This window comes from Kitasatospora sp. NPDC059146 (assembly GCF_042786665.1).
Classification (GTDB): domain Bacteria; phylum Actinomycetota; class Actinomycetes; order Streptomycetales; family Streptomycetaceae; genus Kitasatospora.
The window spans coordinates 16747-57398 of sequence record NZ_JBHZCY010000053.1 but is presented as its reverse complement, the minus strand read 5'-3'; the positions used below and the strand labels follow the sequence as shown (position 1 = coordinate 57398).

At 74.4% G+C, this 40652-nt stretch carries 33 protein-coding genes (1 of these 33 running past the window's edge); 22 read left to right on the top strand and 11 right to left on the bottom strand.

Annotated elements, in window-relative coordinates; translation table 11 throughout:
- The first annotated feature begins 553 nt into the window (after positions 1 to 553).
- From ACFXPX_RS22780 to ACFXPX_RS22745, 8 genes are all read left to right on the top strand, one after another.
- The gene (locus tag ACFXPX_RS22780) at positions 554 to 1744 is read left to right on the top strand and encodes an ROK family transcriptional regulator (protein ID WP_375888260.1); all 1191 of its coding nucleotides are present in this window, start codon (positions 554 to 556) and stop codon (positions 1742 to 1744) included.
- A 134-nt stretch (positions 1745 to 1878) separates the two neighbouring features.
- Positions 1879 to 3234 (top strand): ABC transporter substrate-binding protein, encoded by a 1356-nt coding sequence (locus tag ACFXPX_RS22775; protein ID WP_380642960.1) that lies wholly within the window; start codon positions 1879 to 1881, stop codon positions 3232 to 3234.
- 24 nt (positions 3235 to 3258) lie between these two features.
- Entirely contained in the window at positions 3259 to 4257 is a 999-nt protein-coding gene (locus ACFXPX_RS22770; RefSeq protein ID WP_375888255.1) for a carbohydrate ABC transporter permease, read from the top strand.
- Positions 4258 to 4277: 20 nt separating this feature from the next.
- Complete coding sequence (locus tag ACFXPX_RS22765) at positions 4278 to 5180, top strand: carbohydrate ABC transporter permease (protein ID WP_375888253.1); 903 nt, start codon at positions 4278 to 4280, stop codon at positions 5178 to 5180.
- Positions 5180 to 6469 (top strand): 6-phospho-beta-glucosidase, encoded by a 1290-nt coding sequence (locus ACFXPX_RS22760; protein ID WP_375888251.1) that lies wholly within the window; start codon positions 5180 to 5182, stop codon positions 6467 to 6469. Before ACFXPX_RS22765 ends, ACFXPX_RS22760 begins: the two co-directional genes overlap by 1 nt.
- Positions 6470 to 6552: 83 nt before the next feature.
- Positions 6553 to 7572, top strand: a complete 1020-nt coding sequence (locus ACFXPX_RS22755) for an N-acetylglucosamine kinase (protein WP_380523231.1) — start codon at positions 6553 to 6555, stop codon at positions 7570 to 7572.
- Positions 7573 to 7740: 168 nt separating this feature from the next.
- A complete protein-coding gene (locus ACFXPX_RS22750; RefSeq protein WP_380642958.1) occupies positions 7741 to 8430 on the top strand; it encodes a hypothetical protein in 690 nt (229 codons plus the stop codon).
- Positions 8431 to 8793: 363 nt separating this feature from the next.
- Positions 8794 to 9903, top strand: a complete 1110-nt coding sequence (locus ACFXPX_RS22745; protein ID WP_380523234.1) for a hypothetical protein — start codon at positions 8794 to 8796, stop codon at positions 9901 to 9903.
- A gap of 258 nt (positions 9904 to 10161) precedes the next feature.
- Here ACFXPX_RS22745 and ACFXPX_RS22740 read toward each other — a convergent pair whose 3' ends face one another.
- Complete coding sequence (locus tag ACFXPX_RS22740; RefSeq protein WP_380407619.1) at positions 10162 to 10818, bottom strand: response regulator; 657 nt, start codon at positions 10816 to 10818, stop codon at positions 10162 to 10164.
- On the bottom strand, positions 10815 to 12026 hold the full coding sequence (locus ACFXPX_RS22735) for a sensor histidine kinase (protein ID WP_380523235.1): 1212 nt from the start codon (positions 12024 to 12026) through the stop codon (positions 10815 to 10817). The genes ACFXPX_RS22740 and ACFXPX_RS22735 overlap by 4 nt, the downstream gene beginning before the upstream one ends.
- Before the next feature lie 134 nt (positions 12027 to 12160).
- Here ACFXPX_RS22735 and ACFXPX_RS22730 point away from each other — a divergent pair, with 134 nt between their 5' ends.
- Both ACFXPX_RS22730 and ACFXPX_RS22725 read left to right on the top strand, forming a co-directional pair.
- Positions 12161 to 13072 carry an ABC transporter ATP-binding protein gene (locus ACFXPX_RS22730; protein WP_380523236.1) on the top strand — a complete coding sequence of 304 codons (912 nt, stop codon included), beginning with the start codon at positions 12161 to 12163 and terminating at the stop codon, positions 13070 to 13072.
- Entirely contained in the window at positions 13069 to 13929 is an 861-nt protein-coding gene (locus tag ACFXPX_RS22725; protein WP_380642956.1) for an ABC transporter permease subunit, read from the top strand. The genes ACFXPX_RS22730 and ACFXPX_RS22725 overlap by 4 nt, the downstream gene beginning before the upstream one ends.
- Positions 13930 to 13966: 37 nt before the next feature.
- On the opposite strand, the gene ACFXPX_RS22720 is transcribed toward ACFXPX_RS22725, so the two are convergent.
- Complete coding sequence (locus tag ACFXPX_RS22720; RefSeq protein WP_380523238.1) at positions 13967 to 14740, bottom strand: tyrosine-protein phosphatase; 774 nt, start codon at positions 14738 to 14740, stop codon at positions 13967 to 13969.
- A 169-nt stretch (positions 14741 to 14909) separates the two neighbouring features.
- Here ACFXPX_RS22720 and ACFXPX_RS22715 point away from each other — a divergent pair, with 169 nt between their 5' ends.
- The 7 genes from ACFXPX_RS22715 (at position 14910) to ACFXPX_RS22685 (ending at position 28262) form a co-directional block, all read left to right on the top strand.
- Positions 14910 to 15734: a GntR family transcriptional regulator gene (locus ACFXPX_RS22715; protein WP_380523239.1), complete on the top strand. Its 825-nt coding sequence runs from the start codon at positions 14910 to 14912 to the stop codon at positions 15732 to 15734.
- A 79-nt stretch (positions 15735 to 15813) separates the two neighbouring features.
- The gene (locus ACFXPX_RS22710) at positions 15814 to 16929 is read left to right on the top strand and encodes a PucR family transcriptional regulator (protein ID WP_380523240.1); all 1116 of its coding nucleotides are present in this window, start codon (positions 15814 to 15816) and stop codon (positions 16927 to 16929) included.
- Positions 16930 to 17156: 227 nt separating this feature from the next.
- The gene (locus ACFXPX_RS22705) at positions 17157 to 17939 is read left to right on the top strand and encodes a hypothetical protein (protein WP_380642954.1); all 783 of its coding nucleotides are present in this window, start codon (positions 17157 to 17159) and stop codon (positions 17937 to 17939) included.
- Positions 17940 to 18003: 64 nt separating this feature from the next.
- Positions 18004 to 20025 carry a flotillin family protein gene (locus tag ACFXPX_RS22700; protein WP_375888221.1) on the top strand — a complete coding sequence of 674 codons (2022 nt, stop codon included), beginning with the start codon at positions 18004 to 18006 and terminating at the stop codon, positions 20023 to 20025.
- A 47-nt stretch (positions 20026 to 20072) separates the two neighbouring features.
- Positions 20073 to 24833, top strand: a complete 4761-nt coding sequence (locus ACFXPX_RS22695) for a DNA repair ATPase (protein ID WP_380642952.1) — start codon at positions 20073 to 20075, stop codon at positions 24831 to 24833.
- A 70-nt stretch (positions 24834 to 24903) separates the two neighbouring features.
- Positions 24904 to 25704 carry an ABC transporter ATP-binding protein gene (locus ACFXPX_RS22690; protein ID WP_380590432.1) on the top strand — a complete coding sequence of 267 codons (801 nt, stop codon included), beginning with the start codon at positions 24904 to 24906 and terminating at the stop codon, positions 25702 to 25704.
- Complete coding sequence (locus tag ACFXPX_RS22685) at positions 25698 to 28262, top strand: ABC transporter permease (RefSeq protein ID WP_380642950.1); 2565 nt, start codon at positions 25698 to 25700, stop codon at positions 28260 to 28262. Before ACFXPX_RS22690 ends, ACFXPX_RS22685 begins: the two co-directional genes overlap by 7 nt.
- A 166-nt stretch (positions 28263 to 28428) precedes the next feature.
- On the opposite strand, the gene ACFXPX_RS22680 is transcribed toward ACFXPX_RS22685, so the two are convergent.
- On the bottom strand, positions 28429 to 29040 hold the full coding sequence (locus tag ACFXPX_RS22680; protein WP_375888211.1) for a TetR/AcrR family transcriptional regulator C-terminal ligand-binding domain-containing protein: 612 nt from the start codon (positions 29038 to 29040) through the stop codon (positions 28429 to 28431).
- 146 nt (positions 29041 to 29186) lie between these two features.
- Here ACFXPX_RS22680 and ACFXPX_RS22675 point away from each other — a divergent pair, with 146 nt between their 5' ends.
- From ACFXPX_RS22675 to ACFXPX_RS22665, 3 genes are all read left to right on the top strand, one after another.
- Positions 29187 to 30239: an alpha/beta fold hydrolase gene (locus tag ACFXPX_RS22675; protein WP_380590426.1), complete on the top strand. Its 1053-nt coding sequence runs from the start codon at positions 29187 to 29189 to the stop codon at positions 30237 to 30239.
- A 94-nt stretch (positions 30240 to 30333) separates the two neighbouring features.
- On the top strand, positions 30334 to 31200 hold the full coding sequence (locus ACFXPX_RS22670) for a methyltransferase domain-containing protein (protein WP_380523247.1): 867 nt from the start codon (positions 30334 to 30336) through the stop codon (positions 31198 to 31200).
- A gap of 5 nt (positions 31201 to 31205) precedes the next feature.
- Positions 31206 to 32282, top strand: a complete 1077-nt coding sequence (locus ACFXPX_RS22665) for an aromatic ring-hydroxylating dioxygenase subunit alpha (RefSeq protein WP_380642948.1) — start codon at positions 31206 to 31208, stop codon at positions 32280 to 32282.
- Between the two features lie 8 nt (positions 32283 to 32290).
- Here ACFXPX_RS22665 and ACFXPX_RS22660 read toward each other — a convergent pair whose 3' ends face one another.
- From ACFXPX_RS22660 to ACFXPX_RS22640, 5 genes are all read right to left on the bottom strand, one after another.
- Positions 32291 to 33973, bottom strand: coding sequence for a 4Fe-4S binding protein (locus tag ACFXPX_RS22660; protein WP_380642946.1), 1683 nt, complete (start codon positions 33971 to 33973; stop codon positions 32291 to 32293).
- 35 nt (positions 33974 to 34008) lie between these two features.
- Positions 34009 to 34950, bottom strand: a complete 942-nt coding sequence (locus ACFXPX_RS22655) for a diiron oxygenase (protein WP_380642944.1) — start codon at positions 34948 to 34950, stop codon at positions 34009 to 34011.
- Between the two features lie 306 nt (positions 34951 to 35256).
- Entirely contained in the window at positions 35257 to 36279 is a 1023-nt protein-coding gene (locus ACFXPX_RS22650) for an RNA ligase family protein (RefSeq protein ID WP_380590417.1), read from the bottom strand.
- 104 nt (positions 36280 to 36383) lie between these two features.
- Entirely contained in the window at positions 36384 to 36965 is a 582-nt protein-coding gene (locus tag ACFXPX_RS22645; RefSeq protein WP_380590414.1) for a TetR/AcrR family transcriptional regulator, read from the bottom strand.
- A 156-nt stretch (positions 36966 to 37121) separates the two neighbouring features.
- Entirely contained in the window at positions 37122 to 37895 is a 774-nt protein-coding gene (locus tag ACFXPX_RS22640; RefSeq protein WP_380523251.1) for a flavodoxin family protein, read from the bottom strand.
- Positions 37896 to 38039: 144 nt separating this feature from the next.
- Here ACFXPX_RS22640 and ACFXPX_RS22635 point away from each other — a divergent pair, with 144 nt between their 5' ends.
- On the top strand, positions 38040 to 38945 hold the full coding sequence (locus tag ACFXPX_RS22635) for a LysR family transcriptional regulator (RefSeq protein ID WP_380642942.1): 906 nt from the start codon (positions 38040 to 38042) through the stop codon (positions 38943 to 38945).
- An 88-nt stretch (positions 38946 to 39033) separates the two neighbouring features.
- The gene (locus ACFXPX_RS22630; protein WP_380407577.1) at positions 39034 to 39246 is read left to right on the top strand and encodes a cold-shock protein; all 213 of its coding nucleotides are present in this window, start codon (positions 39034 to 39036) and stop codon (positions 39244 to 39246) included.
- A 68-nt stretch (positions 39247 to 39314) separates the two neighbouring features.
- Here the strand turns inward: ACFXPX_RS22630 and ACFXPX_RS22625 are convergent, their stop codons facing one another.
- Complete coding sequence (locus ACFXPX_RS22625; protein ID WP_380642940.1) at positions 39315 to 40445, bottom strand: substrate-binding domain-containing protein; 1131 nt, start codon at positions 40443 to 40445, stop codon at positions 39315 to 39317.
- Positions 40446 to 40635: 190 nt separating this feature from the next.
- On the bottom strand, positions 40636 to 40652 hold the 3' portion of the coding sequence (locus ACFXPX_RS22620) for a serine/threonine-protein kinase (protein WP_380642938.1). It continues 1024 nt past the right edge of the window; the window shows 17 of its 1041 coding nt (coding positions 1025–1041); its start codon lies beyond the right edge, outside the window; it ends in the stop codon at positions 40636 to 40638.

Genomic DNA, 40652 nt, shown 5'->3' with positions numbered 1-40652 from the left:
TTTGCTGCCCGCCTCAGCACTCGTGCGAGGCGGGCAGCAAAAAAATAGAACCTTCCTCTATATGGCCCCGATGCCCCCTTGGCTCGCCAAGGGGGCATCGTTGTCGACCAGTACTTCCACTGCACGCCTCTCCCTGGAGGAGGCCTGAGCCCTTCCAGTCCTTATTTCCCTCTCGATTTCCCAAGACCCCCTTCTGCTGATATCGGGTTTTTCTTGCGGTGCCCCTCGGCCTGCCGAGGGGCACCGCAAGCAATTCAAGGAAGCCCTCAACGATCCAGCGAGAGCCCGAAAGGCGACCTCCCCCATTTCACTTCGTTTCCATTGGTGTCGTCTCTCGGTGCGCCGAGGGGCCACACCGCAATCCCCTCTTCTTCAGGAGTCCCGCCCCCGCCGGGGTGGGGGTGGGGCCCGCCGTGGGTCCGGTAACGCTTCGGCATCCGAGGGTGTGGGGGGCATTGACACTGTGCTGACGGGGATCGTACGGTCCTGTTCCGAGCGACTGGAAAGTTTCCTAACAGTTCACGCAGGGGCGGCGGAAGGGGAGGATCCCGGCATGACCAAGAGCACCGCCAAGGCTCCACTCGCCGGTACGCCGAGCCTGTTGCGCGCCATCAACGACCGGGCCGCGCTGGAACTGCTGCTGGAGAACGGGCCGTTGTCCCGGACGCAGATCGGCGCGTTGACCGGGTTGTCGAAGCCGACGGCCTCGCAGTTGCTGTCCCGGCTGGAGGCGGCCGGGCTGGTGCTGCCGGTCGGGACGACGGAGGGTGGGCCGGGGCCCAACGCGCAGCTGTACCAGGTGAATCCGGCGGCCGGGTACGTGGCCGGGCTGGACGTCACCAACAGCGGGATCCGGGTCGCCGTCGCCGACATCACCGGCAACACGCTGACCGAGCACACCGTGTCGACCAAGGGCGTCCCGGCCGCCGGGACCGTGCCGCGGGTGGCCGCGGCCGTCGCCGAGGCGGTGCGCGCCGCCGGGGTGCCCGCGGGGGGTCTGCGGACGGTCGCGATCGGGCTCGGCGGTGCGCCGGACCCGGTCACCGGGAAGCTGCGCTACGCCTCGCACCTGCCCGGTTGGCACTCGCCGCGGCTGGTGGAGGAGCTGACCGGGGCGATCGGCGCGCCGGTGTCGATCGAGAACGACGTGAACCTGGCCGCGGTCGCCGAGCAGGTCTCCGGTGCGGCGGCCGGCTTCGAGGACTTCGTGCTGCTCTGGGCCGAGTCGGGGGTCGGCGCCGCGGTCGTGATCGCCGGGCGGCTGCACCGCGGCTTCACCGGCGGCGCCGGGGAGGTCGGCTACATGCCGGTGCCCGGCTCGCCGGTCGAGTGGGACGCCCGCCGCCGCAAGTTCGGCGGCTTCCAGGACCAGGTCGGGGCGGTCGCCGTCCGGACCCTGGCCCGCGAGCACGGGCTCGGCGCGCCCACCGCCGAGGAGTCGGTCGCCAAGGCCCTGGAGACCCCGGGTGCCGGCGACGCGTTCCTCACCGAACTGGCCGGGCGGCTCGCCGTCGGGCTGTCCGTGATCGTCGCCGTGGTCGACCCCCAGCTGGTGGTCCTCTCCGGCGCGGTGCCGAACGCGGGCGGCGAACGCCTGCGCGCGCTCGTCGAGGACGAACTGGCCCGGGTCTGCCACGCCCGGCCGGAGATCCGCAGCAGTGCCCTGTCCGGTTCGCCCGTCCTGCTCGGCGCCCTGCAACGGGCCCTCACGGACGCCCGTGAGGCGGTCTTCTCCACCCACTAGCGCTCCCCGCTCCCCCGCTCCCCCCGCTTCCCTGCTCCCGCTCCCCAAGACGCCCTGCACCCACCTCTCCCCCAACCCCTACGCGGGCCCCGAGGCAATGACGCCTGTCCGCGCACCCCCAGGAGGACCTCGAAGTGCACGCCACCCCCTCCCGCAGAGGCCGCCGCACCGTCGCCGCCGTCGCCGGCAGCGCCGTCCTGGCCCTGCTCGCCTCCGCCTGCACCGGTTCCAGCGAGTCCGGCGGCAACGACGACTCCGCCAGCGGCAAGGACGTCACCATCACCTTCTGGCACGGCTGGAGCCAGGACAACGAGGTGAAGGCGATCAACGACACCATCGCCGCCTTCGAGAAGGCCCACCCCAACATCCACGTCAAGCCGGTCGGCAACGTCGCGGACGACAAGGTCAACCAGGCCCTGCGGGCCGGCGGGGACGACGCGCCGGACGTGGTGTCCTCCTTCACCACCAACAACGTCGGCATGTTCTGCTCGACGAAGGCGTTCGTCGACCTCAAGCCCCAGCTGCAGAAGAGCGGCATCGACGCGGCCAAGACCTTCCCGGCCGCGATGCTCAACTACACCCAGTTCCAGGGCAACCAGTGCTCACTGCCGCTGCTCGGCGACGCGTACGGCCTGTACTACAACAAGAAGGCCTTCGCCGCGGCCGGCATCTCCGCGCCGCCGAAGACCTTCAGCGAGTTCGCCGCGGACGCCAAGGCGCTGACGCTCGCCGACGGCGACTCGTACAAGCAGCTCGGCTTCATGCCGCTGTACCACGGCTACGAGTCCACCACCGAGCACTTCCTCGGCCAGTACGGCGCCACCTACTTCGGCGCCGACGGCAAGTCGAACCTGGCCACCGACCCCAAGGTCGCCGCGATGCTCGACTGGCAGAAGGGCATGGTCGACCAGCTCGGCGGCTACGCCAAGCTGGAGAAGTACCGCGCCACCTTCGGCGAGGAGTTCAGCGCCAAGAACCCCTTCCACACCGGTCAGGTCGCGATGGCCATCGACGGTGAGTGGCGGACCGCCTCGCTCGCCGAGAACAAGCCCGACTTCGACTGGGCCACCGCGCCGTTCCCGGTGCCGGACGACCAGGCCGACACCTACGGCCGCGGCTACCAGACCGGCACCATCGTCGGCATCGCCAGCACCAGCAAGAAGCAGACCGCGGCCTGGGAGTTCGTGAAGTTCCTGACCACCGACACGGACGCCGTGGTCAACTTCGCCAACGCCATCCACAACGTGCCGAGCACCTTCGACGCGCTGAGCTCGCCGAAGCTGGTCAGCGACCCGAACTTCAAGACCTTCCTGGACGTCGCCAAGAACCCGAACTCGGGCACCACCCCGGCCAGCGTCAACGGCGGCGCCTACATCGTCTCGCTGCAGAACCTCGGCTACGACTACGAGTCCGGCAAGCAGACCGATCTCAAGGCGGGCCTCGCCGCCACGGCCAAGCAGGTCGACACCGACATCGCCCAGGCGAAGTAGCGGGAACGGTCCACGGAGCACCCCATGTCAATCGCGTTCGGCACCCGCAAGGGCGCCGCGACCACCGACCCGGCGACGCCCTCCACGCAGCAGCTGCTGCGCCGGAAGCGCCGCCGGGAGGCGGCCCGCACCCTCGCCTTCCTCTCCCCCTGGCTGATCGGGTTCAGCGTCTTCTTCGTCTACCCGCTGGTCTCCACCGCCTACTTCTCCTTCACCCGGTACAACGGCATCGGCGCCGCGACCTTCAACGGCCTCAAGAACTGGGACTACGTGCTCAACCAGCTGCCGACCTTCTGGCAGGGCCTGCGCAACACCCTGTGGCTGGTGCTGATCATGGTGTCGCTGCGGGTCGCCTTCGGGCTCGGCATCGGGATGCTGATCACCAAGGTCAAGACCGGCGCGGGCTTCTTCCGCACCGTCTTCTACCTGCCGTACCTGGCCCCGCCGGTGGCCGCCACCGTCGCCTTCGCCTTCCTGCTCAACCCGGGCACCGGCCCGCTGAACCACCTGCTGGGCGAGCTCGGCCTGCCGCAGCCCGGCTGGTTCGCCGACCCGGACTGGTCCAAGCCCGCGCTCACCCTGCTCGCCATGTGGGGCATCGGCGACCTGATGGTCATCTTCATGGCCTCGCTGCTGGACGTCCCCAAGGAGCAGTACGAGGCGGCCGAACTGGACGGCGCCGGCCCGTTCCAGCGGTTCCGGTACGTCACGCTGCCGAACATCTCGCCGATCATCATGTTCGCGGTGGTCACCGGGGTCATCCAGACCATGCAGTACTACACCCAGGCGATCGTCGCCGGGAAGGTCGCCAGCGGCATCGCGGGCAACTCCGGCCAGCAGTTCGAACCCGGCTACCCCCAGGGCTCCACCTGGACCCTGCCCCAGATGGTCTACAACCTCGGCTTCCAGCGCTTCAACTACGGTGCGGCCTGCGCCGTCGCGATGGTGCTGTTCGTCATCTCGATGGCCGTCACCTCGATCCTGCTCCGCCGCAAGTCCGGCTTCATGGCGAGCGACGACTAGCGGACAGTGAGGACCCGACCATGACTCTCAGCTCCACGCTCCCGAAGCCCCCCGCGGGCGCCTCCCGCACCGGCACCGCGGCCGCCCGCGCCGCCCGGCGCCGCGCGCTGCTCAACTGGGTGGCGGTGCACTCGCTGGCGATCGCCGCCGCGCTGTTCTTCCTGCTGCCCTTCGTCTTCGTCTTCCTCACCTCGGTGATGAACGACCAGCAGGCGCTCACCACCGATTACTGGCCCACCTCCTGGAACTGGGGCAACTACGGCCAGGTCTGGCACACCCCCGGCTTCCTCACCTGGTGGCGCAACACCCTGGTGTACGCCTGCGCCGGCACCCTGCTGACCGTCGTCTCCAGCCTGCCGGTCGCCTACGCGCTCGCCAAGTTCCGCTTCCGCGGCCGCAACCTGGCCCTGATGGCCGTCATCGCGATGATGATGCTGCCGCCGCAGGTCACCGTCATCCCGATGTTCCTGTTCTGGACCAAGCAGCTGGGCCTCGGCGGCTCGCTCTGGCCGCTGATCATCCCGATGGCCTTCGGCGACGCCTTCTCGATCTTCCTGCTGCGCCAGTTCCTGCTGACCATCCCCAAGGAGTACCTGGAGGCCGCCCGGATCGACGGCTGCGGCGACCTGCGCACCCTGCTGCGGGTCGTGCTGCCGATGGCCAAGCCGGCCATCGCCGCCGTCGCCCTGTTCCAGTTCTTCTACTGCTGGAACGACTACTTCGGCCCGCAGATCTACGCCAGCAACAACCAGCAGGCCTGGACGCTCAGTTACGGCCTGGAGTCGTTCAAGGCCGCCCACCACACCAACTGGAACCTCACCATGGCCGCCACCCTGCTGGTGATGGCACCGGTGATCGTCCTCTTCTTCTTCGCACAGAAGGCCTTCATCGAAGGCGTGACACTGACAGGGGTCAAGGGCTGATGTCCGCACTCAAGTTGGCCATCGTCGGCGGCGGTTCGACGTACACCCCGGAGCTGATCGACGGCTTCGCCCGGCTGCGCGACACCCTGCCGGTCGGCGAACTGGTCCTGATCGACCCGGCCGCCGAACGGCTGGAGCTGATCGGCGGACTGGCCCGGCGGATCTTCGCCAAGCAGGGCCACTCCGCCACCGTCACCGTCACCACCGACCTGGCGGCGGGTGTCGCCGACGCCGACGCCGTCCTGCTCCAGCTGCGGGTCGGCGGCCAGGCCGCGCGCGACCAGGACGAGACCTGGCCGCTGGAGTGCGGCTGCGTCGGCCAGGAGACCACCGGCGCGGGCGGGCTCGCCAAGGCGCTGCGCACCGTGCCGGTCGTCCTGGACATCGCCGAGCAGGTCCGCCGCACCAACCCGGACGCCTGGATCGTCGACTTCACCAACCCGGTCGGCATCGTCACCCGGGCCCTGCAGAGCGCCGGGCACAAGGCCGTCGGGCTGTGCAACGTCGCCATCGGCTTCCAGCGCAAGTTCGCCGGGCACCTGGGGGTGGACCCGGAGCTGGTCCGGCTGGACCACGTCGGGCTCAACCACCTCACCTGGGAGCGCGGGGTCACCCTGCTGGACGGCCCGGGGGCCGCCGGCGGCCGCGAGGTGCTGCCGGAACTGCTGCGGGACTTCGGCAAGGAGATCGCCGAGGACCTCCACCTGCCGCAGGCCTTCGTGCAGCGGCTCGGCGTGGTGCCCTCCTACTACCTGCGCTACTTCTACCAGCACGACGCGGTGGTCGAGGAGCTCAGGGTGCAGGGCTCGCGGGCCGCCCAGGTCGCCGAGATCGAACGGCAGTTGCTGGAGCTGTACGCCGACCCGGCCCTCGACACCAAGCCGGAACTGCTCGGCAAGCGCGGCGGGGCCTTCTACTCGGAGGCCGCCGTCCAGCTGATCGCCGCCCTGCTCGGCACCGGCGGCGGGACCTCCGTCCAGGTCGTCAACACCCGCAACGACGGGGTGCTGCCGTTCCTGCCGGACGACGCCGTCATCGAGGTGCCCGCCGAGGTGGACGCCCGCGGCGTGCGGCCGCTGCCGCAACGGCCGGTCGAGCCGCTGTTCGCCGGCCTGGTCGCCGCCGTCACCTCGTACGAGCACCTCGCGCTCGACGCCGCCCTGCGCGGCGGCCGCGACCGGGTCTTCGACGCCCTGCTCGCGCACCCGCTGGTCGGCCAGATCGAACTCGCCGACCGGCTCACGGACCGGCTGCTCGCCCACAACCGCGAGCACCTCTCCTGGGCCTGAGAGCCCTCACCGGGCCCCCCGCGTGGGGGCCCGGTCCCCGGCCGGAGCTCGCGGCCGGGCCACGTACGAGCCGCGGGGACCTGATGACCCACCAGCCCGAACCACTCCTGCCCGGCGTCCTCGCCATCGACGCGGGCAACTCCAAGACCGACGTCGCCCTGATCGGCGCCGACGGCACCGTCCGCGGGACCGCCCGCGGCGGCGGCTTCGCCCCGCAGAAGATCGGCGGCGCGGCGGCCGTCGCGGGCCTCGCCCCGCTGGTCGAGGAGGCCGCCGCGGCGGCCGGATTCCCGTCCTTCCGCGGCGTGCTGACCAGCCACGTCAGCGCCTGCCTGGCCAACGCCGACCTCCCGGTGGAGGAGGAGGCGCTGCGCGCAGCCCTGGAATCGCACCCGTGGGGGCTCAGCAACACCGTCGTCAACGACACCTTCGGCCTGCTGCGGGCCGGCACCGACGGCCCGCGCGGGGTCGCGGTGGTCTGCGGCGCCGGGATCAACTGCGTCGGGCTGCTGCCGGACGGGCGCACCGCCCGCTTCCCGGCCCTCGGCGAGCTCACCGGCGACTGGGGCGGCGGCGGCGGACTGGCCGCCAGCAGCATGTGGCACGCCGTCCGCGCGGAGGACGGGCGCGGCGGGCCCACCGGGCTCGCCGCGGCCATCGCCGAGCACTTCGGCCTGTCCAGCGCCGGGGCCGTCGCCGAGGCCGTCCACCTCGGGCACCTGCCGGCCAGCCGGCTGCACGAGATCGTCCGGGTGCTGTTCGCGGTCGCGAACGCCGGGGACGCCGTCGCCCGGGAGCTGATCGACCGGCAGGCCGACGAGATCGTCCGGCTGGCCGTGGTCGCCCTCGGCCGGCTGGACCTGCTGGACTCCGCCACCCCGGTGGTGCTCGGCGGCGGGGTGCTCGCCTCCCGGCAGCCGCTGCTGCTCGACAACCTGAGGGAGCGGCTGGCCCGGGCCGCGCCGCTGGCCGAGCCGCGGGTGGTCGTCGCGCCGCCGGTGCTGGGCGCCGCGCTGCTCGGGCTGGACCACCTGGGCGTGGACGCGGCCGCGCAGGCGCGGGTGCGCGGGGCGTACGAGGCGCAGCCGGCGGTCACGGTCTGACACCTGGCGCCTGGCGCCTCGCCCCTGGCGTCCGACACCTGGCGCCTGCCCCCTGAACCTCCCGCCCCCACCGGACCCGCACGTCCGGCGGGGGCGGGAACCGTACGGTGCGCGCCGCTCGTGGTACCCGGGTACCGACCACCGCCGCCGCCCGGGGAGACTTGTGTCATGGCCGTGCCCCGTACCCTCCTCGCCGCCGCCGCCCTGACCGGACTCACCCTGGCCGGACTCACCGGCTGCACCCCCGCGGACTCCCGCCCGACGGTGACCGCCGCCTCCTCGGCCGAGGCCCTCGCCGACGAGGGCCTGGACGACCCGCTGCTGGACGGCGACGACGACTTCGCCGACGAGGAGGCCTACACCGCCACCGGCACCGCCGCGGGCACCGTCGCCGCCGCACCCGGCGCACCCGTCGACCCCGCCCCGGAGTGCACCGCGCCCGCCCTGCGGCCCGGCCACCAGGTGCTGGTCGTGGTCGCCGCCGACCCGGCCGAACTCACCGCCCAGCCCGCCCGGTTCGCCTGCACCCCGCCCCGCTACGAGGCCACCGGCTCGCCCGTCCACTACGGCTTCGCGGCGGCCGGCGTCACCGCCACCCTGATCGACCGCCCGCGCGGGGAGAGCGCGCGGCCCGTCCACCTGGACGAACTGGTCACCCACCTCAACGACTGCCTGGCCGAACGCGACCCGGCCGATCCGTACGGCTGCCACGGCAACGCCTACGACGTCGTGCTGGACTCGCACGGGCGGATCATGCGCATCACGGAGGTCCGGGGCACGGAGCTCCAGAGCGCGGACGTCCAGGGCACCGACGTCCAGGGCACGGAAGACCCGGAGGTCGAGGGCGCGCAGCGCTGAGCCGGACGGCGGGCCGGGCCGGGGCGGGCCGCCATACGGTGTAGAAGGCCCCTTCAACTGTTGAGGCATGTCTTCGTCAAGCGCGTCAACCACCTGTCAACTGCGGGTTTTTGACGTTCAATACCTCGTCCGGGGCCGCTCTTGGGGCTGGTCTTACTCCCGGCGTCGTTGACCCGGTTTCCGCGGCGGTGCTTTGCTTCCCGCCGTCGGCAGTGAACCGGTCCCCCATCCCCGTTCCACCGAACGTCCCTGACGGGCGGTCGGTGGACACCGGCCTGCCGTCGTCGCTCCTCCCCCTTTGTCCCCCACGGTGTCGCCGCGCCCCCACCGGCGTGCGGTCGGCATGAGAGAGGAACCCTCACGATGGGCATCTCCCCCACTTCCCGCCGGGCACGGGTCCGGGCCCTGACCGGGCTCAGCGCGCTGGCGCTGGCCGCCACCGGCTTCGCCGCCGCGCCGGCCGCCCAGGCCGACCAGCCGGGCAGCGAGTTCGCCGGGCAGTCCCACCCGTACCGGCACGGCACCGTCCCGACCAAGGAGGCCGCCGAGCACGCCAACGCCGCCTCCGCGGCCGCGAGCCGCACCACCAACCTCAAGTACGGCGGCGGGGTCGACGGCATCGGCGTCACCACCGGCGCCCCGAAGGTGTACGTGGTCTTCTGGGGCTCCCAGTGGGGCACCGCGGGCACCGACGCCAACGGCTACACCACCCTGTCCGGCGACCCGTCCGGCGAGGCCGTCCGGGCGCAGCAGCTGTACAAGGGCCTCGGCACCAACAGCGAGACCTGGTCCGGCGTCATGACCCAGTACTGCGAGGGCGTCGCCAAGGGCGCCACCACCTGCGGCTCCACCGCCGCGCACGTCGGCTACCCGACCGGCGGCGCGCTGGCCGGGGTCTGGGTGGACAACTCGGCCACCGCCCCGGGCCAGGCCACCGGCAACCAGATCGCCAACGAGGCCATCAAGGCCGCCGGGCACTTCGGCAACACCACCGCGGCCGCCAACCGCAACGTGCAGTACGTGGTGCTCTCGCCGACCGGCACCCACCCGGACGGGTTCAACACCTCGACCGGCAACTTCTGCGCCTGGCACGACTGGAACGGCGACACCACGCTGACCGGCGGCGCGGCCACCTCCCCCTACGGCGACGTGGCGTTCAGCAACGACCCGTACGTGACCGACATGGGCACCTCCTGCGGCCAGAACTACGTCAACAGCGGCAGTGCGGGCCTGCTGGACGGCGTGACCATGGTGTTCGGCCACGAGTACGCGGAGACGGTCACCGACCAGAACCCGGCCGGCGGCTGGACCGACTCCTCCGGCTCGGAGAACGCCGACAAGTGCGCCTGGAAGGGCGTCGGCGGCACCGGCGGCTCGCAGAACGTGGCCTTCGCGACCGGCTCGTTCGCGATGCAGGGGACCTGGTCGAACGCGGTCAGCGGGTGCCAGATCTCGCACGCGATCGTCCACTGAGCGGTCGGGCACTGAGCGGTCGGGCACTGAGCGGTCGGGCACTGAGCGGTCGGGGACCGACCGACGTCGCCTGAACACCTCCGAACGCCGTCCCCCGAGCAGCGTGGGGCAGCTCGGGAGCTGACGGGACCGACGGATCGGACGGGCCGGAGGGGTCTTGTGCCCTGACGATCCGGTACGGGGGAAGCGCCGGGGCGGGCTGTGCGGGCCCGCCCCGGCGCTTCGCGCTGTCCGGGGCCGGCCACCGGGGCGGCACCGTCACGAGGGCGCGACGAGCCCGAACTCGTAGGCGTGGATGACCAGGTGGACCCGGTCCCGGGCGCCCAGCTTGGTGAACAGCCGGGCGACGTGCGCCTTGGCGGTGGCCACGCTGATGGTGAGTTCCTCGGCGATCTCCGTGTTGGACAGGCCGCGGCCGACCAGGGTGAGCACCTCGCGTTCGCGCCCGGTGATGCCCTCGGCGGACGTCCGCGGCCGGGCGGCCGTGTCCGGGCGGGCGGCGAACTCGCCGATCAGCCGGCGGGTGATGCCCGGCGCGAGCAGGGCGTCCCCGGCGGCGACCACCCGGACGCCGTCCAGGATGGTCTCCAGGGCGAGGTCCTTGACCAGGAAGCCGCTCGCCCCGGCGCGCAGCGCGCCGTACACGTAGTCGTCGTCGTCGAAGGTGGTCAGGACCAGCACGTGGGTGGGCAGGTCCGGGTCGGCGAGGATCCGGCGGGTGGCCTCGATGCCGTCCATGCCGGGCATCCGGATGTCCATCACGGCGACGTCCGGGCGCAGTCGGGCGACCACGTCGACGGCCTCGGCGCCGTTGCCGGCCTCGCCGACCACCTCCAGGTCGGGGGCGTCGGCGATGAGCACGCGCAGGCCGGTGCGGATCAGCGGCTGGTCGTCGACCAGGACGACGCGGATCACGGTCCCACCTCCAGGGGGGTCGGTTCGGGGCTCCCGGCGGGCACGGCCGGGAGCGGCAGCAGGGCGGCCACCCGGAAGCCGCCGCCGGGGCGCGGGCCGGCGCTGAACTCGCCGTCCAGCAGGGCGACCCGCTCGCGCATCCCGGCCAGGCCGTAGCCGGTGCCGGGGGTGGCCGTGGGCGTGCCGGCGCCGAGGTCGACGACGGTGACGGCGAGGTGCTCGGGCGCGTACGCGACGGTGACGTGGCAGTCCCGGGTGCCGGAGTGCTTGACCACGTTGGTGACCGCCTCCTGGACGATCCGGTAGGCGGCGAGGTCCACCTCGGGCGGCAGCGCCCGGGCCTCGCCGCTGCGGCTGAGCGCGACCCGCACCCCGGCGCCGGCCGCCTTCTCCCGCATCCGCTCCAACTCGTCCAGCCCGGGCGCCACTTCGAGCGGTGCGGACTCGCCCTCGCCCTGCCGCAGCGCGCCGAGCATCCGGCGCAGCCCGGCCAGGGTCTCCCGGCTGGTGGCCTCGATGGCGTTCAGCGCGTTGCGGGTCTCGGCGGGCTGGGTGTCCATGACCCGGCTGCCCATGCCCGCCTGGATCGCGATGATGCCGATGTTGTGGGCCACCATGTCGTGCAACTCGCGGGCGATCCGCAGCCGTTCGGCGGTGACGGCCTGCTCGGCGGCGCGGCCGCGCAGCGCCTCGGTGTGGGCGCGGCCCTGGCGGACGGTGTTGCCGATCAGCCAGGCGATCAGGACGGTCGCGGCGATGCCCAGGTAGGCGTACGGGTTCACCGGGTAGCCGTTGACGGCGCCCCAGGCGAACAGCGTGGCGAGCACGGTCAGCGGCATCGCCACCGCGATCGTCGAGAGCAGGCGGGAGCGGGTGACCACGCAGTAGCCGACCACCGCCTCGGCGATCAGGAACTGCACCGGCGCGGTCGCCGTGACCGTCCACATCCCGAGCGAGAAGACGCCACCCGCCAGCGCGACCGCGACCGCCGCCAGCGGCAGCCGCACCAGCAGGAAGGCGACCAGCGTGGTGACCACGGCGGTGACCACCAGGGCCATGTCCTCGGTGTTGCCGTCGTAATTGAACAGGTGGCTCAACTCGTTGTCCCGGGTGAAGAACCGGAACACCACGATGGACGTCCAGAACGCCGCCACCCACACGCCCGCGGGCAGGCGCCTGAGCAGCGGCGGGCGGGGTTCGGTGATCATGACGCGATGGTAGCGGCGGGCCGTCGGACGGCGCATCGGCCCGCGGGCGTAATCCCCGGGGCGGGGGCCGCCGCTCCCGGTTGTGGCCCGCCGCCCGATGCCCGATCACGCCCCCGACCGGCAGCGTTGTCCCCGTGATCGAGATCGAGCGACTGACCAAGCGGTACGGCGCCACCACGGCCGTCGACCAGTTGACCTTCACCGTCCGGCCGGGCACCGTCACCGGCTTCCTGGGGCCCAACGGCGCGGGCAAGTCCACCACCCTGCGCATGGTCCTGGGCCTCAACACCCCCACCGCGGGCGCCGTCACCGTCGACGGGGTGCCGTTCGCCGGCCGCCCGCGCGGCCTGCGGCACGTCGGCGCCCTGCTGGACGCCGGGGACGTGCACGGCGGCCGCAGCGCCCGGGCCCACCTGTCCGCACTGGCCCGCAGCAACCGGATCCCGCTCGGCCGGGTGGCCGAGGTGCTCGCCGAGGTCGGCCTCGGCAAGGCCGCGGACCGGCGGATCGGCGGCTACTCGCTGGGGATGAAGCAGCGCCTGGGCATCGCCGGGGCCCTGCTCGGCGACCCGCCCGTACTGCTCTTCGACGAGCCGCTGAACGGCCTCGACCCCGAGGGCGTGCTCTGGGTGCGCGGCCTGTTCCGCCGCCTCGCGGACGAGGGCCGCACCGTCTTCGTCTCCAGCCACATGATGGCCGAGATGGAGCACACCGCCGACCGGCTGGTGGTGATCGGCCGCGGCCGGCTGATCGCCGACGAGAGCCTGGGCGAGTTCTCGGCCCGGTACGCGGAGTCGAGCGTGGCCGTCCGGGCACCGGAACTCGCCCAACTGGTGCCCGTGTTGCGCACCGAGGGGGCCGAAGTCGGCCTGTCGGAGCCGCAGTTCGGTGTCGTCACCGGGATGGCCGCGGCCCGGATCGGTGAACTCGCGCTGCGCCACGGCGTGGTGCTGCACGAGCTGGCGACCCGGACGTCGTCCCTGGAGTCGGCGTTCATGTCCCTGACCGCCGACAGCGTCGAGTACCTGGCAGGAGAGAGCCGATGAGCACCACGACCCTGATCCGCACCGAGAGCGCCCGCTCGACGGAACCCGCGCCCCGGTTCACCGACCTGCTCGCCGCCGAGTGGATCAAACTGCGCTCGCTGCGGTCGACGTACTGGGTGCTGGCGCTGGCCTCGCTGGTCGCGATCGGGATCAACCTGAACGCCGTCCACTCCGACCTGACGTACATCGACCACCCGCCGCGGCCGATGCCCGGCTTCCCGCCGTACCGGTACGACGCGCTTCACCACAGCCTCAGCAGCACCGCCTGCTACCTGATGGCGATCGCGGCCGGCAGCCTCGGCGCGATCACCGTGTTCGGCGAGTACACCACCGGCATGATCCGCACCACCTTCGCGGCCGTGCCCGACCGGCGCGGGGTGATCGCCGCCAAGGTGCTGCTGGTCGGCGGGATCACCGCGCTGGCCGGGGCGGTGGTGTCCACGGTGTCCTTCTTCGGCGGCAACGCGATGCTGGCCTCCCGGCACGTCGGGCTCTCCATCACCGAAGGGGTCAGCCTCCAGGCCGTCCTCGCCTACGCGTTGATCGTGCCGGTCTGCGCGCTGATCGGGATGGCCCTGGGCGCCGTGCTGCGGCACGCCACCGCCTCGATCGTCTCCCTGGTGCTGCTGTTCTTCATCCTGCCGCTGATGTTCGGCGGGGACCGCTACCGCTGGCTGCACGAGATCGGCGCCCACCTGCCGATGGACACCGTCAACCTGCTCACCTACAACCCCGACTCCTCGACCACGATCAGCAAGTGGGCGCCGAGCGTGCTGGACTCCTGGATCACCATGGGGGCGTGGGCGGTCGTCTCGGTGGCGGTGACGGTGGTCGTGGTGCGGCGCCGGGACGTCTGACGCCCCCTCCGGTGGCCCCGGCCCCGGCCCTGGCCCGTCAGACTGCGGGGGCTGCGGGCACCGCCGCCTTGCTGCGGAAGGCCGCGAGGGTGGCGGCCGGGACGCCGCAGGCGGGGAGGAAGGCCTCGGCGCCGCCGTGACGGGTGCGGACGTGGCCGAGGAAGACCGACATCGCCTCGGCCGGGGCCTGGAGCAGCGGGGCGGGGATGGTGAGGGTGCGGCCCTCGGAGTCGGTGACGCGGGTGGCGGTGCCCCGGTCGTTGAGGGCGGTGCGGTGGCGCTCGGCGAGGTTGGCGAAGATCTGCGGGAGGGCCTCGGCGGTGCGGGCGTAATCCTCGACGATCCGGTCGGCGGGGACGCCGAGGAGGTCGAGCAGCAGGGCGGTGAGCAGGCCGGTGCGGTCCTTGCCGGCGGCGCAGTGCAGCAGGACGGCGCCGGGGCGGGTGGTGGCCTCGACGGCGGCGGCGACGGCCTCGGGGGCGGATTCGGCGAGCAGCAGGTAGAACTCGCCGAGGTCGGCGGCGGTGGTCATGGTCGCCATGTGGGCGGTGAGGGCGTCGGTGGCCGGGTTCACCGGGGCGGCGACCACGGCTATCCCGGCGGCCTCGGCGGCGGCCCAGTCGTCGGGCCGGGTCTCGCGGGGGTCGCGCAGGTCGACGACGGTGCGGATGTCGCAGGCGCGCAGCTGGGCGACGACGGCCTCGTCGGCGGCCGGGAAGGGCTGGGCGGAGCGGTACAGCACGCCGGGGCGGATCAGCAGGCCCTCCGGGTCGCTGAGGACGGCGGAGTCGCGGAAGTTGACCAGGGACATGCGAGGGCCTTTCGGTGAAGCCGCACACGGGAGGGCTGAACGTCCAGTAGGACATCTAGACGTCTAGATGTCCAATTCCCCCGGCGGGCGCGGGGCACCCCTCCATCCCACCGCCGCCGGCCCGCCACGGCGACCCGGGGCGGGGCCCTCGGCTTCGTAGGATCGGTCCGTGGCGACGAACCCCCCGGGCACTCCCCCGGGCACTCCCCCGAGCACTCCCGAGAACCCTCCGAGCACTCCCCCCGACAGCCCGAACACCCCGGTCTACCGCCGGCTGGCCCGCCGGCTCCAGGACCGGATCGACGCGGGCGGCTACCCCGCGGGCGCCCGGCTGCCGAGCGAGCCGGAGCTGAGCGCCGAGTTCGGCGTGAACCGGCTGACCGTGCGGCAGGCCGTCGCGGAGCTGGAGCGGGCCGCGGTGGTGGAGATCCGCCGGGGCGTGGGCACCTTCGTCCGCCCGCCCGCCGTCCGGGTCTCGATCGCGGTGGACCCGCGCAGCCAGCGCTTCGACCTGGGCAGCGTGCACGAGGCCGTGCCGGCGGGGGGTCGCGGCGACGGCGAGTTCGTGGTGGCCGCCCCGCCGGTGACCGGCTCGGCCGAGGACGAGGAGGCGGCCCGCCAGCTGGGCCGGGCGCCGGGCGAGCTGCACCGGCTGGACTCGGTGATCCGCCTCGGCGGCCGGGCCCGGGCGGCGTGCAGCTACTGGGTGCCGTTCGGTCCGCTGCCCGCCGAGCTGGTACGGCCCGGCCACGCCGGGAACCTGGTGCTGGACCTGGCCCGGGCCGCCGGGGTGGAGCTGGAGTACGACTGGCGGGCCTTCGGCGCGATCGGCGCGGACCTCGCGGACGCCGAACTGCTGGGCGTCCCGGCGGGCACCCCGCTGCTGGTCCGCGAGGGGGTCAGCTGCACGCCGGACGGCACGCCGTCGCTGTACGTCCGGCGCCGGATCGACGGCAGCAGCGCGCGCTTCGTGCTGCACTTCCGCGAGCGGTAGCGGGAACGGCTCCCGGGCGTATGGATCCTGATAACGTTCAGCGCCGAAATCGCAGGCCACACGGGGGTTGGCAGTAACGGTGAACGAGACGGACGAGTGCGACATACCGAACGAGCTGGCCGAGGCGTACCTCGCCCTGCTCGCCGACACCTCCCGCACCGGGCGCCTGCCCCGCCGGGACGAGCTGGAGGCGCTGCGCCGGCTCGGCGAGCAGTGCGCCGAGGCCGGTTACGGGCTGCGCGAGGTGGTCTCGCACTGCCTGGCGGCGGCCCGGCGGGCCTGGCAGACGCTGCCGGGGACGGCCGCCGCGAGCAGTGTCGGCGAGCTGCGCCGGACCGGTGACGCGGTGCTGGCCGCCACCGACGCCGCGCTGGCCGCGCTGGGCGAGGGCCACGAGCGGTCCCAGCGCCTGGCGGTCCGTCAGGAGGAGGCGGCCCGAAGGGAGTTCATCGACGACCTGCTGCACGGCCGCAGCGACCTGGGGCTGCTCGCCGAGCGCGCGGAGCGGTTCGGGCTGCGGCTGGCGGGCGCCTACACGGTGGCGGTGGCGGTGGGCGACGAACCGTTCGCGGACGTGCATCCGATGCTGCACCGGGTGGAGCGGGAGCTGACCGGGCGCTTCGGCGAGCGGGACGTCCTGCTCGCCAGCAAGGACGGCCGGCTGGTCTGCATCGCCCCGGACTCCGAGCGGGCCGTGCTGGAGGCCTTCGCCGAACTGACGCTGCGCCCCGGGCCCGGCTACCGGCCGGTGCTGCGGGTGGCGACCGGCCGCCGGCACTCGGGGGCGAGCGGGGTGCTGCGCAGTTACGACGAGGCGCTGGACGCGCTGGACTACGCGCAGCGACTGGGGCTGTCGGCCTGCCAGTTGAAGGCCGAGGAGCTGCTGGTGTTCCCGGTGCTGATGCGCGACCGGGCCGCGATGGCCGACCTGGTGCGCAGCGTCCTCGGCCCGCTGACCGAGGCGCGCGGCGGGGCCCGTCCGCTGCTGGACACCATCGCGGTGCAGGCGGAGGCGGCGTACGTGAACGCGGAGGCGGCGCGTCGGCTGGGGCTGAGCGTGCGCACCCTCGGCTACCGCCTGGAGCGGATCAAGGCGCTCACGGGCTACGACCCCTCGGACGCGTTGCAACGCTTCACCCTGGAGACGGCGGCGATGGGCGCGCGGCTGCTGAACTGGCCGGAACAGCCGCTGTAGGGCTCCCGCGCCCCGCCTTCCGCGGCGCGTCTCCCGGCCCGCCGAAACCCCGGGTGACCTGCTCAAGTCCGTTCTGTTGCCCGACCGTCACAGTGTCACGGGCAGCGCGCGTACCAGGGTGTCAAAAGGCCGTAAAGATTGCCGGATCCTGGCAATGTGCGAACGTCCCGCCCGCTGCCATGATCTCTGCGGCGCCGATGCCCGGTGCCGGGGGAAAGGCGGGGGGCATGGCCGGGACGGGGGACTTCTTCGCGGCCGCGCTGGCCTTTCCGACGGCGCTGTTCAGCTTCGCGCTGGTGGTGGTCGTCGGGTACTGGCTGCTGATGCTGATCGGCGGCCTGGGGTTCGACGCCGTGCACGGGGGGCACGGCGTCGGGCACCACCTGGGTGCCGGGCACGCCGGACATGTGGGCCCGGCGGGTCACGTCGGACACGGTGCCGGGGGGCACGGTGTCGGGGGGAACGTGGCCCACGGGGCGTCCGGCGGGCACGGCGCCGGTGGGGGGACCGCCGACGGGGGGACCGCCGACGGAGCCCACGGCACGGGCCACCACGGGGGCGTGCTGGACGCGCTGGGACTGGGCGGGGTGCCCGCGACGGTGGCGGTGTCGCTGCTGGTCGCGCTCGCCTGGTTCGTCAGCCTGTCCGGCACCGTCCTCACCTCCGGGGCACCGGCGCGCGGCGGCGTGTTCGTCGTCGCGCTGGTCGCCTCCTGGGCGGGCACCCGGGTGCTCGTCCGACCGCTGCGGCGACTGTTCCCCGAGGACCGGCCGGTCACCCGGGGCGACTTCGTCGGCCGGGTCTGCGTGATCCGCACCGGCCGGGTGACGGCCGACTTCGGACAGGCCGAGGTGACCGCCGGGGACGGCTCCACCGCCACCGTGCAGGTCCGCACCCCGCAAGCGGAACCGGAGCTCACCGCCGGGCGCACCGCACTGATCTACGACTACGACGCGGACGGCGAGCACTTCCTGGTCGCGCCGTTCGACCCGTCCCCGCCGGGCCTCTGACGCCTCGTCAGCACAGCTTCCCCGTCAACCACTTCGCACCACCATCCCGTCAAAGGACTCCGTGATGGACACCATCGCCGTGGGTTTCGGCGTACTCATCGCCGTCGTGCTGCTCATCCTGCTCGCCGCGCTGCTCTTCGTGGGGCGCCTGTTCCAGAAGGTCGAGCAGGGCAAGGCCCTGATCGTCTCCCGCACCAAGAGCGTGGACGTCACCTTCACCGGGGCGATCGTCCTGCCGGTCCTGCACAAGGCCGAGTTGATGGACATCACGGCGAAGACGGTGGAGATCCACCGGGCCGGCCGGGACGGCCTGATCTGCCGGGACAACATCCGGGCGGACATCCGGATCTCCTTCTTCGTCCGGGTGAACAAGACCGTCGAGGACGTCGTCAAGGTGGCCCAGTCGATCGGCACCGCCCGGGCCAGCGACCCGCAGGCGATCCAGGACTTCTTCGCGGCGAAGTTCGCCGAGGCGCTCAAGACCGTCGGCAAGCAGCTGGACTTCACCGACCTCTACACCCACCGGCACGAGTTCCGGGACCAGATCATCGCGGTCATCGGCACCGACCTCAACGGCTACACCCTCGAGGACGCGGCCATCGACCACCTCGAACAGACCCCGATGAGCCAGCTGGACGGCGACAACATCCTGGACGCCCAGGGCATCCGCAAGATCACCGAGCTGACCGCGATCGAGCACGTGCGCACCAACGAGTACCAGCGCAACGAGGAGAAGGAGATCACCCGGCAGAACGTGGACGCCCGGGAGACCGTCCTGGAGCTGGAGCGCCGCCAGGCCGACGCCGAGATCCGCCAGCGCCGCGAGATCGAGACCCTACGGGCCAAGGAGGACGCGGTGATCGCCCGGGTGCAGGAGGAGGAGCGGCTCACCGCCCAGACCGCCTTCCTGCGCACCGAGGAGGTGCTCGGGGTGCAGCGGGAGAACCAGGCCCGCGAGGTCGCGGTGGCGCAGAAGAACCGCGAGCGGGTCATCGCGGTGGAGAACGAGCGGATCGAGAAGGACCGGCTGCTGGAGGTCGTCGGCCGCGAGCGGGAGACCGAACTCGCCGTGATGGCCAAGCAGAAGGAGGTCGAGTCCCGCCGCCGGGAGGTCGCCGACGTGGTCCGCGAGCGGGTCGCGGTCGAGCGCACCGTCGCCGAGCAGGAGGAGGCCGTGAAGACCCTGCGGGCCGTCGAGGAGGCCGAGCGGATGCGCAAGGCCGTGGTCATCCAGGCCGAGGCGGAGGCCCAGGAGAAGCTGGTCAAGGACATCAAGGCCGCCGAGGCCGCCGAGCAGGCCGCCTCGCACAAGGCCCGCGAGTCGCTGGTGCTGGCCGAGGCCCGGCAGCAGGCCGCCGAACTGGACGCGGCCGCCAAGGTCAAGCTGGCCGAGGGCGTCCGGGCGGAGGCCGCCGCCGAGGGCCTGGCCCGGGTGCAGGTGCGGGAGCAGGAGGCCGCCGCGGTCGAGAAGGTCGGCCGCGCCGAGGCCGTGGTGCAGACCGAGAAGGCCAGGGCGAGCGCGCTGGAGGTCGGCGCCAAGCTCAAGGCCGAGGCCGAGGGCCTGACCGAGAAGGCCGCGGCGATGGCCAAGCTGGACGAGGCCTCGCGCGGGCACGAGGAGTACCGGCTGCGGCTGGCCGCCGAGAAGGACGTCCGCCTGGCCGGGCTGGACACCCAGCGGCAGATCGCCGAGGCGCAGGCCGCGCTGGTCGCCGCCGGGCTGGAGAAGGCCAAGATCGACATCGTCGGCGGGGACTCGGTCTTCTTCGACCGGCTGGTGCAGTCGGTGACGGCCGGCAAGAGCGTGGACGCCTTCGTCGGCCACTCGCAGACCGCCCAGGCCCTGGCCGGGCCCTGGCTGGACGGCAGCGCCGACTTCACCAAGGACCTCACCCGGGTGCTGTCCTCGGTCTCCACCGCGGACGTGCAGAACCTGACGGTGTCCGCGCTGCTCCTCAAGCTGATCGGCGGCGGCGGCGAGCAGGCCGGACAGCTGCGCCAACTGCTCGACTCCGCACGGAAGCTGGGCATCGCGGAGACCCCGATCGGGGCGCTCACCGGCGCCGCCGTGAACGGCAGCAAGTAGTCACCCGCCGAGCAGCAGCAGGCAGACACCCGCCGAACACCAGGGGAATGACCGTGGAAGCCCTCGACGACGCCCGGCCCGACGCCGGCAGCTACGAGGTCCTGCGTGGCCGGCTCGCCCGGGCCGCCGCCGAACTCGCCGACCGCGCGGAGGCGTTGAACACCCGCCGGGTCGCCGAGTTCGGCGGCGGGGAACTACGGCTCACCGGCACCGGGCGGCTCACCACCGCCCGGGCCTGCCTGCCGCAGGACCTCACCGCCGTCGGCGGCCGACTGCTGCTCGGCACCCGCCCGGCCGAGGCGGAGAGCGGCACCGAGGACTTCACCGACCTCCTCTCCCTCCACCGGCCCGACGACCTCTCCCCCGCCGACGGCACCCTGCTGGACGACCCCCGGCTGCGCCAGGACCTCACCGACCTGCGCCGCTACTTCCGCGACGCCCGGCTGGAACGGCTGCGCCCGGTCGGCGGCCGGCTGCTCGCCGTCTTCCGCACCGGCCCGGCCGCCACCGACGTCCGGGTGCTGCGCTGGCGCCTCGACGACGACCGCGCCACCTACCAGGACGGCCGCGGCGAACGCGACCACACCCCCGCCGACGGCCGCCAGCTCGACTGGACCCCGCTCACCCGCGACGACCAGCTGCCCGCCGCCCCCGGCACCGCACCGCGCGCCGACCTCGCCGGGGAACTCCACCTCGGCGTGGACGGCGGCCGGCTCACCCTCACCACCCCCGACGGCCGCGAACTGCACCGGGAACCGCTCGCCGAGGCCCTCCAGACCCTCGCCGACGCCCAGGTCGCCCACGCCCGGCTCGCCACCCTGCTGCTGGTGCGGGTCCGCCCGTACCAGGAGGAGACCGTCCGGCACCTGGTGGTCCACCTGCCCACCGGCCGGGTCACCCGGATCGACGCCCTCGGCCAGGCCTGCCTGCGGCTGCCCGCCGACCAGGGCGTGGCCTTCCCCGGCGGCTGCCACCTCGCCGACGGCACCGTGCGCACCTTCGACCAGCCGGTCGACGGCCTCGCGTACGAACGCACCGTCCTCTCCCCCAACGGCGAGGACCTGCTGTACGAGTTCCGCTCCGCCACCGACGGCCGGGCGCTGCTCCAGCCGTACAACTCCGTCCGCCAGGAGGCCGCCGCCCCGCTCGCCTGCCAGGGCTACGCACTGCTCGACGACGGCACCCTGATCGCGCTGCGCCCCGCCGAGGACGGCCCGACCCGGCTGCACCCCGTCCAGCTCTGGCAGAGCCCGTTCACCAGCGAGCGGCACGCCACCGAACAGCCGCCCGGCACCGGCCCGCTGGCCCGGATCGGCAACGCCGACCTGGTCCGCGGCCTGGCCGACTGCCTCGCCCTCGCCCGGCTGGCCGCGGCCGGCGCCGACACCCCGGCCGGGCACCACGCCGTGCTCACCGCCTGCACCCGCACCGCCGACCGGCACCACTGGCTCGGCCAGAGCGGCCTCGGCGACCTCGCCGCACCGCTCGCCGAGATCCGCGACACCGCCCGGCAGGTGATCGCCGAGTACGAGGCGGTCGCCCAGCTCACCGCCCACGCCGCCGCCCGCACCGAGGAGACCGCCGAACACGTCGAGGGCCTGCTGCGCACGGCGCGCGGCGAGACCATCGCCGACGCCGCCGAATGGGTCGACCGGCTGGCCGCGCTGCGCCGCGCCCAGGGCCGGGTGGAGGCCCTGCGGGACCTGCCGCGCGCCCGGGCGGAACGGATCGACGCGCTGGCCGAGCACCTCGCCGAGGGGCTGGCCGAGGCCGCCGACCGAGCAGTGGTCCAGCTCGCCGAACCCGCCGCCTTCGAGCCCCACCGGCGCCGGGCCGGCGAGCTGGCCGAGCGCTGCGCCGCGCTGGCGACCGCCGCCGAGGCCGAGCCGCTGGGCCTCGAACTCACGGCGCAGAGCGAGGCGTTGCAGACCGTCTCGGAGCTGGTCGGCACCCTCGACCTGGCCGACGCCACCACCCGCACCGCCATCCTGGACCGGCTCGCCGACGTCCTCGGACTGCTCAACCGGGCCCGCAGCACGCTGACCGTCCGCCGCCGCGAGCTGCGCACCCGCGAGGCCGCCGCCGAGTTCGCCGCCGAGACGGCGCTGCTCGCCCAGGCCGTCACCGCGGCGCTGGCCGCCGCCGACACCCCCGAGGCCTGCGACGACCGGCTCGGCCGCCTGCTGCTGCGGATCGAGCAGCTGGAGACCCGCTTCGCCGACGCCGACCCGGCGCTCGGCGAACAGCTCACCGAACGCCGCACCGAGATCCACGACGCCCTCACCGCCCGCCGCCAGCACCTGCTGGAGCAGCGGGCCGGGCGGGCCGACCGGCTGGCCGCCTCCGCCGAACGGATCCTTGACACCCTGCACCGGCGGCTGGCCGCCCTGGGCACTCTCGAGGAGATCGAGGCCGCGTTCGCCGCCGACCCGACGGCCGTCAAACTCCGCGACCTCGCCGGACAGTTGACCGCCCTCGGCGACCGGGTCCGGGCCGAGGAGCTGACCGGACGGCTGCGCGCCGCGCGCGGCCGCGCCCACCGGGCGCTGCGCGACCGCGCCGAGCTCGCCGGGGACGGCCCCGGCACCCTGCGACTGGGCCGCCACCTGTTCGCGGTCACCACCCAGCGCCCCGAACTCACCCTGCTGCCCTGGCGGGGCCGGCCCGCCTTCACCCTCACCGGCACCGACTACCGCGCCCCGGTCACCGACCCGGCCTTCGCCGCCACCGAGCGGTACTGGGACCGGCCGCTGCCCTCCGAGACGCCCGCGCTCTACCGCGCCGAGTACCTGGCCGCGAGCCTGCTGCTGGCCGCCGAGCCGGGGGAACCCGACGGCGACCTGCTGGAGTACGTCCGGCGGGCCGCCGAACGGCGCCCGGACGAGGGCTACCAGCGCGGGGTGCACGACCACGACGCCGCGCTGGTGCTCCGCGCCCTGCTCGAACTCCGCGCCGAGGCGGGCCTGTTGCGGCACCCGGCGGCGGCCCGGGCGGCCGCCCAGCTGTACTGGGCGCACGGCGCGGACGAACGGCAGCGGCTGGTCTGGCACACCCGGGCCCGCTCGCTGGGCCTCGCCCGGCAGGCGTACGGCGGCGCGGTGCCGGCGCTGGCCGCCCTGGCGGCCGAACTGTCGGCCGCCGTCGCGGAGTTCGCCCCGACCGGGTCCGGCCCGGGCGCGGCCGGGGCCGGCACTGGCGCCGGGGCCGGCGCCGGCGCCGAACCGGCCGGGGCCTACCTGGTCGCCGAACTCGCCTCCGAGACACCGGAGTTCGCCTACTCCCCCGGGGCCCGCGCACTGCTGGAGAAGTTCCACGCCGCCCCCGAGTCCGCCGGGCTGACCGAAGCCCTGACCACCCTGCCCGAGGACCCCTCCCTGCTCCCCGTACGGCACCAACTGGCCACCGCCTGGCTGGAGTCGGCCGCCGCCGACGCCGACCCGGGCGACCTCGCCGAGGCCGCCGCCGTACTGCTCTGCCCGACGCTGCCGCGCCGCCGCGCCGAGGGCGCCGTCGGCACCCGGCTGACCGGACTGCTCGGCGACCACCCCCGCCTTCGCGGCGGCGCGCTGGACCTCCGCCTGGACGAACTGCTCGCCCGGGTCCGCGATTTCGAGGCGGTCGACGTCCCCGGGCACCGCGCCTACCAGCGGCTGCGCGGTGAGCTGCTGGCCGCCGAACACGCCCGGCTGCGGCTCGACCAGTACCGGCCCGCATCGCTCAACGGCTTCGTCCGCAACCGGCTGATCGACCAGGTGTACCTGCCGCTGATCGGCGACAACCTCGCCAAGCAGCTCGGCACCGCCGGCCCCGGCGGCCCCGTGGACCGCAGCGGCCTGCTGCTGCTGGTCTCCCCGCCCGGCTACGGCAAGACCACCCTGGTCGAGTACCTCGCCGAGCGGCTCGGCCTGCTGCTGGTCTCGGTCAGCGGCCCGGCACTCGGCCACCGGGTCACCTCGCTGGACCCGGCCGAGGCCCCCGACGCCGCCGCCCGGCGCGAGCTGGAGAAGCTCAACTTCGCCCTGCACGCCGGCGACAACGTGCTGCTCCACCTCGACGACGTGCAGCACACCTCGCCCGAGTTCCTGCAGCGCTTCATCCCGCTGTGCGACGCCCAGCGCCGGATCGACGGCGTCGCGGACGGCGAGGCCCGCGAGTGGGACCTGCGCGGCAAGCGCTTCGCCGTGGTGATGGCCGCCAACCCGTACACCGAGTCCGGCCGGCTCTTCCGGCTCCCCGACATGCTCGCCAACCGGGCCGACGTGTGGAACCTCGGCGACGCCGTGGCCGGCCGGGAGGACCTCTTCGCGCTCAGCTTCGTCGAGAACGCCCTGCCCGCCAGCCCCCACCTGGCCCCGCTCGCCACCGCCGAACGCACCGACCTGGACACCCTGCTCGCCCGCGCCGGCGGCACCCCGGGCGGCACCCTGACCGGCGCCTGGCCGGCCGCCGAGGTCGAGCGGATGACCGCCGTCCTGGCCGGGCTGCTCCACCTGCGCGGCACCGTCCTGGCCGTCAACCGCGCCTACCTCGCCTCCGCCGCCCAGGACGACCGCGCCCGCACCGAGCCGCCGTTCCTGCTCCAGGGCTCCTACCGCAACATGGCCAAGCTCGCCCAGCGCCTCGACCCGGCCCTCACCCGCCCCGAACTCGACGCCCTGCTCACCGACCACTACCGCGCCGAGGCCCAACCCCTGGGCGCCGACGCCGAGGCCCAGCTCCTGAAACTCGCCGACCTGCGCGGCACCCTGACCCCGGAGCAGGCGCAGCGCTGGGAGCGGTTGAAGCGCCGGTGGTGCGAGGGGGTGTAGCTGGCTGTACCCCCGGAAGTGAACCCCTGGCCATTGAGCCGCCCCCGCCCCGGGCGGTGGGATGGGGATCATGAACGCCGCCGCCCCCGCCACCGACCTCGCCGTCGAACTCCGCTCCGTCCGCCGGACCTACCGGCGCGGGCCCGAACCCGTCGTCGGGCTCGACGACGTGACCGTCGGGTTCCCCTTCGGCACCTTCACCGCCGTCATGGGGCCGTCCGGGTCGGGCAAGTCGACGCTGCTGCGTGCGGCCGCCGGGCTGGAGGCGGTCGACCGGGGCGAGGTGCGGGTGGACGGTGCCGTGCTCGGCGGGCTGCGGGACAAGGAGCTGACGGTGCTGCGCCGGGAGCGGATCGGCTTCGTCTTCCAGTCCTTCAACCTGCTGCCCGCGCTGACCGCGGCGCAGAACGTGGCGCTCCCGGCCAGGCTGTCCGGCCGCCGCCCCGCCGCGGCGGAGGTGGCCGCCGCGCTGGCCGCCGTCGGCCTCGCCGACCGGGCCGGGCACCGGCCGGGCGAGCTCTCCGGCGGCCAGCAGCAGCGGGTCGCCATCGCCCGGGCGCTGATCACCCGCCCGGCGGTGCTGCTCGCCGACGAGCCGACCGGCGCGCTGGACACCCGCAGCGGCCGCGAGGTGCTCACCCTGCTGCGCGGGATGGCCGACGACCCCGGCCGCGCGGTGGTGATGGTCACCCACGACCCGGTCGCCGCCTCGTCCGCGGACCGGGTGCTCTTCCTCCGGGACGGACGGCTGGCCGGCTCCCTGGAGCGGCCGACCGCCGAGCAGGTCGCCGCCCGGATGACCGCGCTGGAGACCGACCCGGTGGAGGCCGACCCGGTGGAGGCCCGTACCCCGGAGGCCCTCGCATGCTGAGCCTCGCCCTCGCCTCCGTCCGGCTCCGCTGGGCCTCCTTCGTCGGCAGCTTCGTCGCCCTGGCCTGCGGCGTCGCCCTGCTGGCCACCTCGCTCCTGGTCATCTCGGCCACCGTCGGCGTCCCGGACCAGGGGCGCCAGCGCTTCTCCGAGGCCCCGGTGCTGGTCATCGCCGACCTGAACGTGGACTTCACGCCCGCGGGCGGCGGCGACGTCCAGCCGACCCAGGTCCCCGCCCAGCCGGGCCTGCCCGCCGGGCTGCTCGCCGCCGTGGCCGCGACCGGCCGCACGGTCGAGGACCACACCTTCTACGCCCAGCTCGCGGACGGCCCGCGCGACCAGGTCGGCCGGGCCTGGTCGAGCGCCGCCCTGGGCGGCTACCGGCTCACCGCGGGCACCGCGCCCGCCACCGACGACCAGGTCGTGCTCGGCGGCGGCCGCCCGGAGCAGATCGGCCGGTCGGTCCGGTTCGTCACCGCCGACGGCCCGCACACCGCGACGGTCTCCGGCGTCACCGGGGCCGAGGCCTTCGAGCACGCCGTCTTCTTCACCGACGCCCGGGCCGCCCGGTTCAGCCCCGCCGTCGGCGCGCTGGCCGCCTTCGGCCCCGCCGACGCCGTACGCCGGGCCGTGGAGGCCAACGGCGGGGCCGGCGTGGCCCGGGTGCTCACCGGTGCCGAGCGCGCCCAGGCCGACCCGCACCACGCCGAGGTCGCCGCCCGGCTGGACGGCGTGCAGACGCCGCTCGGCCTGTCCGCCGCGGTCTCCGGCGGCACCGCGGTGTTCGTGGTGGGCGGCACCTTCGCGCTGTCGATCGCCCAGCGCCGCCGCGAACTCGCCCTGCTGCGGCTGATCGGCGCCACCCGCCGCCAGCTGCGCGCCCTGGTCCTCCGGGAGGCGCTGGTGGTCGGTGTGCTGGCCTCCGCCGCCGGGTGCGCGCTCGGCGCGGTCGGGGCGGCGCCGGCCGGCCGCTGGCTGGTCGACCACGACCTGGTGCCGGACGGGTTCACCGTCCCGGTGACCGGGTGGGGGCTGCTCGTCGCAGGCGCGATCGGGCTGCTGACCGCGCTCACCGGCGTGCTGTCCTCCGCAGTGAAGGCCGGCCTGATCAGCCCCGGCGAGGCGCTCGCGGAGGCGGACGCCGAGCGGACCTCGCGCGCCGCCCTGGCGTTCCGCTGGGCGAGCGGCCTGCTGGTGCTCGGCGGCGGCATCGCCGCCCTCGCGCTGACCGCCCGCGGCTGGCCGGACGCAGCGGCGAGCGTCGCCGACGCGCTCGCCCTGCTGCTGCCGATCGTGGCCGGCTGCGTGCTGCTGGCGGCCGTGCTGGCCGGGCCGGCGATCCGGCTGCTGACGGCGCTGCCCGCACTGGTGGCCCGGCTGCGCGGCCGGTCCGTCGAGGACGGCGGCGGCATCGTCTGGGCGACCGCCCGGCAGAGTGCGCTGACGGCCTTCCGGCGCACCGCCGCGACCACCACCCCGGTGGTGCTGATCGTCGCCTTCGCCGGCTGCCTGGTCGGCAGCATCGACACCATCGACCGCGCCCAGGTCACCGAGACCCGCACCCAGCTGTCCGCCGCCGACCTGGTGGTCGTGCCGGCCGGCACCCCCGGGCTGAGCCGGACCGTGGCGGACCGGGTCCGGGCCGTCCCCGGGGTGCGGGCGGCGGTGATCACCCCGACCTCGCTCATGGCCGCCGTGGACGACGGCCAGGCCCTGGTGCCCTTCCGCGCCGCGACGGCGGACCCGGCCGCGCTGGCCGCCGTCGACCGGCTCCCGGTCGTCGCCGGCTCGCTGGCCGACCTCGGCCCGGGCTCGGTCGTGCTCAGCCGCACCTGGCCGGGCTCGCCCGCGGTCGGCGCGCGGATCGCCGTCCGGCTGGCCGACGGCACCCCGCGGGAGCTGCGGGTCGCGGCCCTGCTGGGCACCGGCGCCGAGGCCGTCCAGGCCTGGGTGACCGACCCCGACGCCGTCACCAGCGGGGTCGGCGGGCCGGCCCTGGCCGAGCGGATCGACCTGCGGCTGCCGCCCGGCGCCGACCGCGCGCAGGCCGCCGCCGCCCTGCGGACGGCCGTGGACGGGCTGGGCGCCCGGCTCGAAACGCCGGAGCAGGTCTGGTCGGCCGCCACCGACAGCACCGCGCGGGACTCCTGGAACGCCCTGCTGATGATCCTCGGCCTGGCGATCGGCTACGCGGTGATCACGCTGGCCAACTCGCTGGTGATGACGACCGGCGACCGGCGGCGGGAGCTGTCCCTGCTGCGGCTGGCCGGCGCCACCCGGGGCCAGGTGCTGCGCACGGTGGCGGTCGAGACCCTGCTCTGCGTGACGGCCGGTGCCCTGCTGGGCGGGCTGGGCACGGCGATCAGCGTCGGCGGCTCCTGGACGGCGCTGACCGCGCTGGTCGGCCCGACGCCCGTGCTGGTGCCGTGGACGGTGATGGGCGTGCTGGCCGCCTGTTGCGCGGCCGTCGCGCTGCCGGCGGCGGTCCTCCCGGCCGCGCTGGCCCTGCGCGGCCGGGACGGCGGCGGCATCCTGCACGGCGCGGCCGGCCCGGCCTGAGGCCCGGCTGCCCGGCTGCCCGGCTGCCCGGCTGCCCGACTGCCCGACTGCCCGACTGATCGGCTCTCGGCTGCTCGGCGAGGGGCCGGTGAACTCCCCTGGAGTCACCGGCCCTTGCGCGTCCGCCCGTCAGGCCCGCGCGTCAGACCCGCGTCAGACCCGCCCGTCAGGCCCGCGCGCGCAGCCCGTCCAGCAGGGCGTCGGCGAGCCGTTCCGGCAGGTCGGGGTCGACCGGCCGGTGTCCGAGCACGGCGCGGGTCTGGATCGGGGCGCAGAGCAGTTCCAGGGCGAGGCGGGCGTCGGTGCCGGCCGGGAGTTCACCGCGCTCGACGGCCCGGTGCACGATGACGCCGGCCCGGTCGAGGCGGGTCTGCCAGAAGGCCTGCCAGGACTCGGCGAGGGCCGGGTCGTCGGAGTTGTGCGCGGCCGCGTGGACGACGGCGCGGCCGAGCGGGGTGGCGGTGTAGTCGGCCAGGGCGCGGGCGAAGGCGGCCAGGTCGGTGCGGACGGCCCCGGTGTCGGGGACGGGGATCCCCTCGTCGCTGGCGGTCAGCATGGCGTCCAGCGCCAGCTTCTCCCGACTGCCCCAACGCCGGTACACGGTGGTCTCGTTGACCCCGGCGCGGGCGGCGACGTCGGCGATGCCGAGCCGGGCGAGACCGCCCTCGGCGAGGGCCTCCATGGCCGCGGCCAGGACGGCCTGGCGCACCCGGGCGGCCCGCCCGCCGGGGCGGCGGCGGATCGGCTCCGGTTCCGGTTCCGGTTCCTGCTCGGTCATGCGGCGGTCCCCTCGTTCGGCTCGGAGGCCAGCTTAACGCAGGAGTACTTGCGTTTACGGTCCGCCAGGCGCATAGTCACTAACGCAAGAGTTCCGGCCTTAAGAATCGGAACATCGAGAGACCCAGCAGCACGGGAGGCACCACCATGTCCTTCACCTGGCCCCTGGACCCGCAGGACCTGTTCGCCGAGCGCCACCCCCAGATGACCCTCGGCCTGCCCGCCGCCGAGGTGGACGCGGTGCGCGCCGCCGTCACCGAGATGTGGCCCGACCGGCCCGGCGGCTGGGTGCACGAGTGGTCCGCCCTGGCCGCCCGGCACGCCGCCGCCGGACGGCACCGGGAGGCCGCCCAGGCGTACGGCTGGGCCAAGTTCCCCTCGCTGGCCGACGCCCCCAAGCGCACCGCGCTCGCCCGCCAGATCGAGCAGTACGTCCTGGCCGCCCCCGGCTTCCCGGTGGAGTTCGAGCGCCGTACCGTCACCGTCCCGTACCGCGGCGGCACCACCTCCCTGCCCGTCCACCTGATGGCCGCCCCCGGCCTGCCCGCCGACGCGCCGGTGCTCCTGGCCAGCGGCGGGGTGGACTCCTGGAAGGCCGACCTGCACGGCATGTGGGAGCAGCTGGCACTCGCCCTGCCGGTGCGGCTGCTGCTGTTCGACCTGGCGGGCACCGGCGAGACCGCCCACCTGCCGATGACCCCGGACGGCGGGGCCGAGGTGATCGAGGGCCTGATCGCCTTCGCCCGTACCCTCGGCGGCGGCCGGGTCGGCCACTTCGGCATCTCGATGGGCGGCTACTACGCGGCCCGCACCGGCCTGACCGGCGCCGTGGACGCGGCGGTGGTGCTCGGCGGGCCGGTGGAGCGGTCCTTCGCGCGCGGCCGCGGCTTCGCCTTCGGCATGGACGGCATCGTCGGCAACGCCCTGGGCTTCGACGCGATGCCGGGCCCGACGGCCCGCGAGGACGCGTTCGCCGCCTTCGACCTGCGCCCGCTGCTGGACCGGGACGCCAACGGGCCGATGCTGGTGGTCAACGGCGCGGACGACGTGCACGTCCCCCAGCACGACACCCTGGTGTTCACCGGGCGCCGGGACACCCGGGTCGAACTCGTCCCGGACACCGGCCACTGCGCGATCTCGCGCTTCGGCGAGGCGATGGGGCTGATCGTGCCCTGGCTGCGCGCCACCCTGGTCGGCTGATCAGCCCGTCCGACGACCGTACGAACCCTCCCGGCGGCGCAACCGCCCGTGGCGCCGCCGGGTGGGGTGACGGGCCCGCCGCTAGCGTGACGGCATGGTCGCCCAGGAACTCGATCTCACCGCGCTGCGCCGGGTGTACGGACGCGCCGGGAGCCGGTGGTTCTACACCCGGGTGGCGCGCAACGCCCGGCACTGGGGGTGGACCGAGCCCGGCCAGTCCAAGTGGCGGCTGTGGCGGGCCCAGCGCCAACTCCAGGACGTGCTCGGGCAGAAGCTGGCGCTGCCCGCCGGATCGCGGGTGCTGGACGCGGGCTGCGGGGCCGGGGTGGTGGCCCGGGCGATGGCGACCCGCTTCGGGCTGCTGGTCACCGGGGTCGACGTCCTGGACTTCCACCTCGCCGAGGCCCGCCGGCTGAGCGCCCGCGCCGCGCTGGCCGACCGGACCGACTTCCACTGGGGCGACTACCACGAACTCCCCTTCCCCGACGGCGGATTCGACGGCGGGTTCGACGGCGCCTACTCGATGGAGACGCTCGTCCACTCCTACCACCCGGCCCGCGCGCTCGCCGAGTTCCACCGGGTGCTCCGCCCGGGCGGGCGGCTGGTGCTGCTCGGCCCGATGAGCACCGGCCCGGTGGACCAATTACCCGCACCCGCACGGGCCTTGCTCGAACCGTACCTGGACGCGATGGCGATGACCGGCGCCCTGCTCTACCACGCGGGCACCCTGCCGCAGCTGCTCGCCGGGGCCGGTTTCGAGGTCGAGGAGTCGCTGGACGCGACGCCCTACTACCTGCCGACCACCGAGGCGGTGCACGCGTACTTCCGGCTGCCCTGGGAGCTGCTGCGCCGCCTCGGCGACCCGGCGCGCTGGCTCAACCTCCGTTCCACCGTGGAGATGTACGCGGTGCGCGAGCACATCGCCTGGTACGTCCACACCGCCGTCAAGCCACCGAGGTGACCGCCATGGCCGAGCACTCCGCCCCGCTGCCGTACCCGAGCGGCTGGTTCTGCGTGGGCCGCGCCCGCGACCTGCCGCCCGGCCGGGTCCGCACCGCCCGGCTGATGGGCGAGGACGTGGTGCTGTACCGGACGCGGCGGGGCGCGGTGCGCGCGATCGGGCCGCACTGCCCGCACCTGGGCGCGCACTTCGGCACGGGCGGGCGGGTGCGGGGCGAGGAGCTGGTCTGCCCGTTCCACGGCTTCGCCTTCGCCCCGGACGGCTCCTGCACGGGCTCCCCGGACGGCACCCGGTTCCGCGGCGAGCTGGCGCGGCGCCGGCTGGTCGAGCGGGACGGCGCGCTGTTCGTCTGGCGGGGCGGGCCGGGGAACGGGCCGGAGGACGGGCCGGACGGCGCCGCGCCCGCCTGGGAGCTGCCGCCGGCGGTCGGGGTGCGGCCGCTGGCCTGGTGGAGCGGGGAGTTGCTCTCCCACCCGCAGGAGGTGATGGAGAACAGCGTCGACTTCCGGCACGTCGCGGTGCTGCACGGCCTGGACACCCGCGAGAGCGCACCACCGGAGCCGGACGGCCCGCTGTTCACCGTCCACCAGCGCACCACCACCCGGTTCCCGGGCCTGGGCGCGGTGAGCCTGGACCAGCCGGTGACCCTGGCCGGGCTGGGCATGATGCGGCTGACGGCCGAACTCCCCGACCTGGGCAGCTCGTTGCTGGTGTGGGTGCTGCCGACACCGCTCGCGCCCTGGCGCACCCTGGTGCGCTTCGCGGTGACCGCCACCGTACCGGTGCCGGGGGTCGGCGCGGCGCGGGCCGTGGACCGGGCGGCGTCCTGGCTGGCACTCCAGGCCTCGGTCCGGATCATCAAGCAGGACCGGCCCGTGCTCGCCCACAAGCGCTACCTGGCGCAGCCGCGACTGGTGCCCGGGGAGCGCTCGATCGGGCTGTTCCGGCGCTGGGCACGGCAGTTCTACCCGGAGGGCTCCGATGCCGGCACGGCCGTGGAGCCGACCGGCAGGACCGTGGAGCCGACCGGCGGCTCCCGGAGCGGGCCGCCCCCTGCGCAGGGCCCCTCCGGAAGGCCGTAGGACGGGCCCTAGCGTCGCCGGCCCGCCGCCAGCAGTTCCGCCACCGTCGCCAGCTTCACCCGCGGCCGTCCCTGCGCCGCACCGCGCTCGCGCTCCGCGCGGTCCACCGCGCGGAGCTCTTTCAACCCGACGGCGTCCGGCCGGCGCCGCCGCACCAGGCGTTCGAACTCCGCCCGCCCCGCCGGGGGTTCCGGCAGCACCCGGGCCACCGCGTCGTCCAGCAGCGCGTCCACCGTCTCCCGCGCGCAGGCCCGGTTGGCCCCGATCCCGCCGGAGGGCCCGCGCTTGGCCCAGCCGACCACGTACGCGCCCGACAGCGCCTGCCCGGTGGCCGGGTCGACGACCCGGCCGCCCCGCCGGGCGACCGTCCCGGTCCGTTCGTCGAAGGGCAGCCCCGGCAGCGGCACGCCGCGGTGCCCGATGGAGCGCACCACCAGCCCGGTCCGCAGGGTCTCGCGCTCCCCCGTCGTCCCGTCGGGCACGCCGTCCCCGGTCAGCCGCGTCCGCTCGACCGTCAGCCCGGCGACCCGGCCGTCCGCCCCGGCCAGCTCCACCGGGGTCGACAGGAAGCGCAGCACGATCCGCCGACCCGGCCCCGGCCGCGCCCCCTCGCCGCCCTCGCCGCCCTCGTCCCCGGTGCGCACCAGCGGCAGGCCCGCCAGCAGCGCGGCCCGCGAGTCCGGCGCGGCCGCCTCGATCGCCGCCCGCACCTGCGGGTGGTCCTCGACCACCAGCTCGACACCGGGCAGCCGGCGCAGCGCCAGGAACTCCGGTGCGCTCCAGGCCGCCTGCTCGGGCCCGCGCCGGGCCAGCAGCACGACCTCCCGGACCCGGCTGCGGCGCAGCGCGGCCAGGGCGTGGTCGGCGATGTCGGTGACGGCGAGCCGGTCGGGGTCGGTGAGCAGGATGCGGGCGATGTCCACCGCGACGTTGCCGTTGCCGACCACCACGACCCGTTCGGCGGACAGCTCGACCGCGTCGGCGGGCACCGTCGGGTCGGCGTTGTACCAGCCGACGAAGGAGGTCGCGGGCAGGCTGCCGGGCAGGTCCTCACCGGGCACGCCGAGCCTCCGGTCGGCGGCCGCGCCCACCGCGTACACCACCGCGTGGTGGTGCGCGGCGAGTTCCTCGTGGGTGACGTCGGTGCCGACCTCCAGGTTGAGGTGCATCCGCAGCCGGGGGTCGTGGAAGACGCTCGCGAAGCTCTCCGCGATCCGCTTGGTGGACTGGTGGTCAGGGGCGACGCCGTGCCGCAGCAGGCCGCCGGTGACCGGCAGCCGGTCGATCATGGTCAGTTCGGCGCTGGTGCAGCGCAGCAGTTCCTGGGCGGTGTACCCGGCGGAGGGACCGGTGCCGACCACGGCGATCCGCAGGGTGCCGAGTTCGCCCGGCAGGCTGCGCGGGAAGCCGGGCGCGCCCCAGGCGTGGTCGTTGGGGTGGTCGCGGTACCAGTCGCGGTTGAGGTCGCCGAAGACGACGTCCGGACCGCGCAGCCGGTCGACCGGGTACACCGCGTCCACCGGGCAGGCGTCCGCGCAGGCCCCGCAGTCGATGCACGCCTGCGGGTCGATGTAGAGCATGTCGGTGGTGCCGAACTCCGGCTCCTCCGGGGTCGGGTGGATGCAGTTGACCGGGCAGACGGACACGCACGAGGCGTCGTTGCAGCAGGTCCGGGTGATCGCGTAGGCCATGGCCGGGGTGGGTCCTCGCTGTGGGTGACGGATCGTCAGAGCATGTGCACGCGGCGGTAGATCGCCGCCGAACGGCTGGTGATCAGCCCGGTCTCGGCGAGGAAGGCCATCAGGTGCCGGGAGCTGTTGCGCATCATCGCCTTGCGGTGCTCGTTGCCCTTCACCTCGTCGAGGGCGCGGGCGACGTCCAGCCCGACGGCCTTGTAGACGCCCGGGTGGACCATGCTGCTGACGATGACGTACGCGCCGATCGCGATGCCGGTGGCCGAGGCGCGGCGCCGGGCCGGGCCCGCGTGGCGCACCCGTTCGCGGATCTCCTGCCGGGCGAACTTCATGTGCCGCGACTCCTCGACCACGTGGATCCTGGAGCTGCCGCGGACGATCTCCAGGACGTTCTCGCCGCGCATCCAGTCGCGCTGCATGACGTCCAGCACCTCCTCGGCCACCAGGATGCCGCCGTAGGCGAGTTCGCCCTTGGCGAGGGCCTTGAAGGCGCGCCCGGCCTGGGCGATCACCTTGTTGGGCCGGTAGGCGGGGACGCCCATCTTCTGGCAGGCGCGGGCGAACATGATGGAGTGGCGGCACTCGTCGGCGATCTCGGTGAGCGCGAACTGGAACTCGGCGTTGGCGGGGTTCTTGAGGTACTGGTCGCGCAGCACCATCTGCTGGAGGATCATCTCGAACCAGATGCCGGTGTTCATGATCGAGCAGACCTCGTGCCGGGTGAGCGCGATCCGCTGCTGCTCGGTCATCTCGTCCCACAGCCGGGTGCCGTAGAGGGTGCTCCACTCGGGGTTGAGGCCGTAGTGCTCCTCGGGGAGGGGCGCGTCCCAGTCGATCTCGGTCATCGGGTCGTAGGAGAGGGTGGCGGCCGACTCCAGCAGCCGCTTCGAGACGTCGTCGTCGGCCGCCGTGTGGCCGTGTTCCGCCGCCGTGTGGCCGTTCCGGTCCGCCGGCGTCTGCCGGGTGAGAGCCATGGCTGCCTCCTGGTGCCTGCCCCTGCGGGTTCCCGCTCACCCGCCTTATTAGACGGACAGTACAATAAGAGCCCGTTCCCGAGAACCCCTCGCGCAGCGCCGAACCGGCGCACAGCGGACGGCGCGCGCCCCGGCGGCGGGCGGGCACACGGACGTGCGTTTTACGCGGACGTGCGTTTCACACGGGTGTCCGGCGTGGCCGTCTGATACGGACGTACGTCCCAGCGGGAGCCTGGGACGGACGTCCGTCCCATTGCGCGTCCGAGACGGACGTCCGTCCCATCCGCGCATCACACGGACGTACGTTCAGGACCGCCCCCGCCCCCACCGCCGCGCCCGACCCTGGGCGTCGAAGAGGACCAGGGCATCGGCGGCGGGCCGGAGGACGTCCCGCAGTGCCGACGCGGTGGCCGGCTCCAAGCCGCCGAGGGCTTCGGCGAGTTCGTCGGTGACGTCCTGGGCGATCTCGGCCGCGACCGCGTCCGGGGCCGTGCGCGGGCCCAGCTTGCTGACGGCGGCGGCCGCGCGGGCCGGGGTGAGCAGGGCGGAGGCCTGGACCAGCAGCCAGGCGGGGACGCCGGCGGCACCCTCAGGCGGGGGGAGGTAGGGGCGGGCGCCGTCGTAGCGCCCGTCCTCGGCGAATGCCTTCTGCTTGACCTTGAGCACCGGGCGGGCCGCTCCGGACTCGCGCCATTCGCCGGCGGGCTTGAGGACGTAGCCCTCGGCGAGGTTGTCGGCGAGTTCGGGCAGTCCGAACAGGGCCGGCACCCGGCTGGGGAAGGCGGCGGGGAGGTCCTGGAGGGTGTTCAGCGGGCCACGGGCGAGCAGGGGGACGCAGCTCAGCCCGGCGGCGTCGGCGGCGGAGCGGAGTTCGCGGTCGGCGAGCCAGCAGCGGCCGTCGGCGGTCTCCACCGTGGCGTCGAAGGGCAGCCAGCGCAGTCCGGGGTCGTACCAGACGCCCGTCTGCACGGGTTCGACCCCGGGGGCGGCGGGCACCCCGGGGTGGGGGTAGCGGCCGCCGGCCAGTTCCCCGTACACGGTGACGACGGCGTCGCCGCCCCGGCCGGCCCGAACCGCCGCCGCGAACCGGCCCGCCGCGACGCGCAGTCGGGGCCAGATCCGGCTGACGCCGAAGAAGGCGTCGAGGTCCTCGTCCCCGAGCAGGTCGCGCCGCTTGGCGGCCCGTACGGCGTCGCCCTCGCAGACCACGGCGAAGTGCGCGCCGTGGACCTTCTCCGCCGCCGTCCACTCCCGGCTGCCGGGCGCGTCGGGGCGCCCCTTCGCGGGGATCTTCGGATAGGGCGTCAGTTCGGACCAGGAGTCGGGCACGAACAGGATCCTCGCCGCAAAGCCCCACCCCCGCAACGGAGATACCCGGCAGGGACACCAGGCGGAGACGCCCGACGGAGCCAGGAGCCAGCCGACGGAGACGCCTAACGCTCCCGCCACAGCCCCGCGAGGTGGGCGTGCAGCAGTTCCTCGGCCTCGGCCGTGGTCCGGTGGCCGATGAGGACGTGTCCGGTGAGCCCGTCGGCGAGGGCGAGCAGCGTACGGGCTTCGCGCCGGGGGTCGAGGGCGGGGGCGGCCTCGGCGACGAGTCGGGCGAGCAGCCCCTCCAGGTCGGTATAGCCGGCCCGCAGGTCGGCGGCCAGGGCGGGGTTGACGGCGGCCGCGGCGAGGAAGGCGAGCCAGATCCGGGCCTCGGCGCGGTGTTCCTCGCGCAGCAGCGCGACTTCGCCGACGACGTGGCCGACCGTGCTGGCGGCGGACTGGGCGGGGCCGGCGACGAGTCGGCCCCGGGCCCGTTCGGTGACGCGTGCGCCGATGTGGCCGAGGGCGAACCGCAGCATCTCCTCCTTGTTGCGGAAGCAGCGTTGGACGGCGCCCATGGAGACGTCGGCGCGGGTGGCGACGTCCCGCAGGGTCGCGCCTTCCAGGCCCTGGGCGTCGATCAGCGCGCAGACGGCGTCGGCGATCCGTCGGCGCCGCTCCTCGTGGTCGACCTGCTTGGGCATCCGCCACGCACCTTCCGACTCCGCCCGATTCCACCCGCCTCCGGGCTCCACCCCGGGACATTCCGATGCAACCGTATCGGATCCGCCGCCGGGAGCCCAACAGCCGCCCAGCCGCCAGCCCCGGGCCCCGGCGACCCACCCCCTCGGCCCACCCCCTCAGCCCGCCGCCGGCACCCCCGGCGCACTCGGCGCCCCCGACGCACCTGGCACACCCGACACCTCCACCCCCGCCTCCCGCAGGATCGCCGACAGCGCACGGGCCTCGTGCTCCGTCATCCGCGTCGTCTCGTACGGCACCGCGTTCACCCAGCGCTGGGCCAGCCGGGCGATCCGCTCGCCGTACCGTTCGGCGGTGGCCAGGTCCCCGCGCGACCCGGCGTGCTCCGGCCCCTGGTCGGCGTTGCTCTGGCTCATCAGCCCCAGCCAGGAGCCCAGCCGGTTGACGTCGTCCCGGCTTCCGCCGCTCCAGTTGTTGCCCGGCATGTCACCGACGCCGATCCACTGCATGCCCAACTGTGCACCGAAGACGGCCAGTTGCTCCAGCACGGCGAGCTTGTCGCCGCTCTGCGAAGCCGACATGGTGAACCCGCCGGCCAGCTTGTCCTTCCAGCTCTGGGTGACGAACGGCGTGAACGCGGCCTCCATGAACGCCTTGAACACCGCCGACACGCTGCCCATCAGCGTCGGACTGCCGAACACGATGGCGTCGGAGCGGTCCAGCAGGGCCAGCACCTCCGGGTCGTGCCAGCGGCCCGCGTTGACGTCCTCGGCCCGGATCTCGACCAGGTGCACCTCCGCGCCCGGCACCCGCCGGGCGCCGGCGGCGAGGTGCTCGGCCAGCACCCGGGTGTGGCCGTGCACCGAGTGGAACACCACGCCGACCGTGACCGCCGGCACTGCCCGGCCGGACTCAACACCGTTGACTGCCATGTCTCTTCACCGTTCTCGTCGATCGACTGCGCTGCTTGTCCTCCCATCTCAGCCCGTGCGCGGTCCGGCATCAACGCCGAACTCCGGCATGCAGCGATCGGTGGCACCGATCGATCGCCGGGCCGGTCGCGCTACCGTGGGACGGTGGACAGGATCGAACTGGAAGCATTCGTCGCGGTCGCCGAGGAGCTGCACTTCGGCCGCGCCGCCGCCCGTCTCCACCGCGGGCAGCCCACCGTCAGCGACGCCGTCCGGCGCCTGGAACACACCCTCGGCGGCCGACTGTTCGACCGCACCAGCCGCCGGGTCTCCCTCACCGAGCTCGGCACGGCCCTGCTCCCCGACGCTCATGCCGCCCTCGCCCAGCTGCGCGGGTTCCAGCAGCGCGGCCGCGCGCTCGCCGCCGGCGAGCGGACCGGGACCACCCTCGTCGTCGGCCATGCCGAGTACACCGGCCACCAGCTGCTGCTGCGCTGCCTCCCGCAACTGCGCGAGCGCTTCCCCGACGTGACGATCGTGCCGGAGGCCATGCCGACCACCGCCCTGGTCGCCGCCCTCCGCGCGGAGACCATCGGCCTGGGCATCGGCTGGGCCACCGGCGGCATCACCGGCGTACGGGCCCGGGTGCTCTCCACCGAGCGCTTCATGGCCCTCGTCCCGGAGGCCCATCCTCTGGCCGGGCACGCCGAGTTGAGCACCGCCGAACTCTCCACCACCGGCCTGCTCACCTGGCCCCACCAGATCAACAGCGGCCTCTGCGACCGCCTCCTCACCGCCTTCCGGATCGGCGGAGCCGACCTGCGCATCATCCGCACCGCCGACAGCGTCCACGCCATCGCCGCCCACGTCGCCGCGGGCACCGGCATCGGCATCACCGTCGAGTCCGCCCTCGACCACCGGCCTCCGGGGCTGCACGTCATCCCCCTCACCGGCCCCTCGACCACCGCCGACCAGGTCGTCCTCACGCCCGCCGCGCCCTCCCCCGCCGCCACCGCCCTCCGCGACCTCCTCGTCGCCGCCTCGGCGGCGCTCCGGCCCCGGCACGCCTAGGGCGGCTCGACTACTCTTCGTGTCGACTCACGCGCCCTCCGTGAGAGGATCACGCGACGGCACCGCGCCCCGACCCCGAGGAGTAGGCATGGCCGAGCGCCAGAACGGCACCGTGAAGTGGTTCAACGACGAGAAGGGCTACGGGTTCATCAGCCCGGAGTCCGGCCCCGACCTGTTCGTGCATTTCCGGGCGATCGAGTCGACCGGCTTCAAGTCCCTGGTGGAGGGCCAGAAGGTCTCCTTCGAGGCCGTCCAGGGCCAGAAGGGCTTGCAGGCCGACAAGGTCCGGGTCGAGGAGTAGCGACCCCGGCGGATCCGTTGCGCGCGCCCGGTCGGCGCTGTGGCCGACCGGGCGCGCCTCCGGCGCCGCTACTGGGCGCGGAGCCCGGCCAGTGCCCCCTGCACCTGCTGGACGACTGCCGGGGGCAGCGTGCCGTACTTCATCGACTCGCCGCTCGCCTGGCCCGGGCCGCTGACCGCGTAGGACGCGAGGCCCGCCACGACGGCGGAGTTCCCGCCGCTCCCGCAGAAGGCGAGGTAGCCGAAGCCGACCACCGGATAGCCGCCCTTGACCGGCTTCTGGTAGTCGAGCTTGACCGACACCTTGCCGCCCGAGGTCTCCGCCGTGCCGGTCGCGGCCATCGTGCCGGCGGTCGCGGTGCTCGGGGCCGCGTCGGAGTCACCGGTGCGCACCCGGGCCGCGTGGAGGTTCCCGACGTCCCGCAGCGGGACGAAGCCGATCGACCCCTGGGCACCGGCGACGGCGCCGGGGATGCTCGCCTCGGTCGCCCCCGGCCGGGCCTTCGCCTCGGAGTCCCAGACCGCGCCCACCTCGTACGGCCAGTCGGCGGGCGCGGCCTTGCCGAGGTACTGCGAGAACACGTAGGCGGACCAGGACAGCCCGGCCGGGACCCGGACGTCGATCGGCGAACCGGGCAGCACCGTGGCCGGGTTGAGCGCCCTGATCGCCGGGTCGTTCCAGGACTGGATCTGCTTCCGGAAGATCTTGGCGAGCGTCGGGGCGTCGAGCACCAGGTCGACGACCCCGGGCACGTTGAAGACGACCGCGACGGGGGCCACCGTGACCGGGAGCTGGGACACCTGGCCGGTGGCGCAGTGCTTGCCGTAGGTGACCGCCTGCTGGTCGGTCAGCGTGGTGTCGAATCCGGCGGCGTCGAGCCCGCCGTCGGCGAGGAGGGTCGCGTTGGCGGTCTTGAACGGGTCGTCGGCGCTGGGGACCGCAGGGCCCTTGTAGGTGAGCCGGTTGCCCGGGCAGGCCTTGCCGAAATCCGCCGTCCACCGCTCGACGAGGGCGCCCTCCATCCCGTCCACGCCGATCGTGGCCTGCCCGGCCGGGGCGCAGCTGACCCCGGAGGCGACGGCGGACGGGCCGGTCTGACCGCTCTGCCCGGCCTGCCCGGCCTGCCCGGTTTCCGGCGCACCGGAGTGCCAGGTGAGGTAGCCGAGCGTGCCCGCCGCGGCGATGACGGCGGCGGCCACGGCGGCGCCGATCAGCAGGGCCTTGCGCGGTCGGGGTCGACCGGCGGGGGTGGTGGAGGGAGCGACGGAGAGAGCGGCGGAGGGGGCGGTCGGCAGGTACGGCGGTACGGTCGGGGGCGCCCGTGGCGGCGCCCCCGCCCGGGCGCACCGGGTTGGGGGGGGTGGCCTCGGTAACACCCGCGCCGCAAAGCTAGCACGAGGACGTGA

Excerpts from the sequence above, each read along its gene's own strand:
- ACFXPX_RS22745 (WP_380523234.1), top strand. The coding sequence starts at position 8,794 with ATGGGCATCTCCCCCACTTCCCGCCGGGCACGGGTCCGGGCCCTGACC.
- ACFXPX_RS22690 (WP_380590432.1), top strand. The coding sequence starts at position 24,904 with ATGAACGCCGCCGCCCCCGCCACCGACCTCGCCGTCGAACTCCGCTCC.
- ACFXPX_RS22645 (WP_380590414.1), bottom strand. The coding sequence starts at position 36,965 with ATGCCCAAGCAGGTCGACCACGAGGAGCGGCGCCGACGGATCGCCGAC.
- ACFXPX_RS22780 (WP_375888260.1), top strand. The coding sequence starts at position 554 with ATGACCAAGAGCACCGCCAAGGCTCCACTCGCCGGTACGCCGAGCCTG.
- ACFXPX_RS22735 (WP_380523235.1), bottom strand. The coding sequence starts at position 12,026 with ATGATCACCGAACCCCGCCCGCCGCTGCTCAGGCGCCTGCCCGCGGGC.
- ACFXPX_RS22685 (WP_380642950.1), top strand. The coding sequence starts at position 25,698 with ATGCTGAGCCTCGCCCTCGCCTCCGTCCGGCTCCGCTGGGCCTCCTTC.
- ACFXPX_RS22675 (WP_380590426.1), top strand. The coding sequence starts at position 29,187 with ATGTCCTTCACCTGGCCCCTGGACCCGCAGGACCTGTTCGCCGAGCGC.
- ACFXPX_RS22725 (WP_380642956.1), top strand. The coding sequence starts at position 13,069 with ATGAGCACCACGACCCTGATCCGCACCGAGAGCGCCCGCTCGACGGAA.
- ACFXPX_RS22755 (WP_380523231.1), top strand. The coding sequence starts at position 6,553 with ATGACCCACCAGCCCGAACCACTCCTGCCCGGCGTCCTCGCCATCGAC.
- ACFXPX_RS22705 (WP_380642954.1), top strand. The coding sequence starts at position 17,157 with ATGGCCGGGACGGGGGACTTCTTCGCGGCCGCGCTGGCCTTTCCGACG.
- ACFXPX_RS22720 (WP_380523238.1), bottom strand. The coding sequence starts at position 14,740 with ATGTCCCTGGTCAACTTCCGCGACTCCGCCGTCCTCAGCGACCCGGAG.
- ACFXPX_RS22695 (WP_380642952.1), top strand. The coding sequence starts at position 20,073 with ATGACCGTGGAAGCCCTCGACGACGCCCGGCCCGACGCCGGCAGCTAC.
- ACFXPX_RS22630 (WP_380407577.1), top strand. The coding sequence starts at position 39,034 with ATGGCCGAGCGCCAGAACGGCACCGTGAAGTGGTTCAACGACGAGAAG.
- ACFXPX_RS22750 (WP_380642958.1), top strand. The coding sequence starts at position 7,741 with ATGGCCGTGCCCCGTACCCTCCTCGCCGCCGCCGCCCTGACCGGACTC.
- ACFXPX_RS22700 (WP_375888221.1), top strand. The coding sequence starts at position 18,004 with ATGGACACCATCGCCGTGGGTTTCGGCGTACTCATCGCCGTCGTGCTG.
- ACFXPX_RS22670 (WP_380523247.1), top strand. The coding sequence starts at position 30,334 with ATGGTCGCCCAGGAACTCGATCTCACCGCGCTGCGCCGGGTGTACGGA.
- ACFXPX_RS22680 (WP_375888211.1), bottom strand. The coding sequence starts at position 29,040 with ATGACCGAGCAGGAACCGGAACCGGAACCGGAGCCGATCCGCCGCCGC.
- ACFXPX_RS22640 (WP_380523251.1), bottom strand. The coding sequence starts at position 37,895 with ATGGCAGTCAACGGTGTTGAGTCCGGCCGGGCAGTGCCGGCGGTCACG.
- ACFXPX_RS22655 (WP_380642944.1), bottom strand. The coding sequence starts at position 34,950 with ATGGCTCTCACCCGGCAGACGCCGGCGGACCGGAACGGCCACACGGCG.
- ACFXPX_RS22665 (WP_380642948.1), top strand. The coding sequence starts at position 31,206 with ATGGCCGAGCACTCCGCCCCGCTGCCGTACCCGAGCGGCTGGTTCTGC.
- ACFXPX_RS22760 (WP_375888251.1), top strand. The coding sequence starts at position 5,180 with ATGTCCGCACTCAAGTTGGCCATCGTCGGCGGCGGTTCGACGTACACC.
- ACFXPX_RS22770 (WP_375888255.1), top strand. The coding sequence starts at position 3,259 with ATGTCAATCGCGTTCGGCACCCGCAAGGGCGCCGCGACCACCGACCCG.
- ACFXPX_RS22660 (WP_380642946.1), bottom strand. The coding sequence starts at position 33,973 with ATGGCCTACGCGATCACCCGGACCTGCTGCAACGACGCCTCGTGCGTG.
- ACFXPX_RS22765 (WP_375888253.1), top strand. The coding sequence starts at position 4,278 with ATGACTCTCAGCTCCACGCTCCCGAAGCCCCCCGCGGGCGCCTCCCGC.